Origin of the sequence: Shewanella sp. ZOR0012 (assembly GCF_000798835.1) — a bacterium.
GTDB classification, from domain to species: domain Bacteria; phylum Pseudomonadota; class Gammaproteobacteria; order Enterobacterales; family Shewanellaceae; genus Shewanella; species Shewanella xiamenensis.
This window is the reverse complement of record NZ_JTLE01000094.1, coordinates 2,235,586-2,293,256: the sequence shown is the minus strand read 5'-3', so window position 1 is coordinate 2,293,256 and position 57,671 is coordinate 2,235,586. Positions and strand designations below refer to the sequence as shown.

The 57,671-nt window shown below is 43.9% G+C and carries 46 protein-coding genes (1 of these 46 running past the window's edge); 29 read left to right on the top strand and 17 right to left on the bottom strand.

The features are described from left to right. Together L976_RS11630 and L976_RS11625 are read right to left on the bottom strand one after the other, a co-directional pair. On the bottom strand, positions 1–405 hold the 5' portion of the coding sequence (locus L976_RS11630; protein WP_047536911.1) for a DUF2057 domain-containing protein. 312 nt of this gene lie to the left of the window's left edge; 405 of the gene's 717 nt are visible here — the first part of the coding sequence; the start codon lies at positions 403–405; its stop codon lies beyond the left edge, outside the window. Between the two features lie 227 nt (positions 406–632). Continuing rightward, entirely contained in the window at positions 633–2,690 is a 2,058-nt protein-coding gene (locus L976_RS11625) for a bifunctional 2',3'-cyclic-nucleotide 2'-phosphodiesterase/3'-nucleotidase (RefSeq protein WP_047536909.1), read from the bottom strand. Between the two features lie 698 nt (positions 2,691–3,388). Here L976_RS11625 and L976_RS11620 point away from each other — a divergent pair. Continuing rightward, complete coding sequence (locus tag L976_RS11620) at positions 3,389–5,539, top strand: M3 family metallopeptidase (protein WP_047536906.1); 2,151 nt, start codon at positions 3,389–3,391, stop codon at positions 5,537–5,539. A gap of 225 nt (positions 5,540–5,764) precedes the next feature. Next, the gene (locus tag L976_RS11615; protein WP_047536903.1) at positions 5,765–6,388 is read left to right on the top strand and encodes a 2OG-Fe(II) oxygenase; all 624 of its coding nucleotides are present in this window, start codon (positions 5,765–5,767) and stop codon (positions 6,386–6,388) included. A 63-nt stretch (positions 6,389–6,451) separates the two neighbouring features. On the opposite strand, the gene L976_RS11610 is transcribed toward L976_RS11615, so the two are convergent. Beyond that, complete coding sequence (locus tag L976_RS11610; RefSeq protein ID WP_047536901.1) at positions 6,452–7,693, bottom strand: dicarboxylate/amino acid:cation symporter; 1,242 nt, start codon at positions 7,691–7,693, stop codon at positions 6,452–6,454. A 287-nt stretch (positions 7,694–7,980) separates the two neighbouring features. Between L976_RS11610 and L976_RS11605 the strand changes: the two genes are divergently transcribed. From L976_RS11605 to L976_RS11585, 5 genes are all read left to right on the top strand, one after another. Next, entirely contained in the window at positions 7,981–8,406 is a 426-nt protein-coding gene (locus tag L976_RS11605; protein ID WP_047536899.1) for a YqaA family protein, read from the top strand. Between the two features lie 139 nt (positions 8,407–8,545). After that, positions 8,546–11,395, top strand: coding sequence for a M16 family metallopeptidase (locus L976_RS11600; protein ID WP_047536896.1), 2,850 nt, complete (start codon positions 8,546–8,548; stop codon positions 11,393–11,395). A gap of 234 nt (positions 11,396–11,629) precedes the next feature. After that, on the top strand, positions 11,630–13,279 hold the full coding sequence (gshA, locus tag L976_RS11595; RefSeq protein WP_047536893.1) for a glutamate--cysteine ligase: 1,650 nt from the start codon (positions 11,630–11,632) through the stop codon (positions 13,277–13,279). Positions 13,280–13,296: 17 nt separating this feature from the next. Then, positions 13,297–13,740: a hypothetical protein gene (locus L976_RS11590; protein WP_086024063.1), complete on the top strand. Its 444-nt coding sequence runs from the start codon at positions 13,297–13,299 to the stop codon at positions 13,738–13,740. A 156-nt stretch (positions 13,741–13,896) separates the two neighbouring features. Beyond that, positions 13,897–14,514, top strand: coding sequence for a transglycosylase SLT domain-containing protein (locus L976_RS11585; protein WP_037421266.1), 618 nt, complete (start codon positions 13,897–13,899; stop codon positions 14,512–14,514). 51 nt (positions 14,515–14,565) lie between these two features. Here the strand turns inward: L976_RS11585 and L976_RS11580 are convergent, their stop codons facing one another. From L976_RS11580 to dauA, 4 genes are all read right to left on the bottom strand, one after another. After that, a complete protein-coding gene (locus L976_RS11580; protein WP_047536890.1) occupies positions 14,566–15,828 on the bottom strand; it encodes a sensor domain-containing diguanylate cyclase in 1,263 nt (420 codons plus the stop codon). Positions 15,829–15,982: 154 nt separating this feature from the next. Further along, on the bottom strand, positions 15,983–17,080 hold the full coding sequence (gene purK / locus L976_RS11575) for a 5-(carboxyamino)imidazole ribonucleotide synthase (protein ID WP_047536888.1): 1,098 nt from the start codon (positions 17,078–17,080) through the stop codon (positions 15,983–15,985). Then, positions 17,080–17,571, bottom strand: coding sequence for a 5-(carboxyamino)imidazole ribonucleotide mutase (gene purE / locus L976_RS11570; protein WP_037421257.1), 492 nt, complete (start codon positions 17,569–17,571; stop codon positions 17,080–17,082). Before purE ends, purK begins: the two co-directional genes overlap by 1 nt. 255 nt (positions 17,572–17,826) lie before the next feature. Then, a complete protein-coding gene (gene dauA, locus L976_RS11565; protein WP_037429656.1) occupies positions 17,827–19,587 on the bottom strand; it encodes a C4-dicarboxylic acid transporter DauA in 1,761 nt (586 codons plus the stop codon). 225 nt (positions 19,588–19,812) lie between these two features. Between dauA and L976_RS11560 the strand changes: the two genes are divergently transcribed. The 4 genes from L976_RS11560 (at position 19,813) to L976_RS11545 (ending at position 23,826) form a co-directional block, all read left to right on the top strand. Next, positions 19,813–21,708 carry a vWA domain-containing protein gene (locus L976_RS11560; protein ID WP_047536886.1) on the top strand — a complete coding sequence of 632 codons (1,896 nt, stop codon included), beginning with the start codon at positions 19,813–19,815 and terminating at the stop codon, positions 21,706–21,708. 44 nt (positions 21,709–21,752) lie between these two features. Beyond that, positions 21,753–22,355 (top strand): sigma-70 family RNA polymerase sigma factor, encoded by a 603-nt coding sequence (locus L976_RS11555; protein WP_011717976.1) that lies wholly within the window; start codon positions 21,753–21,755, stop codon positions 22,353–22,355. Beyond that, complete coding sequence (locus tag L976_RS11550; protein WP_047536883.1) at positions 22,348–23,076, top strand: hypothetical protein; 729 nt, start codon at positions 22,348–22,350, stop codon at positions 23,074–23,076. Before L976_RS11555 ends, L976_RS11550 begins: the two co-directional genes overlap by 8 nt. 213 nt (positions 23,077–23,289) lie before the next feature. After that, positions 23,290–23,826 (top strand): hemerythrin domain-containing protein, encoded by a 537-nt coding sequence (locus tag L976_RS11545; RefSeq protein WP_037421247.1) that lies wholly within the window; start codon positions 23,290–23,292, stop codon positions 23,824–23,826. 85 nt (positions 23,827–23,911) lie between these two features. Here the strand turns inward: L976_RS11545 and L976_RS11540 are convergent, their stop codons facing one another. The 5 genes from L976_RS11540 to L976_RS11520 form a co-directional block, all read right to left on the bottom strand. After that, positions 23,912–24,097: a DUF3545 family protein gene (locus L976_RS11540; RefSeq protein ID WP_037421244.1), complete on the bottom strand. Its 186-nt coding sequence runs from the start codon at positions 24,095–24,097 to the stop codon at positions 23,912–23,914. Positions 24,098–24,313: 216 nt separating this feature from the next. Next, positions 24,314–25,951, bottom strand: a complete 1,638-nt coding sequence (pgi, locus tag L976_RS11535; protein ID WP_037429612.1) for a glucose-6-phosphate isomerase — start codon at positions 25,949–25,951, stop codon at positions 24,314–24,316. 20 nt (positions 25,952–25,971) lie between these two features. Further along, positions 25,972–26,928 (bottom strand): transaldolase, encoded by a 957-nt coding sequence (gene tal, locus L976_RS11530; protein WP_047536880.1) that lies wholly within the window; start codon positions 26,926–26,928, stop codon positions 25,972–25,974. Positions 26,929–27,176: 248 nt separating this feature from the next. Next, a complete protein-coding gene (locus L976_RS11525) occupies positions 27,177–28,289 on the bottom strand; it encodes an OmpA family protein (RefSeq protein ID WP_037421235.1) in 1,113 nt (370 codons plus the stop codon). A 239-nt stretch (positions 28,290–28,528) separates the two neighbouring features. Then, positions 28,529–30,895, bottom strand: coding sequence for a phosphoketolase family protein (locus L976_RS11520; protein ID WP_037421225.1), 2,367 nt, complete (start codon positions 30,893–30,895; stop codon positions 28,529–28,531). A gap of 430 nt (positions 30,896–31,325) precedes the next feature. Between L976_RS11520 and L976_RS11515 the strand changes: the two genes are divergently transcribed. After that, positions 31,326–32,792 (top strand): alanine/glycine:cation symporter family protein, encoded by a 1,467-nt coding sequence (locus tag L976_RS11515; protein WP_047536877.1) that lies wholly within the window; start codon positions 31,326–31,328, stop codon positions 32,790–32,792. A gap of 108 nt (positions 32,793–32,900) precedes the next feature. Then, positions 32,901–33,674, top strand: a complete 774-nt coding sequence (yaaA, locus tag L976_RS11510; protein WP_047536874.1) for a peroxide stress protein YaaA — start codon at positions 32,901–32,903, stop codon at positions 33,672–33,674. 101 nt (positions 33,675–33,775) lie between these two features. Here the strand turns inward: yaaA and L976_RS11505 are convergent, their stop codons facing one another. Next, positions 33,776–35,182: a M28 family metallopeptidase gene (locus L976_RS11505; RefSeq protein WP_037421215.1), complete on the bottom strand. Its 1,407-nt coding sequence runs from the start codon at positions 35,180–35,182 to the stop codon at positions 33,776–33,778. Between the two features lie 135 nt (positions 35,183–35,317). On the opposite strand from L976_RS11505, the gene L976_RS11500 reads away from it, so the two are divergent. Next, positions 35,318–35,614: an ArsR/SmtB family transcription factor gene (locus tag L976_RS11500; protein WP_006084975.1), complete on the top strand. Its 297-nt coding sequence runs from the start codon at positions 35,318–35,320 to the stop codon at positions 35,612–35,614. Between the two features lie 60 nt (positions 35,615–35,674). On the opposite strand, the gene rpsT is transcribed toward L976_RS11500, so the two are convergent. Then, positions 35,675–35,941, bottom strand: a complete 267-nt coding sequence (rpsT, locus tag L976_RS11495; RefSeq protein WP_037421209.1) for a 30S ribosomal protein S20 — start codon at positions 35,939–35,941, stop codon at positions 35,675–35,677. Between the two features lie 252 nt (positions 35,942–36,193). Here rpsT and murJ point away from each other — a divergent pair, with 252 nt between their 5' ends. The 12 genes from murJ to L976_RS11435 all read left to right on the top strand — a co-directional run bounded on the left by murJ (position 36,194) and on the right by L976_RS11435 (position 49,968). Beyond that, the gene (gene murJ, locus L976_RS11490) at positions 36,194–37,753 is read left to right on the top strand and encodes a murein biosynthesis integral membrane protein MurJ (protein ID WP_047536861.1); all 1,560 of its coding nucleotides are present in this window, start codon (positions 36,194–36,196) and stop codon (positions 37,751–37,753) included. A gap of 65 nt (positions 37,754–37,818) precedes the next feature. Then, entirely contained in the window at positions 37,819–38,754 is a 936-nt protein-coding gene (gene ribF, locus L976_RS11485) for a bifunctional riboflavin kinase/FAD synthetase (protein ID WP_047536858.1), read from the top strand. Between the two features lie 32 nt (positions 38,755–38,786). Then, positions 38,787–41,609, top strand: a complete 2,823-nt coding sequence (ileS, locus tag L976_RS11480; RefSeq protein ID WP_047536855.1) for an isoleucine--tRNA ligase — start codon at positions 38,787–38,789, stop codon at positions 41,607–41,609. 9 nt (positions 41,610–41,618) lie between these two features. Then, entirely contained in the window at positions 41,619–42,131 is a 513-nt protein-coding gene (gene lspA, locus L976_RS11475) for a signal peptidase II (protein ID WP_037421196.1), read from the top strand. Next, positions 42,131–42,553, top strand: a complete 423-nt coding sequence (gene fkpB / locus L976_RS11470) for an FKBP-type peptidyl-prolyl cis-trans isomerase (protein WP_047536852.1) — start codon at positions 42,131–42,133, stop codon at positions 42,551–42,553. Before lspA ends, fkpB begins: the two co-directional genes overlap by 1 nt. Position 42,554: 1 nt before the next feature. Beyond that, complete coding sequence (ispH, locus tag L976_RS11465; RefSeq protein ID WP_047536849.1) at positions 42,555–43,511, top strand: 4-hydroxy-3-methylbut-2-enyl diphosphate reductase; 957 nt, start codon at positions 42,555–42,557, stop codon at positions 43,509–43,511. Between the two features lie 192 nt (positions 43,512–43,703). Beyond that, positions 43,704–44,291 carry a type IV pilus modification protein PilV gene (pilV, locus tag L976_RS11460; protein WP_047536846.1) on the top strand — a complete coding sequence of 196 codons (588 nt, stop codon included), beginning with the start codon at positions 43,704–43,706 and terminating at the stop codon, positions 44,289–44,291. Positions 44,292–44,304: 13 nt separating this feature from the next. After that, positions 44,305–45,264 carry a PilW family protein gene (locus L976_RS11455; protein WP_047536843.1) on the top strand — a complete coding sequence of 320 codons (960 nt, stop codon included), beginning with the start codon at positions 44,305–44,307 and terminating at the stop codon, positions 45,262–45,264. 11 nt (positions 45,265–45,275) lie between these two features. After that, a complete protein-coding gene (locus L976_RS11450; RefSeq protein WP_047536840.1) occupies positions 45,276–45,740 on the top strand; it encodes a pilus assembly PilX family protein in 465 nt (154 codons plus the stop codon). A 4-nt stretch (positions 45,741–45,744) separates the two neighbouring features. Further along, positions 45,745–49,263: a pilus assembly protein gene (locus L976_RS11445; protein ID WP_047536835.1), complete on the top strand. Its 3,519-nt coding sequence runs from the start codon at positions 45,745–45,747 to the stop codon at positions 49,261–49,263. Positions 49,264–49,273: 10 nt separating this feature from the next. Continuing rightward, positions 49,274–49,666, top strand: a complete 393-nt coding sequence (locus L976_RS11440; RefSeq protein ID WP_047540417.1) for a type IV pilin protein — start codon at positions 49,274–49,276, stop codon at positions 49,664–49,666. Continuing rightward, complete coding sequence (locus L976_RS11435; protein ID WP_047536832.1) at positions 49,663–49,968, top strand: TapY2 family type IVa secretion system protein; 306 nt, start codon at positions 49,663–49,665, stop codon at positions 49,966–49,968. Before L976_RS11440 ends, L976_RS11435 begins: the two co-directional genes overlap by 4 nt. A 150-nt stretch (positions 49,969–50,118) precedes the next feature. Here L976_RS11435 and L976_RS11430 read toward each other — a convergent pair whose 3' ends face one another. Beyond that, complete coding sequence (locus L976_RS11430) at positions 50,119–50,613, bottom strand: GspH/FimT family pseudopilin (RefSeq protein ID WP_047536829.1); 495 nt, start codon at positions 50,611–50,613, stop codon at positions 50,119–50,121. A gap of 275 nt (positions 50,614–50,888) precedes the next feature. Next, positions 50,889–51,401, bottom strand: a complete 513-nt coding sequence (locus tag L976_RS11425; RefSeq protein WP_047536825.1) for a GspH/FimT family pseudopilin — start codon at positions 51,399–51,401, stop codon at positions 50,889–50,891. 246 nt (positions 51,402–51,647) lie between these two features. On the opposite strand from L976_RS11425, the gene glnB reads away from it, so the two are divergent. Together glnB and L976_RS11415 are read left to right on the top strand one after the other, a co-directional pair. After that, the gene (glnB, locus tag L976_RS11420; RefSeq protein WP_011073353.1) at positions 51,648–51,986 is read left to right on the top strand and encodes a nitrogen regulatory protein P-II; all 339 of its coding nucleotides are present in this window, start codon (positions 51,648–51,650) and stop codon (positions 51,984–51,986) included. 192 nt (positions 51,987–52,178) lie between these two features. Beyond that, the gene (locus L976_RS11415; RefSeq protein WP_037421015.1) at positions 52,179–53,468 is read left to right on the top strand and encodes an NAD(P)/FAD-dependent oxidoreductase; all 1,290 of its coding nucleotides are present in this window, start codon (positions 52,179–52,181) and stop codon (positions 53,466–53,468) included. 165 nt (positions 53,469–53,633) lie between these two features. Here the strand turns inward: L976_RS11415 and L976_RS11410 are convergent, their stop codons facing one another. Further along, positions 53,634–54,650 (bottom strand): LacI family DNA-binding transcriptional regulator, encoded by a 1,017-nt coding sequence (locus tag L976_RS11410; protein WP_047536817.1) that lies wholly within the window; start codon positions 54,648–54,650, stop codon positions 53,634–53,636. A 426-nt stretch (positions 54,651–55,076) separates the two neighbouring features. Between L976_RS11410 and L976_RS11405 the strand changes: the two genes are divergently transcribed. Next, positions 55,077–57,671 (top strand): TonB-dependent receptor (locus L976_RS11405; protein WP_047540414.1); only part of this gene is annotated, 2,595 nt, incomplete at its 3' end.

Here is a 57,671-nt window from a genome sequence, read left to right as displayed (position 1 = left end):
CTGTAACCCGTTTTTCACTAATCTATCTTGGTCGAACGCAATCACTTGATTATGCTTATCTAAAAGCATGAGTAATGGTAACTCATCGAATTGCTTTGCAGCCTTAGCCGAATCTATATTGGGCAGTTTGAGATGTAATTTTTGGTCTGTTTGATTAAAGCGAATGATCAGCACGTCCGATTGATAGCGTACTGAATTTGCCTGTTTACGGTATTGAGCATTGTAGCGAAAAGCGATTTGGTTCAATCCATTACTTAGCGTAACAGGTGAGGTGTTTAATGGCTTTTGTCCATTTACGGTGAGCAGCTCGACATCGCCTGGAAGCTGTAGAATGACTTCGGCACAAACGGGTTGCAGGCTGGCAAGCAATAGGGTTGATGCACACAGTATAGAAGGGGATTTCATAAGCTTACTCTTCGTTTATATCACGTATTAATGATAAGTGAGATAGCGGATTACACAAAACCTTAGATGGCAAAGGAATAAACTCATTTAGTTTATTTTGTTAAGGTTTAGAGCATGCAGGGATGAAACTAAAAGAAAAGGCTCACGAAGAGCCTTTTCTGATCCAAAGCACGAAGCTAGGTTAAACCTAATTGTCTTTAACTTAATCTAAGTGGAAGTAACGCAAATTACTTTGCTTTATCCTGGCTTAGGTTGATGCGGTACACGGCAAAACCGAGTTCATCTTTACTCAGTTTGGTCATTTCGCGTTGTTTATTCGCTTCGATAAAGGTTGCGGCTTTATCGCTATCTTGGGTTTGGAAGCGAATATCAAGGGTCACATTCGTGTTGATGGTTTTGAAATCCCAGTTGTAGTCAGCACTTGGGTTTACCATGCCTTCGTACTTGCCTGTTGCTTCATTGAACTTAGATTGCGCCGTGATATAGGCCGCTAAGGCTTCACGGTTGGTATCTGGCAGTTCCAGAACCACATGGTCACTGCCTGTACCGGCGAACTTACCACCAAAGGCGCGATAGTTATTTGAGGCCACGATAAATTCTTTGGCTGCAAATTCTTCGCCAGTGAATACTTTGCCATTTTCATCGGTATAGCTTAAATCGACGATACGGTTGGCATTGGCGTTGACAACAGCGCAGTCACGGTCGAATTTACTTGGTTGAGTGACATCAATTTTATAAGTTAAACCATCGAGTACGTCGAAGTTGTAGGTTGGATGACCGTCCCAGTTGATTAACTCCTGTGGCGTTGTTTTACTTGGGTCGATTTGCTTAAACTGGTTAGCGGAACATTCCAGCCAGTCTTTCAGCTCTGCACCTGTGGCCTTTACCGCCACCATGGTATTGGGGTAGAGATAAAGATCGGCAGCATTTTTAAAGGTCAATGCGCCTTTATCCACTTGCACGTATTGGTCTGCATCGCTGGTTGTGCCATGGCGTCCGCCGGCTTTGAATGGCGCAGAGGCCGATAATACAGGCAGATCTTTTAACGCCTCAGGGAGTTTGGCTTTTACGTTGGCTATTTGTGCATCGGAAACGATTTGCACCGTTGGATCGTCCTGCACTAAGGTCAAGAAGCTATACATATCGGCGGCAGCAACCCCAATTGGCTCATCCACGAAGGCAAGTGTGCCTTGGTGCTCTTCAGCTACGGCATCGATAATTTCTTGGTCACGGTCGACTAATGGCGTTTTAGTTGCGCCATCATAGATAGGACGAGCCTTAGTCGTTGCACTAAGTACCATCCATTTACCGTCTTTACGCTCTAGTTTAAAGTCAACCACACCTAAGTTGTCACCCCAACGTCCAGGCATTACGGCTGGGACGCCGTTTAATAGACCCTTAGTCACATCTGTATTAGGTAGGTCGGCATATTTGGCATCGGGGAAGATGGAGTGGCTGTGACCAAACATAATAGCATTAATATCTTTTACATTCGTTAACGCGTAGGTAGCGTTTTCCGCCATTGGATCGCCAGGATTCTCTGTTGAACCGATACCAGAGTGGGGGATCGCGATAATCAAATCAGTGCCTTTCGCCTTCATTTCAGGCACATATTTCTTTGCTGTCTCGACGATATCTTCAACCTTAACTTTGCCAGTAAGATTTTGTTTATCCCACAATAAAATTTGTGGTGGCACAAAACCAATATAACCAATCTTAATGGTTTGGTTATTTCCTTCGCTATCGACGATTTGTTTTTCTTTAATGATATAAGGGGTGAATAAATGCTCACCTTTTTTCACATTATTCCAACAACCGTTTTCATCAGCACAATATACGTTGGCGTTAATATAAGGGAATTCTGCACCATGAAGTGATTTATTTAAAAAATCTAAACCATAGTTAAATTCGTGATTCCCGATATTCCCCACTTCGTAATCTAGTAGGTTCATCGCTTTATAGGCGGGGTGAACATCGCCCATTTGCAGGCCGACTTTAGCCATGTAGTCACCCATAGGACTACCTTGAAGCAGGTCGCCGTTATCTACGAGCACACTGTTTTTGGCTTCTTTACGGGCGGCATGGATAAGGCTTGCGGTACGAGCTAGACCAATTGTTGGGTCTTCTTTACCACTGTAGTAGTTGAAATCCATGATATTCGTGTGCAGATCGGTGGTTTCTAGTACACGTAAATCCGCTTGAACAATTGGCTCATCATCTGAGCCACAGGCGCTTACACCAAGGGCGGCAGTGATCACCACTGCGAGTAGTTTTTTATTTAACATAGTTTTCTCTATTTATATTTATGTGACCCTAATACATGCTCTATTTTTGAGCATGCCCATCATCCAGTTAACTCATATTCTGAAAACTGTTCTGAAAACGATTAGTTACAGAAGCATTAAGTTAACGAACAGGATTATAAAGACATTTGATGATCTGAATGTGACATTAATTGGATAAAGGCTGTATTAAATTGTGACAATGAATTTGATTGGTTAAATTACAGTCGATATATGACGTGATTTTTGTTTGTCTGTTGGATAAACACTTGGATTGGTTGTTTGTTAAAAATAATTAATATTTGTTATTTAAATGGTTTGATTTTAAGCCGGTTTTTATATCGTTATCACGTTAACCTTTAGCGTTTTTATAATTGTTCTTAGGTAACTTATTATTTTTAAATTAAATTATTTTTATATTTATCATGTTGTTTATGATTTTTATTATTCAGATGTAATGTGGGCATGGCAGTGGTGATCGCTTGATGATGTTATTTGAGGTTCGTCACACATAAAGCGATACAATTTAGCCTGGAATACGTTGGTCGAAAGCTTGGCTGAATGGCGGTTAACTTGCTAAGGTTGTGCATCGACGACAGTGCCTTGAAGATGCACTCGTTGGAAGAGAAGCCAAAATCCGTTACTCGCACCTTTCACTTAAAAAATATAAAGACAGGGCAGTGACACTTAAGGGAGTTAATATGCGTAAGTCTGTTATTTTTACCGCTGTTACCGCGGCGTTGTTATTGGGCGCCTGTTCTGAAAATTCTGCTGTAAATTCTGAAGCTACTAATGCTGTCGCAGCCAAAGCTGCTTCAACACCAGCTCAAATAGATGCGACCAATGTGTTATTAAGCAAGAGTCCATTACAAGATCAAGCACCGCAGTTTAATTTGATCAAGAGCTCGGATTATGCCCCCGCCTTTGCGCAGGGGATAAAAGAGCACGAGGCTGAAATCGCCGCCATTATTGGCAATAAGCAGGCGCCGACCTTTGAGAATACCATTTTAGCTATGGAAACGTCGGGTGGGTTGTTGACTCGAGTGTCACGCACCTTCTTTAACCTCGCGGGTTTGATCTCCGATGATAATTTTCAAAAAACGGAGGCGGATTTAGCGCCTAAGTTATCGGCTCATCGCGATAACATTTATTTAGATCCAAGCTTATTTGCACGTGTTGAAACCGTGTATCAACAACGTGACACGTTAAATGCTGAAGATAAGCGCCTAGTCGAGTTTTATTACGAGCAGTTTGTGCGTGCTGGGGCCAAATTATCCGATGCCGATAAAGCCCAAATGCGTGATTTCAACGCTGAGTTGGCCACCCTTGCGACTGAGTTTTCCCAAAACAGCTTAAAGTCATTTAAAGACGATGTGATTGTCGTGACAGACAAGGCACAGCTAGACGGTTTATCTGACAGTGAAATCGCGACCTTAGCGGCCGCAGCGCAAGCAGCGGGTAAAACGGGTTACTTGATTACCTTAGTGAACACGACGCGTCAGCCTATTTTAGCCAGTTTAAATAATCGTGAACTGCGCCAAAAAGTCTGGGAAACCTCGGCCCACCGAGCCGTTGCTAGCAATGGCCCTTTAATCGTGAAGATGGCGCAGCTGCGCGCCAAGAAAGCTAATTTACTCGGCTTTGATACTTGGGCAGCCTATGCCGTGGCCGACCAAATGGCTAAAACGCCAAGCGCAGTGTATGAAATTTTAGATGACTTGGCGCCTAAGGCGTTGGCTCACGCTAAGGTCGATGCGGCGGATATCCAAGCTGAAATCAAAAAAGCTGGCGGCAATTTTGAATTGCAACCTTGGGATTGGGCTTATTACGCCGAGAAAGTGCGCCAACAAAAGTATGCCCTCGACGAGAGCAGCATCAAACCTTATTTTGAATTCAATTCAGTGCTCAAGGATGGTTTGTTCTTCGCAATGAACAAACTCTACGGCATTAGCATTAAACCTCGCACCGATTTACCAGTATGGCATAGCGATGTGCTCGCCTTTGAGGTTTTCGATAAAGACAACAGCTCAATTGGCCTGTTCTATCTCGACCCTTATGCCCGTGAAGGCAAGGGCGGCGGCGCTTGGATGGATGAGTTTGTCACTCAGAGCGGGCTACTCGGTACTAAACCGGTTGTGTATAACGCCCTGAATATCCCGAAACCTGCTGACGGCCCAACCTTGATGACCTTCGATGAAGTGACCACTATGTTCCATGAATTTGGTCATGCGGTGCACGGTTTATTCTCCAAGGTGAAATACCCGAGTGTGGCAGGTACCTCTACGGCGCGCGACTTTGTAGAGTTTCCATCTCAAGTTAACGAAGATTGGAACATTGACCCAGCAGTCATTGCCAATTACGCCAAGCACTATCAAACTGGTGAACCTATTCCTAAAGCCTTACTCGATAAAATCTTAGCCTCGAATAAATTTGGTCAAGGTTTTGATACCGTTGAGTATTTAGCGGCTGCATTGCTGGATATGGAATGGCACTCGATTGGTGCCGACACCCAAATCAAGGATGTGGAACAGTTTGAGCATCAAGTGTTAGCCAAACACGGCCTCGATTTCGCGCCGATCCCACCGCGTTATAAGTCGAGCTATTTTAGCCATGCCTTCTCGGGTGGCTATTCAGCCGGTTATTACGCTTACCTGTGGACAGAAGTGTTTGCCGCCGATGCCTTCGCCTATATGGGCCAACATGGGGGCTTAAAAGCTGAAAACGGCGATAAGTTCCGTGAAGCGGTATTGTCTAAAGGCAACAGCGAAGATTTAATGCAGAATTACATCCACTTTACTGGTCAAAAACCTACGACCGATGCCTTATTAAAACGTCGTGGTTTAGTCGACTAAACGAGTCATTGTAAAAAGGGCCAAAGGCTTGGTAGGGCAACCTATCAAGCCTTTTTTTACGCTATTGTTTTTTGATAATCTTTACTCTAAAATCCCGCCACATTTGACTGTGGGATAACGTCTTTATCCCGTATCGACGCCCCTCGAAAATCAGGCTCAGTTTCCCCTCCTTTGAGCCCTTGAGTACAGCTAAAGCGTAGCCTCTTTATATTGGATGTAGCATTAATGGTTTCGCAATTAAGTGAAGCAGTGCTGGATGTGATCGCTGACGCCTTGGTAGACAAAGGCTATATCTTTTTACCCGAGTTAGTTCCTAGTCATATAAGCCAAGTATTGCTGGATAAAGTTCGAACAACAGAAATACATGAGTTGAAAGCGGCCTCCATCGGACGTGGTGCAGAACAACAACTTAACCCCGATATTCGTCGTGATCGTATTCAGTGGTTAGAGGAGCAGCATGAGCCTGATTCACTCTATTTGGATTTGATGATGCAATTAAAGGATGGGCTCAATCGTCGCTTATTTATGGGGTTGTTTGACTATGAAAGTCATTATGCTGTGTATCAACCCGGCGCTTTTTATAAGAAGCATGTGGATGCGCTAAAAGGCAGTCAAAACCGCATCTTAACCACGGTGTTTTTCTTAAATCCGGATTGGACGCCAGCAGACTGCGGCGAGCTGATTATTTACGATGAAGCCGATAATGAGATTGAACGTATAGCGCCAAAAATGGGGCACTTTGTGATTTTCTTAAGCGAGCGTTTTCCCCATGAGGTGACAAAAACCTTGGCGCAACGTAACAGTATTGCTGGTTGGTTTAGGGTGAGCACCAGCATGCATGGCTTTTAAAAGGGCTAAAAAAACCACCTTAGTTAAGGTGGTTTTTTGTATACAGTGATTCAATCCTAGGTATTAGGCTAACGATGTTTGAGTATCCTTGGCATTAAACTGTTCAATATCCAACTCATTTTCTGATTTACCAATCACAACGGCGGTCATCATATCGCCAGTTACGTTCGTCGCGGTGCGGATCATATCGATAATACGGTCGATTGCGGCGATAAAGGCAATACCTTCGAGCGGTAACCCAATCACGCCTAAGGTCACTGTTAACATCACCATTGCGCTGCCTGGCACGCCAGCAGTACCGACAGAGGCAACCGTGGCGGTGACGGCAATCATCACATAATCTAAAGTATCGAGTGGAATGCCATAAATCTGCGCGATAAAAATCGCCGAAATTGCAGGATAGATACCACCACAGCCATCCATGTTCATAGTGGCACCGAGCGGCATAACAAAGGCGCTGTAGCGCTTAGAAACGCCCATGGTTTCAACCGCTCTAGTGCTGGCTGGCAACGTGCCAAAGCTTGAAGAGGTACTAAAAGCCACTAATTGCGCAGGCATAGCCTTGCGGAAAAATTGCATAGGGCTTAAGCCTGCAAATTTCACAAAGCCACCATACACAAAAATCATATGTATCAGGGCTGCAATATAGATTGCGGCGATAAACTTACCTAGAGGCAATAGGGTCGATAAACCGTATTCACCCACCACCCAAGCCATTAAGCCAAATACACCAATTGGGGTGAGTTTTAACACCATGCGAGTCAGTTGAAACATCACTTCGGCGCCCGCTTCAATTGTGCGTTTAAGCGGCTCAGCCTTCTCGCCGACCTTGTTGATGGCAATCCCAACTAAAGCGGCAAACACAATAATTTGCAGTACTTTACCTTCGGCCAGTGAGGCAAATGGATTGACAGGGATCATATCGAGTAGCACCTGCGCAAACCCGGGTATATTGCGCTCACGGACTTCAGTGGTGGCCAGTTGCATCGTGCCGCCCATATCAATAAGCGAACCAACGGCTAAGCCGATTAACGAGGCGATTGTACCTGTTAGCATAAACATGCCTAAGGTCTTAAGGCTTAAGCGTTTTAGATTGGTTTGAGAGCCTAGCGAGGTAATACTTACCACGATAGCGCAGAAGACCAGTGGCGCAACTAGCATTTTTATCGCGCTAATAAATAGATCGCCAAGCGGTTTAAGCACAGTTGCGCTTTCGCCTAATAACACGCCAACGAGCGCACCTAAGATAAAGCCTGTGAGGACTTTTTGCCAAAAAGGGATGCGGCTAATAGTTTGAAGGATCATGCGTTTTCCAAAAATATATCATTACAAGCCCATAGACCTGAGATGCTAGTATGTGTATCCACTTGAAGTAAATGAACTTATACCAAGCGGCGCGTCAGGTACAGGACAATTTCTGCCATTAAAGGCATTGTATCGGCAGTGACAGGGTTATAACAAACCGATTTTCTTATAACTTATTGTGATAAATGAGTTTGTTGTGAAATAGTTGGTTGTTACATCGTTTTAACGTCAAAGTTGTAACCCAATATTTAATGTAAAAAATTATTAATTTCATAGAGTAAGTTTTTATGTCGGACTTAATTGTCATGTTTTCGGGAGCTTTTTTGGCGGCCACCTTGTTACCGGGTGGATCTGAAGTTTTGCTCGTCGCCCTGTTAAATAAAGTCCCGCAAGCTTGGTTAGTATTAGTTGCTGTAGCCAGTATTGGTAATACCTTAGGGGCGATGACAAGTTTTTATCTCGGACGTTTAGGGCGATTTGCTAAGTCCCCAGAGGCATTGAATGAAGGCAAACATGCCAAAGCCTTAACACTTATCGAGCGTTATGGCGTGTGGTCCTTATTACTGTCGTGGGCACCGATTATCGGGGATATATTATGTTTACTTGCGGGTTGGTTAAAGCTACCCATGTTACCCGCGTTGAGTATGATTTTTATCGGTAAAATAGTTCGTTATCTTATGGTAGCTGCAGTGACATTACACTGGCTTGGTTGATTTATTAACGCAGTTGTTCGGTTAAAGGGCGGGATTTAGTAAAGGAAGTCATTGTATTACTTGGAACTTTACTGATATTTAAGCGTCTTAAGTGATTGTGGATAAAAGGTTTTGAGCTGAGCTAATTTTTAGCCCATTGATGTATAAGGGGAATACTTTGAAAAAATGGATACTAGCGGTTGCGATTTCCGCTGCACTTGCAGGCTGTGCCTCTGAAACTTCAACCCAAATACCTACAGGTATAAGGTTAATTGAAAATGTGCAACTCACAGATTCACAAGTCGGTATTCCCTATAAAAAATATCAGCTTGCTAATGGCCTTACCGTAATTTTGCATCAGGATCGCTCTGATCCTCTAGTGCATGTTGATGTGACTTATCATGTCGGCTCAGCCCGTGAACTCGCTGGTCGCTCTGGGTTCGCTCATTTGTTTGAACATATGATGTTCCAAGGCTCAGAGCACGTTGCCGATGAGCAGCATTTTGAGGTGGTGACCGAGGCGGGTGGAATGCTTAACGGTTCCACTAATACTGATAGAACCAACTATTTTGAGACAGTCCCTAGCAATCAGCTCGAAAAAATGCTGTGGCTTGAGTCTGACCGTATGGGCTTTTTATTGCCAGCGCTGACCAGTGAGAAATTTGAAGTGCAGCGTGAGACGGTAAAAAATGAGCGCGCTCAACGGATTGATAATCAACCCTATGGCCGAATGAGCGAGCGTTTTAATCAAGCTATGTTTCCAGTTGGGCATCCATATTCCTGGCCTGTTATTGGCTGGCCTGAGGATCTTAACCGCGCCACAGTGGATGATGTTAAGCACTTTTTCCAGCGCTGGTACGGCCCTAATAATGCAACGCTGACGATTGGTGGCGATTTTGATGAGCAGCAAGCTTTAGCTTGGGTTAATAAATACTTTGGCGAAATCCCCCGAGGCCCAGAGGTTCAGTCCGAACCTAAGACCTTAGTTACGCTTGATAAGACCCGCTATATTTCGATGGAAGATAACGTACATTTACCACTGATCCGTATAGGTTTTCCGACTGTGTATGCCAGTCATCCCGATGAGGCTGCGCTGGATTTATTAGCCAATATTTTAGGTGGGGGGAAAACCTCATTAATCTATAAAAATCTGGTGAAGGATGGTTATGCAGTGCAGGCCAGCGTGAGCCAACCTTGTCAGGAGTTGGCATGCCAGATGTCGATTTACGCCCTAGCTAATCCACAAAAAGAGACGACGCTTGCTGAGCTTGAGCAGCGGATCTTGGCATCTATTAATGAGTTCGAGCAGCGCGGCGTGACCGACGAAGACTTGCAAAAAGTAAAAGTCCAGTTTGAGGCCGATAGCATATTTGGTCTGCAAAGTGTCAAAGGAAAAGTATCGACTTTGGCGCTAAATCAAACCTTGTTTGGTGAGCCGAATAAAATAGCTTCTGACCTTGCTCGTTACGCTAATGTCACTAAAGACGATGTGATGCGCGTATTTAAAAAATACATCAAAGACAAACCTATGGTGGTGATGAGTGTGGTGCCGCAGGGTATGAAGGCCTTAGTTGCCCATCCCGATAACTTCACTGCCCAAACGCTGCCGGTCGCCCAAACGGCGGTTGAAGGTGAATTACCTACCGCTAAATTGGTTTCAAGCTTTGATCGTTCAAAAATGCCCGCAACGGGGGCTGCGCCTGTGCTGAAAGTGCCGCAAATCTGGACCAGTAAGTTAGCCAATGGCATTGAAGTGATGGGCACTCAAAGCGCCGAAACACCAACGGTTGAGTTGGTGATTTATCTTAACGGTGGTCATCGACTCGTCCCCGTCGAAAAGGCGGGACTGGCAAGCTTAACTGCGGAAATGCTCAATGAATCGACCCAAAAGCGTAGCAGTGAACAATTGTCACAGGCGCTTGAGATGTTAGGTAGTACGGTCGATTTTAGTGCTTCGGAATATCAAAGCACGATTAAAGTTTCAGCACTCACCGAGCATTTGGATGAAACCTTAGCCATCTTAGAAGAAAAGCTATTTATGCCAGCCTTCGATGAGGCCGATTTTACTCGCGTGAAGCAGCAACAATTACAGCAAATTCAACATATGCAGTCTGATCCTAGCTATCAGGCCAATGTTGCGCTGTATAGCTTGCTCTATGGTAACAATAACGCCCTTGGGGTGAGTGATGCGGGAACGTTAGATTCAGTAGCCGCGCTGACACTTGCGGATGTGAAGGCATTTTACGCCGAGCAGTATCGTGGTGCTAATGCCAAAATTATTACTGTGGCAAATCTGCCTGAAAGCGCATTGCTACCAAAACTTGCAGGATTAAGTCAATGGCAAGGTGAGGCCAGTGTATTGCCGCCACTAAAATCATTCCCTGCACTTAAAGGGGGCACTATTTATGTGATTGATAAACCCGGCGCTGCCCAGTCGGTGATCAATATTGCGAAACGCGCCTTACCCTATGATGCAACAGGCAATTATTTTAAATCGTATTTAATGAACTACCCTCTAGGGGGGGCTTTTAATAGTCGTATTAACCTTAACCTACGTGAGAATAAGGGCTATACCTATGGCGCGCATACAAGCTTCTCGGGAGCGGGTGAAGCGGGGGAGTTTATCGCCTCTAGCGATGTGCGTACTGATGTAACTGCTAAAGCCTTAAATGAGTTTATTAAAGAAATCAAAGCTTATCAGCAGCAAGGGATGACTGATGCGGAGCTGACCTTTATGCGAAACTCGGTTTCCCAAGGGCAGGCGTTAGATTATGAGACGCCTTATCAGAAGGCGGGTTTTATGCGGATGATTCAGCGTTATCAATTAAGCCAAGATTTTACTACCGAGCAGGACAAAATTATAAATACTGTAACAAAAGATGAACTCAATGCCCTCGCGGCTTCCGAGCTAGATATCTCACAAATGATCATCTTGGTTGTGGGTGACAAGGCTAAAATTGAAGCGGATTTGGCAACTTTAGGCTATCCAATTGAAACTTTAGTATTGTAAATTAGCTTTTTGGCCTTATATACCTAACAAACCCAAAGATACGAGTTTCAACCTCTTTAGGTTGTTTGGGTATAAATTGCAGACAAGTTAATCGTGCAGCACAAAGTGGCTGTTGTCTAAAGCGTTAAAGTGTATGGCGGTGACAGCATTAGCTGTCACCGTCTGCGTTTAATCGCAGAAGAATGTAATTTGGCTTGCCCCATGGACAGGTTTAGATTTATTTTGAGGCGTATTTTGAAAGATAAGCCTCAAAATAAAGGTCTGACTGTTAACCTTGTCGCGATAGCGAACCACCAATCAGAGAAGCGCAAATTGAAGCCATTCAATGAATTAGTACAACATTTCTCGGACGCTCAAGGGCGTGCCGCACTCCTTGGCATGCAACGTGGAATTGAGCGTGAGGCGCTACGTATTGATGAATCTGGCTACCTTGCGCTAGATGGTCACCCCATCGAGTTAGGGTCGGCCTTGACTCACTCGCGTATTACAACTGACTACAGTGAAGCACTGCTTGAATTTATTACTCCGGTGAATAATCAGGTTGAGCCGCTATTGCAAGGCTTGACCCAGACCCATGCCTATAGTGTGCGGCATTTGCATGGTCAGCGTCTTTGGCCCGTGAGCATGCCCTGCTATGTAAAAGATGAGGCGAATATCCCCATTGCTCGGTACGGTACGTCGAACACGGGTAAGATGAAAACCTTGTATCGTAAGGGCTTAACTTATCGTTACGGCGCTTTGATGCAGATTATTTCTGGGGTGCATTTTAACTTCTCGGTATCGCGGGAATTGTGGCAACGCCTCTATGAACTGAGCGATAAAGGCTTGAGCTTTGAGGATTTTATCTCCGAGTCTTACTTTGGACTTATCCGCAATTATCGCCGTTTGGTCTGGGTGTTGCCTTATTTGTTTGGCGCCTCTCCAGCGTTGTGTAGCTCATTTATCAAGGGTCAAAAGACCGATTTACGTTTTGAAAAGTCGGGACGCGGCACACTGTATTTACCCTATGCAACGTCGCTACGGATGAGCGATTTGGGCTATACCAATAAAGAGCAAGAAGATCTCAATATTAGTTATAATTCTCTGCCTGAGTATTTGGCGGGGATTAAAGCGGCAATTAAGATGCCATCGGCAAATTTTGCCAATATTGGCGTCAAGGTGGATGGTGAATATCGTCAACTCAATGCTAATGTGCTGCAAATTGAAAACGAATTTTACTCGCCTATCCGCGCTAAACGGGTGACAAAAAGTGGTGAGAAACCCTCTGAAGCCCTTGCCCGCGCAGGGGTGGAATATATTGAGGTACGTGCATTAGATGTGAACCCTTTTAGCCCGATTGGGATTGAGGCTAGCCAAGTGCGTTTCCTCGACTTGTTCTTACTCTATTGTTTATTAACAGATTCTCCTAAATCAGATGCGGCAGAGGAAGCTCGTTTAAGTGCTAACTTAAAGTCAGTTGTGCTTGAAGGCCGTAAACCAGGGCTTGAACTGATGACCGATTCGGGTACGCGGCCATTGCAGACGTGGCTCTTGGATCTCTTTGAGCATTTGGACTCATTGGCTAAGTTACTCGATGGTGATAAACACGATTACCAAGTGGCCTTAGCCCATTGGCGTGAAGCTGTAAATGACCCACAAAAAACCTTGTCGGGCCAAGTGCTTCAGCAATTGGTAACCAAGGGGCAAGATCATGGGCAGTGGGTGATGTCATTGGCACAGCAATATCATCAATATTTTATGGATTACCCCTTATCAGCTGAGGTTGTCAGCGATTATCAAGCTGAGGCACAAGCATCGCTTAACAAGCAAGCGGACATCGAAGCGGCGCAAAGTGCGGTATCCTTTGATGATTATCTGACTGACTATTTCGGCGCGCCAGCCTAATGAGTCAAGGTGTGAAGATGCGGACATTTATTCTCGCTGCCAGTTTGCTTGGGTCTACTGCGTTACTCTCAGGTTGCGCTTCATCCCCTGAAGATGATTTAAGTTGTGGTACGGTATCGGGCTATTTACAACCCGATGCTAGTACCCATTGGTATCGAGTGGTGGTGACTCATCTAGATGGTAAGCCTGTGGTCTCAAAGCCTAATTATCAATTAGCACCTGGGGAATATGAGTTTACCGTTGCCGAGTTAATTGATGCTCCATCCCTTGGGGTGTCCCTTAGCGCGCGAACGCCAAAAACCTTTACGTTAGTGGTCGAAGGGCACCAGCGTTACCACATAGGGGCATTATTCCACACGGATAAACGCTACATGGGTAAAGATACCAACTATTGGGAGCCTGGTGTGTGGCAACAAGAAAATCATGAATGCCAGTTTGATTTAAGTCCTGAAACAAAATAGTTCGTTTTAACAATGGATTGTCATTTCTGTTAATGAGTATGACCTGGAAATAGGCGCGAAGGTGATCTTAGCGCCAAAAACAGGATTGGTGCTTTGCCTCATTCTATCACTGTGCGATGATGGGCAAGTTTTACTTCTTTGGAGAACAAGCGCTTAATGAAATGGCTTTCGACAACTCTGTTATGTGCATCCATAGGTTTTCTGTCTGGTTGCGCCACTTCTCCGCCAAAATCTCCTGACAACCTTTGCGATATTTTTCAAGAACATCGTTCATGGTACGAGGCCGCTAAGGATACCCGCGATAAATGGGGCGTACCCGTGCATGTGCCTCTGGCAATGATGTATCAAGAAAGCTCGTTTAAACATAATGCGGCGCCGCCTATGCAGTACTTTTTAGGCTTTATTCCCATTGGCCGAGCCAGTGATGCCTATGGTTATGCGCAGGCCAAATCCATGACGTGGGATGACTATGTTCGCGAGACTGGTAATAGTTGGTCTTCGCGCAGTAATTTTGATGATGCCATGGATTTTATGGGCTGGTTTATTTACAAGACCAATAAAATCAATGGAATTTCTAAATGGGATGCGAAGGCGCAGTACCTCAATTACCACGAAGGTTGGGGAGGTTATCGTCGAGGCTCTTATAAGTCTAAGGCTTGGTTAGTCAAGGTTGCAGCTAAGGTGGATGATAGAGCCAAACGTTATGCGGCTCAGTATAAAACCTGCAAGGAGGATTTAGATTCTTCTTGGTTATGGCGACTATTTTTTGATTAACCTTGCGCCCATGTACGAGGAGCTTATTGACTATAAGCTGTTGCCGAATGTTTATTGCGGCAGCTGATTATTAGCCGCTATGGCTTCGAGTGCATTAACGGCCTGTTTTTTACCGCGCTTTTGCTCATACATTGCATTATCAGCCTGTTTAAAAGACTTAGCCCAATCATTATCGTAAGGGGCGATGCCTACACTAAAATTGAGATTTAGCGGCGACTCATGATGTAACTTAAGGCGCATGGCATCCAGATCGTTTTCGAGTAATTCAAGCGGGCCATGGCATAGGGCGACAAACTCATCGCCACCAAACCGAGAGATAATGCCTTTGTGTTTCCAGAAACCTAGGATTGTTTTAGCGACTTCTTTTATTGCCACATCGCCGACCTGATGTCCCTGTTGATCATTGATAATTTTGAGATTATCCATATCAATGATCACTAAAAAGCTGCCTAATTGAGCCTTAGGTTGCCAATGTTGCAGGGCATCTTCGAAGTTTTTACGGTTATAGAGTCCGGTTAAGTTGTCGAAGTTGGCGAGTTTAGTGATTTGTAATGACTTTTGATACAGGGCAATGGCGTTGCTGGCCTCGTGGGTAAGAATAGAGACCAAATTACGGTCGTAGTCGTTAAAGGCGCCAACACTACTGCTATCGAGATTCAGCATACCGTAAAGTTTGCCATCAATCCGTATTGGGCTGGAGAGAGTGGAGCGTATCGGTTGCTTGGCTGCTGTAAGCAGCACCTGTTGCTGTTCATCTGTTAGCGTGCTTGCGGCATTGATATTTTTCATATCATCCACAACGACTACACGGTCACATTTACCCTTGGTGAGTCGATACTCGAAGGATTGTTCAAGGGAAAAATTCAATTGTTTTAGCTTATTAAGATCGAGTCCAACTACTGACTCGAAATGCAGTCTATGGTTATCTTCATTGACTTTGATAATGCTGCCCATTTCTGCACCGTTAATAATACAGACGGCTTTATTCAACAGGGCATCGAGAAATGCATGTTCATTTTTATACTGACTCGACAGGTGGGCAAGTTCGTAAATGGCATCGTTAATGTTCACAACTTGCTCTAGATGTTGCCATAGGCGAGTTAAACGCCCTTGGTGGAGATAGTAGATTAAGCTGTAGGCAATGACATAGATAAGGCACACAAACAGCAGAGGGAGAATAGTCCAGTCTTCTGTCGGAGCATTAAAAACGAACAATAAAACGAAAAGCACTATCGGTACAATCAACAATAAGAGGTGATAGCGATAGTCTAAGCGGTCAATAGTTTTACGTTTAAAATTATCCCTTAATTTCACTCGGCAGTTCCTTTATTCGTGCTCCGGTTAGTCTGATTGAATCGCCACATCACTAACTCATTCACGCTGAGTAAGAATAAGTATATAACGAAGTTGATAAATTCACTGATAAAGGAATAAATATATTCCCTTATCAGTGAGTTGCGCTGCTCGGTTAGGCTTTAGCAAACTCGGCTAAAATCCACGCAAGGGGCGCTTGGTATTGGCTTGGCATCCAAGTTTGCAATGCGCCAATACTATCTGTTAACACGCTAGTATTAGGCACTGAAAGATTTAAGTGCCCGACTTTACGGCCTGGGCGAACCTCTTTGTTGTACCAATAGAGCTCAGCATTAGGCAAGCTTAACCAGCGAGGATCGTTATCAATACCGATCAGATTGACCATCACGCATTGAAAGTTAACCTGTGGCTGCGGAATCGCAATCCCACACAAAGCTCTTAAATGCAGTTGGAATTGATCCATATGGGTACCCGCTTGGGTCCAATGGCCTGAGTTGTGTACTCGCGGCGCTAACTCGTTAACCAGCAGCTTATCGCCAACTCGGAAACATTCCATCGCCATTACGCCGACATATTCCAGCTCATGCATAATAGCGCTCAGCATGCCTTCCGCTTGCGCTTGCAGGTGATTCAGACGAGTCAGTGGCGAAATTGAGGCCATCAAAATGCCATCTTGGTGCAGGTTGAGTGTTAATGGATAAAACACGCATTGACCTTCACGGGTACGTACGCCGACTAAGGAGACTTCTTCATCGAAGTTAATTGCTTGCTCGGCAATGGCTAAGTTGCGCCAATCATGGGGGATGTCACCTGCTTCGGCTTGTTTTAGCCAATGTTGGCCTTTGCCGTCGTAACCGCCCGTGCGACGTTTCATCAACACGCGTGGGCCAAAGGCTTGATACAAGTTTTCGACGTTGGTCTTATCATCGACAAGTGTCCAAGGTGCCGTTGGGACTTGGAGCTGATCGAGTAAGCTTTTTTGGCTGTAACGGTCGGCCAAACGGCTAAATACTGGGCCGTTAACAAAATGCGGATGGCTACTGAGTTGTAAGCTTAAGGCGGATTCTGGCCACTGCTCGCGTTCGGCGGTGATAATATCCTCAGGCGCTAGCGGCAGGATTTCATCGGTTGGCGTCATGATATCGACGGCGCGAACATCAATAGCCAGTGGCTCGCCTGCGTGGGTCAGCATAGCGCCGAGTTGACCATTCCCTAACACCCAAACCTTTGATTTTGCATTTGCTTGGGTCATTAGGCTTCCCTCGGATCGGGATTGTCCAGTACTGCGCGGGTTTGTTCTTCTCTAAAGGCTTCTAAACGTGCGGCAAGATCTGCATCGTTATTGGCGAGAATTTGGCAAGCCAGTAGACCAGCGTTAAAGGCTCCTGCGGTACCGATGGCGAGTGTACCTACGGCGATACCCTTTGGCATCTGCACGATAGACAGTAAGCTATCCATGCCCGATAGCGCTTTGCTTTGTACTGGTACACCTAATACGGGTAAGCGAGTTTTTGAGGCAATCATACCGGGTAAATGAGCTGCACCGCCCGCGCCACCGATAATAATTTTAAAACCACGGTCAGCGGCTCCGGCTGCAAACTCCATCAGCTTATCTGGCGTTCTATGGGCTGATACAACTTCAACATGGTAAGGCACTTGCAGTTTATCCATGATCTCAGCGGCGGCTTCCATTGTGGGCCAATCACTCTTAGAACCCATAACAACAGCAACAAGGGCTTGCATGATAACTCCTTAACTCACTAATTTTAATTATATTTCGACCTTGTTTCAGGTCTGGGTACAGTCGATGTTCGCGGCTCCTGTAAGAGCAGGGAGCATCATGGCGCAGAATAATACCATGTAAAGCCCGATTTCTGGCGTTTTTTGCGCGTAAAAATAGTGCCTTTAGGATGGATAAAGTGTTCGTCGAATTGGCCTAAATAAACCCTATACCCCAACGCAGATACTGTGCGTTGGGGATAAAATATCAATTTGCAATTAGTGGGTTGCTGCTGGATTAGATTCGACGATATGCTCAAATGATGGCGCTTCGGCTAAGGCTTCCCGCAGGGTAGGATAAAACTTCAGTATCCCTTCAATTGGTTGCACTTTAGCCCTCGCAAGGGTGCGAATGGGCTGAAACTGCAAATCGGCAATAATCAACTTAGTATGGTTATGCTTACATTTTTCAATCAGTTTATTGAGTGCTGCAAGACCGCCTGCATCCAGAATCGATACCCCATCTAAGTAAAGTACAATCACTTGTTTATCTTGAGTGAGGCTGGCGATTTCGGCAAAAATACGATCGGCAGCGGCAAAAAATAGCGGGCCATTAATTTTGAGCACGGCCCAGTCGGCGGGCAGAGGCTGATCGATATAACGCTTGTTGCTACTGATATCATACAGCTTGGTCATCTCCGCGATTTCTTTCATAAATAGTAGCGCGGCTAAAATAATCCCCACGCTGATGGCGATCACCATATCGAATATCACCGTGAGTGAAAAACAGCTTAAAAACACCAATATATCGCTGGTGGGCGCAGTTTTCAGTAAGTGCACTGCTTTTGGGGCTTCACTCATATTCCAAGCTACAACCAGTAATAATGCGGCCATGGCCGACATAGGTAAGTAGGCAAGTACTCCTGCGAGCGCGACTAAACCAACCAAGACCACTATGGCATGGATCATCGATGCGATCGGACTCTGAGCACCCGCCTTAACGTTTGCCGCACTGCGGGCAATCGCCGCGGTTGCTGGGATCCCGCCAAAGAAGGGGGCGATAATATTGCCTATCCCTTGGCCGAGAAGCTCGCTGTTCGCGCTATGGCGCTTGCCTGTCATACCATCAAGCACAACGGCACATAGCAGCGATTCTATGGCACCTAACATGGCAATCGCGAAGGCGGCAGGGAGTAAGGCTTGAAAAGTGGCCAGATTAAATTCAAAGGTTTGACCATTGGCGCCAGTTTGTAACCAAGGCCATTCAAAGTGGGGGAGAACCGCAGGGATACCTGTGCCGACACTGCCGTCGCTTAATTGGTAATGGAAACGTGTTCCTATGGTCTCAATATCAGCGCCCATAGCATTTAACACTAAAGCGAGAATACTGCCCAAAACGATGGCCGGAAGGTGGGCTGGTACTGGGATTTTTAATCTAGGCCAGAGTAGCATAGTGGCTAAGGTAGCAGCAGCCACTAATAAGCTTGGTAGGTGAAGTGCAGGCAATGCCTGACCTAGTGCCATGAGTTTGGCAAAATATTGCTCTGGCATGTGCTCTATATGCAGACCGAAGAAGTCTTTTAGCTGCAAGGTTGCTATCACTACCCCAATCCCTGCGGTAAAGCCTAAGGTGACCGATTCAGGAATGTATAGGATTAATCTACCCAGTCTTAACATCGCCATGGCAACCAGCATCATGCCAGACATGACGGTAGCGATCAGCAGTCCCGCCAACCCAAATTGTTGGGCGATGGGATAGAGTAAGACGACGAAGGCGGCCGTTGGCCCCGAGACGCTATAACGGGAGCCACCTGTCATGGCGATAATAAAACCACCGACAATTGCGGTGTATAAGCCATATTGTGGGGCGACACCGCTGGCTATCGCCAGTGCCATTGCCAGTGGTATCGCAATGATCCCGACGGTCAGACCCGCCATGAGATCTTGTCCAAAACGTTTAAACGAATATTTATCTTTTACGCACGCTTCGCTAAGGGCGTGGGCAATTCTTAATGAAAACAAATGAGCAGAGTGTGACACGAGTGGGTCCATAAACGCGGCTTATTACAAGGCTCTATTCTAGAGTCCAGAAGAATGTTCTTGTGTGATCATGGTTGCAAAAGACGCTTAAATGTCTTTGTTTTTAATAAATAGTATGCTTGGCAAAGTGAGTGTGGCGATTTCTCTTATCAAATAACCCTTTTGTGCTTAGGCTGCGTTTATAGGGATATCAACCATTGGGGTCACAATCACTAGGTCACTATCATGAGATATCCATCTTCAGTCTTTCGCTATAAAACGCATTTAAGCTTTGTTGTTTCGGGATTAACAGTCGCTGTACTGCTCGGTTTGAGTGCTTGCAGTGATAAATCTGCGAAGCAGCAAAACCCTACTGAATTAGCAGTTCAAGCAAAAATTGCCGCGGAGCAACAAGCAGCGCTAAAGCAAAGTGCAGAACTTAAGCAAAGCGCAGAGCTTAAGGAAAGTGCCAAGCGTCAGGCCAATCGGCAATTGGATGCTGCAATCGCCATACAGGAGCAAGTCTCGTTAGCTAGGCTGCAAACAATGAATGCTGAGGGGCGATCGTATATTGCTCAACCTGCGGCCAGTATCAGTGCGGCGCCCGCGTTAAACGGCGATTGGCCAGGGGCTGTGCAACCTGAGCGCAATCGATTCGAGAAGCAAGTGCAAAACGGCATCATGGTCGCAGGGGAGATCCCTGTATCGACTTTTGCTATCGATGTCGATACCGGCAGTTACACGACGTTAAGGCGAATGCTAAAGGAAGGGCGATTGCCTCAAAAGGACACGCTGCGGGTTGAAGAAATGCTGAATTATTTTTCCTATGACTATCCACTGCCGGGGAAAAATGAGGCACCCTTCAGTGTTACGACTGAGCTTGCTCCATCACCCTATAACGATGACATGATGTTACTTCGCATTGGTTTGAAGGGGTATGAGCAGAGTAAAGCTGAACTGGGCGCCAGTAACTTAGTGTTTCTGCTGGATGTGTCAGGGTCGATGGCATCGCCCGATAAGTTACCTTTGTTGCAAACTGCCTTGAAAATGCTGACCCAGCAACTGGATGCTCAGGATAAGGTATCGATTGTCGTCTACGCCGGCGCTGCTGGAGTGGTGTTAGATGGCGCGGCGGGTAACGACAGTCAAACTCTTCATTATGCGTTAGAGCAGCTTAGTGCGGGTGGTTCAACCAATGGGGCGCAAGGTATTCAGCTTGCTTATCAGTTAGCGCAGAAACACTTTGTTAAAGGCGGCATTAATCGAGTGATACTTGCGACCGACGGTGACTTTAATGTCGGCACCAGCAATCTCGATGAGCTAATCGATTTGGTTAGCGCACAGAAACAACAAGGGATTGGGTTAACTACGCTCGGTTTTGGCATGGGTGATTACAATGACCATTTGATGGAGCAATTAGCCGATAAAGGCAATGGACAATATGCCTATATCGATTCACTCAATGAGGCGAGAAAAGTGCTGGTGGAACAATTAAGTGCAACCTTGCTCACCATAGCCAAAGAGGTGAAAGTGCAGGTCGAGTTTAATCCTGCTCTTGTGGCCGAATACCGTCTTATCGGTTATGAGAACCGCGCCTTAGCGCGTGAAGATTTTAATAACGACAAGGTGGATGCGGGCGAAATAGGCGCTGGGCATACCGTCACGGCACTTTACGAGCTGCGTTATGTTGATGCGGGTAATTTGTCTAATGATCAACTTCGCTATGGGTATAATCCCAAAACGGGCAATGAAAAATATAGCCGCGATGAAATCGCCTATCTGAAATTACGTTATCAGCTACCGGATGCCACTCAAAGCCAGTTACTTACCTATCCAATCCGTGCCGATCAAAAAGTGAAATCCTTAGCACAGGCGAGTGATGATTTTCGCTTTGCCGCTGCGGTGGCAGGATTAGGACAGTTACTGAATCAAAGTCACTATTTGCATCAATTTGATTATAATAAGCTTAGTGCGCTCACTCGTTCTGCGCTGGGGGAAGATACCAGCGGCTACCGACATGAATTTATGCAGCTTGTGGATACCGCTGCAATGCTTGCACAAACACAGCGAGTAGCAATCAAAAAATCCTTTGATGTCGGAGATAAACCTTTCCCGCCCGAGGATAAACCGCATCAACAATGAGCCAAATTATTATGTTTCAGTTAGTTAACCATTAGGGAGCTGCCATGGCCCTGGCGATACCGCAAATGCATGCCCATGAGCATACCGATGAACAGTTAATGCAACGCTATGCCAAAGGCGATGGCAAAGCGTTTGAGCAGCTTTATCTCAAACACAAAGGCGCCTTGTACCGTTACTTTGTGCGCCAACTCGGTGACAAACAGTTAGCCGAAGATTTATATCAAGAAACCTGGGGACGAGTGATCCGTGCCGCCGCCAATTATGAGCCGAGTGCTAAGTTTAATACTTGGCTCTATCGGATTGCCCATAATCTGTTGATTGACCACGTCAGAGCTGTCAAACCCGTCGACTTAGTTAGCCATGATAATGAGGAAGGGCTAGATACCTTTGTGGGAGCGGAGCAGGAACAACCCGATGTACATTGGCAGGAAACGCAAAAGAGCCTGTTACTGAAGACCTGTATTGCCCTGTTACCCCAAGTGCAGAAAGAGGCCTTTATTCTCAATATTGAAATGGGCTTTACCGCAGCGGTGATCAGCGATATTGCGGGGGTGACACTCGAAGCGACCAAGAGCCGTATTCGCTACGCGTATCAAAGCTTAAAAGATTGTGTCAATGCTAAATGGCAGGAGGTTGGTCATGAGTAATTCCACTCTGTCATCGGAAGAAGAGGCACTACGTCAGGAAGTCTCGGCTTGGTATCACAAACAAGCACTGGAAATACCGCCAGAGCGGCTCGATCAAGATATTTTGCGCCTATCACAGGCCCACCTAGCTGAAATCAATGTGAGCCAGCTTAAGCCTGTAGCTACGCCAGTGTGGCGCCGTTTTCCATGGGCATTATCGAGTGCCGCCTCCTTAGTGCTCGTCGTTGGTTTAGTGATCCTTAACCGAGACCATTTTGAGGAGGAGTTAGTCGCGCCTGCCGCTTTGACTATGAGTGCGCCTATGCCAGCTCAAGCACCGTTAGATAACGCTGCGCAGCAAGCCGAAATGGCGCGTCAAGCGAGAATGGAAGATGCCGCAACACAAAGTAGGCAAAGGGAAGCGATGAGGGCCGAAGCTAAGATGTCAGCCCCGGAAAATCAGCAAGCAGAGTCTCATGCATTATCGCAAAGGGCGCGTGCATTGCCTCAAAGTGATGTAGCCGCAGCTGCGCTGCGTGATAAAGATGTGTTGATGGCGTCGTTAACACGTTTGCAGGCGTTAATAGACTCGAAGCAAATACAGGAAGCCTTAGCTCTTGAGCAAAGTTTAGTGAAGCAGTATCCCGAGTTGTCTAAAACCAATGCTGAATCTACCGATGACACAAAGGCAATTGAGAAATTTAAAGCTCTACAGCATCAGCTTCATTCTGTGAGCAAATAAAGCGTAAATCAGTGGGCTGGTCTCATTAAGGCCACTCACTGATATTAATATCTTATTCTTAACGTTGTCGTATTAATCTAGGACACTTTTTACAGGTCGTAATGTTAATTACTTGATCATGGTCATAAAGTGCACAGGAACTCGCCTGTTATATTGGATATTGATAAACGACTTGACTAGTATCAATAGTCAGTCCTAAGTTCAGGAGGCGATATGCTCAAAAGACTCATGCATGATCATAAACATATAGCAGTGCTATTGAATGTCTTGAAAAATAAACAGATGAAATTAGTTGAAGGCGAGGCGATTAATTTTATTGTTGTGAGAGACATCGTTGAGTATATGCAAGGATATGCTGAGCGTAGCCATCACCCCGTTGAAGATATTATTTATGCTTATTATTTGGCACATAAGGCGAATGATGAGATCGACAAGCTAAGTGCCGAGCACCAAGTTGTGACTGCGGCTTCATCGGCATTAATGAATACTTTAAACCTGATATTAAGTGACATTGTTGTCGCAAGGGATAAACTGATTGCCGATTTTGCCGAATATGTTGACTTACAAGAAAAACATATGCAAATGGAAGAGCGGGAGATTTTCCCCTTACTTGCGAAGTCTTTAACCGAGCAAGATTGGAAGGAGATTGAACAACAATGCCAAGCATCGTTAATTGATGATCCGCTATTCCTTGACCGAGAGCAGCAAGCCTTTGATGACTTACGTTCCTATTTAAAAGCGTCCGATTAGGGGTTGTAAGTCATCTGAAGGGTAAAAACAGAAAAAGCGCCATAAGCGCTTTTTCTCTATATCCTGTCAATAAAAAAACAGCAGGTTACAACTGGATGGTGTCTATATCGTAATCAAAGTTGTTATCAATCTCTTGCAGTTCCTTGAGTAAACGATGTTTGTCCTTTAACGCCTCGATTTCGCGCCACTTACGCTTTTTATTAGCACCACGCGAGCGGTCGGGTCTTTCTACAACTTCATCTAGCGCACAACCATAATCTAAACGATCCATGGTAACCTCCTGTTGTTGTATGTTTTGTCAGCGATTAAATAACATATTTTCAAAACAGGGTGCAAGAATTATGTTTCATTTGTGTTAACTTGAAATGAAATTTGGATGATATGTCATTGATCTTAACTATCACTTTAGTGGTGGTTGCTTCTTGAAATGTTTATTTTATTAATGAGATACAATAAAAAAGCCAGCAATTGCTGGCTTTTTGTTCGATCAGATTTTGCCCCGTCGATAAAGATTGATTAAGCCATTGCTTGAAGCATCTAACGCAGTCGCTTCTTGATCTGCACCTATACGGGCGAGGACGTCGTTACCTAAGGTTTTGCCAAGCTCAACACCCCATTGGTCGAAGGAGTTGATGTCCCAAATGGCGCCTTGGACAAAGGTTCTGTGCTCATAGAGCGCAATCAGTGCGCCTAAGGTTTCTGGAGTCAGCTTATCCATTAATAGAGTGTTGCTTGGCTTATTGCCCGGCATGACTTTGTGTTTGGCGATAAGTAACTTTTCTTCATCACTCAAGTTGCTCTTGCTCAATTCAGCCAGCGCTTCATCTAAGGTACGGCCTTGCATGAGTGCTTGAGTTTGTCCAAAGCAGTTAGAGGCTAACTGATCATGGTGTTCACCGATAGGATTATGGCTTTGCAGCGGCATAATGAAATCAGCAGGAATTAATGCAGTACCTTGATGCAGCAACTGATGGTAAGCGTGTTGACCGTTTGTGCCTTCGCCGCCCCAAATCACAGGACCTGTGCTGTAATCCACATGCGTACCATTGAGCGTGACTGATTTACCGTTACTTTCCATATCCAGTTGTTGGAAGTAGGCAGGAAGTCCACGCAGATAATGATCGTAGGTCAATACCACATGGCTTTGAGCATTAAAGAAATTGCCATACCACAGTGAGAATAGTCCCATGATTACGGGCATATTTTCCGCTAAAGGCGCAGTGGCAAAATGGGTATCCATTTGGTGCGCGCCCTTTAATAGGGAGCGGAAGTTATCCATGCCGATGAGTAAAGCGATGGGTAAACCAATGGCTGACCACAGAGAATAGCGACCTCCAACCCAGTCCCACATTGGGAAGATATTAGCGGCATCAATACCAAACTCAGTTGCTTTTGCCACGTTAGAGGTCACGGCAACAAAGTGTTTCGCGACATCTGACTGTGAACCACCTTTAGCTAAGAACCACGCTTTGGCCGTTAAGGTGTTGGTCAGCGTCTCTTGTGTACCAAAAGACTTAGACGACATGATAAAAAGCGTGGTTTCAGGATCGAGCAGCTTGAGTTTTTCACTGATCGAGGTGCCATCGACGTTTGCAACAAAATGGCAATTGAGACCTGTTATCCAGTATGGACGTAAGGCTTGGGAAACAATTTTAGGGCCAAGGAATGAACCACCGATACCGATACTGACAATATCGGTAATGGCTTTGCCTGTGTAGCCTTTCCACTGTCCTGAGGTGACTGAAGTGACAAACTGCTGCATCTTGTTCAGCGTTTGCTGTACTTCAGGAACGATATCTTGACCTTCGGCAATGATGGATTGGTCCGCGGTGCTGCGCAGTGCGGTATGCAAAACGGCACGTTTTTCGGTAGTGTTAATAATATCACCGGCAAACATCGCCTTGATTTTAGCGTCAAGCTTGGCTTCTTGCGCCAGTGTCAGCAGCAAGTTGAGAGTCTCAGGTGTTGCTCTATTTTTTGAATAATCTAAAAATAAGCCACAGGTAGAAAGCGACATATTGCTAAAGCGTGCAGGATCGCCTGCAAAGAGTTCCCGCATATGCGGGATCTGCTGGCTATGGGCTGCTAACGCCTTCCAGGTTGTGCTTTGGGTCAAGATAGTCATCGAATCGTCTCCGAAGATACTTAGTTTGCCAGTTTAGCCTTGAGCATGACTTCGAGTTTGCCTTGGTCGATGGCGAAGTTACGGATGCCTTCTGCTAGCTTGTCAACGGCCATAGGATCTTGGTTGAAGTCCCAGCGGAATTGCGCTTCGGTTAAAGGCTCGCCCGCAGCAACTGTAGTGCTGGCAGGAATGAGTTTAGGTTGAATAGCGACTTGAGAGTTTGCTAGCTCTTCGAGTAATGAAGGACCAATAGTCAGGCGGTCACAACCCGCTAATTCGATGATTTCACCGATATTACGGAAACTTGCCCCCATGACTACCGTGTTATAGCCATGCTGCTTGTAGTAGTTGTAAATTTCAGTTACAGAAACGACACCAGGATCATTTACTGCGTCATAGTCTTTACCTGTGTCTTTTTTGTACCAGTCGAGGATGCGGCCAACGAATGGAGAAATTAAGTACACGCCAGCTTCAGCACAGGCACGTGCTTGAGCGAAGCTAAATAATAGGGTTAAGTTACAGTTGATGCCTTGTTGCTCTAACTCTTTGGCGGCACAAATGCCTTCCCAAGTTGAGGCTAATTTGATCAAAATGCGAGATTTATCTATTCCTGCTTCTTGATATAGACGAACAAGCTTATGCGCTTTTGCAATGGATTTTTCTTTATCGAAGGATAAGCGGGCATCCACTTCGGTTGAAATTCGGCCTGGAACCAGTTTCAGAATTTCCACGCCAATGTTCACTGCAAGTTTATCGCTGGCATCATCAATCTGTTGCTCAATATCAGCACTTTGTAATTTAGCCCATGCAATAGCATTGTCGATTAGAGCGCTATACTCAGGGATTTGAGCGGCTTTTAGAATGAGTGATGGGTTAGTGGTTGCGTCTTCTGGTTGATAGCGCTTAATTGCTTCAATATCGCCAGTATCGGCCACAATAGTAGTGTATGACTTGAGTTGCTCTAATGTATTTGCCATGAAAAACATCCTTCTCAGATAGCGGTCAAAACTCAGAAATGAACTGATGACTATTAGAAGCGATTTTGCCAACTTTTCCAACCATCAATGTAAAAAAATTACAAAAATGGTAAAACTACATCGTTTCTTGCTAAACATAGTGGCGAATGCCACTTAATCAGTCTTAGCGCCATCAGGTTAGGTAGTGTCGATGCCTTAAAAACAAAAAGTCGCTGCAAGCAGCGACTTTTTTATTCTTAACAGTGCAATTACTTCAGAACAGGTTGTTTTTCAGTAGTTGTCACGATGGCTTCGATGCGGCGGTTAGCTGCATGAGCTTCTTTCGAGTCACCAGCCACTAATGGCTTAGTGATACCGTAACCGTTAGAAGTTACGCGGCTTTGGCTGATGCCATATTTTTCAACAAGGATCTTAGCAACAGCGTCAGCACGCTTGTCAGACAGAACCATGTTGTATTCTGGTTTACCTACGTTAGAAGCGTGACCCGCGATTTCAACAGTGAATTCTGGGTTCTTGTTCAGGTAGTTAGCCAGTCTTTCGATGTCTTTGTAGTACTCTTTCTTCACTACTGCAGAATCGTTAGCAAACTGGATAGAACCTACATCTTCTTGCTTTTTAACGTTTTCATAGATAGTACAGCCAACAGAGTCAACTTTGTGAGTTGCAGGCGTTGCTGGGCACTGATCTTTATCGTCGTATACACCATCGTTGTCTGAGTCAACTGGTGCTGCTGCAACAACGGCGGCAGCTACAGGAGCCGCTGCTGCTGGAGTACCAAAACGGTAGCTTAATTCTAAGCCCCAATAGTTGCTGTCAGCTTCGATTGTGTTGAAGTCTGTGTCGTCTAAGTTTTCATAACGGCGGTATTTAGCTTGTAACTTCAGATTATCGGTGAAGTTATAACCAACACCTGCGCCAAAGTAAGGCGCAAAATCGTTAGAGCTGTATGAGCTTGAAGTTGTGCCAGTATGTTGGCTGTTTTCTAAGGTGTAGTACATTGCACCCGCTTCTGCAGACAGGCTCCAACGGTTACCTAGTGGCCATACACCGACTAAGCCCAGAGTTGCACCTTTAACATCTGCATCATTGCTAATGCCACCATTAGTCCAATCTGCACTACCTAGATCACGATAGCCGATTTCTGCACCAAAGTAGTCATTAAACATATAGCCTGCGAAGATGTCCCATGCGTATGGGTTATCATCGCCGTTATCAGTTGCAATGTGTTCATAGTTATTAACGCCTAAACCTGCACCAACATACCAAGGAGTTAACTCTTGAGATGCACTGGCAGCAAGTGGAAGCATTGATGTAAGTAAAACTACTTTTAATGTATTCTTCATCATTTTTTCTAAGTCCATTGTTTATGATTCTCCACCAATATGCTTTGCGGGTTTTAAGCAAAACATTGCTAGCACTTAGTGTGGGGATCCTTTGGTATTGTAGCCAGCGGTTAATTATCACTGCATTTGTTAAAATTTTCCAGTGCTTAGTCTGAAGTTTTTTTATGGGGCTCCATCCTGTAATCAACTTGAGATGTTAAAAAGACATCCTTTTGGATGCCTTTAAATTGTATTTATTTTGTTAATTTAATTAACTACTAGCGAGTCCAAACCCAATTTTCGATCTCAGTTGGGTCAACACCATGTGCTTTAATATAGTTACGGTGATCAACAAGTCTTTGCAACATATCTGTTGTGATTGAAACGTGTTTAGTCTCATCAATGACGCCTTGTTGAAATAGTTTATAAGCCATATCAATAACAAGGTGGTAGCGAGAAGTTCCATTACGCACACCCATATCAAATGGTGTAGTTGTTGAGCCTTCTTCTTCATAACCTTTAATTCTAAAACGGCGGCTTCCTTTGTAATCAAAAATTAACTTTTTGATTGTATTTGGATAACCGTGATAGTTAAATACTACTCCTTTATCTTGAGTAAATATTTCATCCATCATCCATGGTTTTTCTTTAAATTTACGGCTACCTAAACCATCACTGCTTAATTCGGTGACGCTCACAAAACGGATTCTGACTCGAGGCAGCATTTCCCGAATGATCACTAAAGAGGCCATACATTCTTGAGTGACATAATCACCACAGCCAGCAAGGACGATATCGGGATTTTCATCTGAAGCAAAATCCCACACCATGACGCCATCTTTGGCTTGTTTACGTGCTTCATCTAAGCTTAGCCATTGTGGCAACTCTTTTTTACCTGCGACTAGGATGTTCAGTTTGTCACGATCCGCAAAAGCACGTTCGGTATACACTAAGGTGCTGTTTGCATCAGCTGGTAAATAAGCAGAGATAATCTTTGGATGTTTTTCTAACATCGCACCTAGGAACGATGGGTTTTGATGCGAGTAACCGTTGTGATCCTGACGCTCTAATAATGAAGAAAGTACTACGTTGCATGCTGGTAAAGGTTTACGGAAATGCACCCCTTGACTGGCATAAACATACTTACAATATTGGTCGGCCATGGATGAAACTACTTGCGAGAATGACTCGTAGGTTGGGAACATGCCATGACGACCTGTCACTGTGTAGCCATGTAACATACCAAATAGTAAGTTCTCAGAAAGGAGCTCTAGTACACGGCCATCGCGAGACATATCTTCATCCCAGCTTTCAATTGGCCATTGCCATGCACGGTCGGTTTCTTCAAATACCGCTTGCAGTTGGTTTGAATAGGTTTCATCAGGGCTGAAAATGCGTAAATTGCGTTGATCACGGTTCAGTTTGAATGCGTCACGCATCCATTCACCCATTTTCAGCATGGAGTAACCGCGGTGTCCGCGTGGTACTTCTGGACCGTAACTGAGTTTTTCTAGATCTGGATTGGATAAAGCTCTAACAACTTCACCACCATAAGTGAGATGTTGGCGACCACAAGCTAAGTGTTTTGGTGGGATCAATGAGCTAATATCCGCATCAAAAATCAGTTCACCTTGAGCATTGATTTGATAGAGCTCTTGGAACTGGTAGCTAGCTAACCAATTATCCAATGCGGCTAGATGGCCTTTATCGGTCGCGCATTTATTGACAATCACTTGGTGTGATTCGCAGTTGCCTTCTAACTTCTTACCATTATATTCGCTTACGCCAGTCCAACCTTTTGCTGTGCGCATTAAAATCACTGGCCAGCGAGGTTTTACAATATCTTCGCCTTTACGTGCTCGGGCTTGGATATCATTAATCATGCTATAAGCGGTATCCATGGCGGTTGCCATTTGAACGTAGATATCTTCTTCCGCTTCGCTGTCCACAATAATGGGGTGGTAGCCAAGACCGCGGAATTCAAGATCTAATTCTTCATGGCTCATGCGTCCCATACGGGTTGGGCCAGAAATTTTATAGCCGTTAATATGGACGATAGGTAGCACAGCACCGTTGGTGGCAGGTGATACCAATCGGTTTGCATACCAAGATGCGGCTAATGGGCCTGTTTCTGATTCTCCATCACCTATTAATACTGTCGCGATAAGATCGGGGTTATCAAGCACTGCGCCCCAGCCAACGGATAATGAATAACCTAATTCACCACCTTCCAGAATTTGTCCTGGTGCTTCAGGATTAGCATGTGAAGGATAACCGTATGCTGCTGAGAACTTTTTACAAATATCCTCAATGCCCGTTTCATTATAAGGAATGGTTTCTGGATAGTAGTGGCTTAGAGAGCCTTCAATGAATAAGTTAGCTTGTACGGCAGGGAAGCCGTGTCCTGGACCAACTAAGTAAATAAAGGGACGATTGTGTTTTACAATGAGTCGGTTAACGTTCGCGTAGACAAAGTTGATACCTGGACAGGTTCCCCAGTGACCGAGCAAGCGAGGCTTAATGTCCGAGTGCGCTAGTGGGCGCTTATGAAGTACGTTTTGCTTTAAGTAAATCTGGGAGGTGGCTAGGAAGTTAGTGGCTCTTACGTATTTTTTAAGAGCATTTATCTCATGTGTTGTCGTCATATTAAGCCTCACTAGAGCAGACGGAAGTAAATAATGTTTTCTTGGAGTTACTATATTTGTAATTTTATTACAAAAATGTGCCCTGCATCCAAATTTTAAAACTTGTGTTTGTCGTTAACGCATGTGAATGAAGTTTGTTAAATTGTTAATTTAATATTAACAGTGACTTATCTAAGCTTTATGATCGTGAGCTTGTAGCTATTTAACAATGAAAACCTAGGCTTGATCACATGAGTAATTTCGAATACTGTGCTATTTTGCTGCGTTGAATTCGGTAGCCGTGATGTTGTAAATTCACGGAAGGATAATTTGAAAGAATAAATCTACCGATATTCTTACCTTTATTTGGAAGGATTCATTCACCACAAATGTTGCACCTCGCTAAGTATAGGTGGGGGAGGGCATTTGCTACGGGAAGAAGTAAAATAATATGTTAGAAACGATTGTAAACTTTTTGAACGCACTGCTCTGGGGCAAATTGCTCGTTTACGGACTGGTGGGTGCGGGGCTCTATTTCACCTTACGACTTGTATTTATTCAACTTACACACTTCAAACACTCTCTAAAAGTCATGACCATGAGCCGCCAAGGCTGTGAAAGTGGTCTGTCTTCATTCCAAGTATTCTGTACGAGTATGGCGGCCCGTGTGGGTGCCGGAAACATGGCGGGGGTAGCGGTGGCCATTGGCTCCGCCGGACCTGGCGCTGTCTTTTGGATGTGGTTAATTGCCATGTTGGGTATGGCAACGGCTATGGTAGAGTCCACTCTTGCGCAGGTTTATAAGGTGCGTGATACCAACGGCCAATTTCGTGGTGGCCCTTCTTATTATATGGAGAAGGGACTTGGTCAGAGATGGATGGGGGTGTTGTTCGCTTTCTTCCTGATCATCGCCTTTGGTTTGGTGTTTAACGCGGTGCAAGCTAATACCATTACGGGGGCGATGGAGCGCGTGTTTGGCTTCGATCCGACCTATGTCGGTATCGGCTTAGTGTTAGCCAGTGGTTTTGTTATCGTCGGCGGCTTACGTAAAGTTGCGCGAGTATCTGAGTTTATCGTGCCAATTATGGCGTTGGCTTATATTCTGATCGCTTTCATTATTGTGTTGTTCAATTTAGAGCAATTACCCGCAGTTATTAGCCTGATTGTAAAAAGTGCTTTCGGTTGGCAAGAGGCAGCTGCAGGTGGCGTTGCTTATACAGTCGCTCAGGCGATGCAAGCAGGTATTGCCCGTGGTTTGTTCTCAAATGAGGCGGGGATGGGCAGCGCAGCAAACGTGGCGGCGAGTGCCTCACCTAATCCTAATCATCCAGCATCTCAGGGCTTTGTGCAGATGATGGGAGTTTTTGTTGATACTATTGTTATTTGTACCGCAACGGCTGCCATTATCTTGTTGTCTGGTGACATAGGTTCTAGTGATGATGGTATTCGTCTTACTATTAATGCGATGTCGAATCATGTTGGTGATTGGGGCGGTGCCTTTATTGCGATAGCGATTTTTCTATTCTGCTTTACCTCAATCATTGCTAATTATTCCTACGCCGAAACCAATGTGATGTTCTTAACGGGTAACAGTACTAAGGCGTTACCGTTATTTCGCCTGTGCGTATTGGGCATGGTGATGTTTGGTGCCGTAGCCAAAATCAGCTTAGTGTGGAACTTAGCCGATGTGTCAATGGGGCTAATGGCAACGGTCAATATCGTCGCATTGTTGCTGTTATCTGGCTTGGCGATAAGGGTTATCAACGATTACAGTGAACAATTAAAGAGCGGCAAAATGCCTGAGTTTGACCGCAGTAAGTTCCCCGAATTGATGGAACAACTTGATGATGGCATTTGGCAGGACAATAGTGCCAATGAGTTGGCTAAATCGCGTACTGAATCTGCGGTTAGTCGCTAAGCTCAAGTTCACTGATTAGCGCTATCGGAAAAACCACGTCATCCGTACGTGGTTTTTTTATGCTTGTTCAGTATCATAGTGGCGTATTTTATTTGTTGGAGCGTGTTAATGTTGATTTTGGTTTCACCGGCGAAAACCCTAGATTTTGAGCAACCTCCCTTGACTCAAACCCATACTCGGCCCGATTTTTTAGCTTATAGCCAAGAGCTCATTCAAGTTTGCCAACGGTTAACCCCTAGTGACATAGCAACATTAATGAAGGTCAGCGATAACATTGCGGGCTTAAATGCGGCACGTTTTGGCGAGTGGACACCCGATTACAGTATTGATAATGCTAAGCAAGCTATTTTCGCTTTTAGAGGCGATGTTTACACCGGTTTTGATGCTGATACCCTGACACCTGAACAGCTTGAACGTACTCAGTCGCAGTTGCGCATTTTATCTGGGCTATACGGGTTACTGCGGCCATTGGATTTAATTTTACCTTATCGCTTAGAAATGGGGACTGCCCTTGCCAATCCTAAAGGTAAGAATCTCTACGATTTTTGGGGCAACACTCTCACCGTAGCGGTCAATAATGCGGTCGCTGCGCAGGGGGATGAGATCATTATCAACCTTGCATCCAATGAATATTTTAAGGCGATAAAGCCAAAGCAATTAGCAGGACAATTAATCACTCCTGTTTTTAAAGACTTTAAAAATGGTCAATACAAAGTCATTAGTTTCTTTGCGAAAAAAGCGCGGGGAATGATGGCAAGATATATTATTGATCAGCAAGTGAGTTCGATTGATGAATTAAAAGCATTTGATGTGGCAGGTTATTACTACAGTGAAGAATTGAGTAAACCGAATGAGCCAACATTTTTACGTGAAGCGCAATAACGTATTACGGCTTAAATAAAAAGAGCTGCTTAGGCTTAATGCCAGTCAGTTAAGCTGACTGGCATTTTTCTTCTTATGGGTGAATGATTTACTTATGCGGCTTATTTCGATTCAGTGCTAATGGGCGTTAACACTAAATTTGAGTTTGCCATGATATAAGCAAATTGAGCATATGCCGCCACATTTTGTGCCAGAGCCTTAGGATTGATTTTATCTAAGGTATCGTTAGGTGTGTGGTGATAATCGAAGTAATCGTGGCCATCCTGTCTTAATGATGCAACAGGTACGCCTAATGCGGGTAGCATAGAGACATCAGGTCCGCCAGAGGCCTGATTATTACCAAGGGCGACACCGTTGTATGTCATTGGTTTAATGCTCTCTTGAACTTGGGCGAAAACGTTGTCACTTACTTTAGTATCGATTTGATAAATCGGACCTGCGCCAAAGTCCGATTCGGCAGCAATATAATGTAGAGGTAACTCGGCTTTGTGTGCTTCAGCATAAGCCTTACCCCCCACTAAGCCAATTTCTTCGGCTGCATATAGTACTACTCGCACCGTACGAGCGGGCTTTTGTGGAAGATCTTGAATATGTTTTGCTGCCGCTGTCACAATCGCAACACCAGCGCCATCATCAATTGCACCTGTACCTTCATCCCACGAATCTAAATGGGCACCAATCAGCACTATTTCGTTAGGTTTACTACTGCCAGTGACTTCTGCAATAACGTTGTAAGAGGTATTCGTTCCTAAATCCTTCGGTGACATATGTAGCTCGAGCACCGCATTCGGATCGCGTTTTAACATGGCATCGACTAAGTCTGCATCGGGATTAGACATCGCCGCAGCAGGGATTTTAGTCACACCATCTTGATAACGCATCACGCCAGTGTGTGCCATGCGGTCATGGTCGGTGCCTATTGAGCGAATGACGATTGCTACGGCTCCCTTTTGTGCTGCTGCGACAGCGCCCTTCGAGCGGCCGCCGACACTTTTTCCGTAACCTTCACCAGTTATATGACGCTCCGTTTTTTGATCGATAAAGGCAATTTTACCTTTTACATCATCAGGGTTGGCTTGTTGTAATGCTTCTAGGCTATCAAAGCGAGCTATTCTAGCCCTAATGCCCGTTACTGGCGTTGCAATGCTGCCACCCAATGCAGTAATCACCAAAGGTTGCTCTACCGGAGAGATAATCTTGGCTTTGGCTTCTCCACGTTCCCAAATAGGAACCTGTACTGGCTCTTTATAAACCTTATCAAACCCGAGGCTGGTTAACTTATTCATTGCCCAGTTCACGGCAATAATGTCTTTTGGACTACCAGCAAGGCGCGGTCCTACTTCTACCGTAAGAGATTCGACAATGTCATATCCAATCGAAGAGGCTAAAGCGGTTTGTTGTAATTGAGAAGGGATATCTGTTTTGACTGGTGTTTCGATATGAGTTTGGCAAGCGCTCAAACCACTAATAAAAAGGCCTGTTATCAACGTTGTTTGGTAGGGTTTCATAGGTTTCCTTTGTTTTTATTAAGCATGTCCCACTTTTGAAAACAATCTAGCAAAAAGTGTGCTTTATGTCCCGACTATATCTGTAAGGCAACGCTATATTAGCGCAGGGGTTAGTTTTAGGAGAAAATGTGCGTAATGAATATTGAATTAATGCAGGAGCGAGCCGATCATGCCGTGGTGCTATTAAAGGCACTCGCAAACGAACGCCGTTTATTTATCCTTTGTTATTTACTGAATGAAGGAGAAATGTGCGTTGGCGAAATGAATAAAAAATTAGGCTTAAGTCAATCGGCACTATCACAACACCTTGCTTGGTTACGCAAAGATAATTTAGTAACCACACGCAAAGAAGCGCAGACCGTATTTTATTCACTGAAGAGTGATGAAGTGCGTGAGATGATCCATTTACTAAACAATATTTATTGTCATTAATGGTTTTCAGCAGATATAAAAAAACCGGCAATTGCCGGTTTTTTTTATTTACTAAGATAATTAAGCAACAAGCGCTTTGATCTTAGCGTTCAAACGAGCCTTATGACGAGCAGCTTTATTCTTGTGAATAAGGCCTTTAGTCGCCATACGGTCAACGATTGGTTGTGCAGCAGCGAAAGCTTCGGTTGCTGTTTTGTGATCACCAGCTTTGATAGCTGCGATAACTTTTTTAACGTATGTACGTAACATTGAGCGACGGCTGGCGTTATGCTGACGACGCTTTTCAGATTGAAGCGCGCGCTTCTTTGCAGACTTGCTATTAGCCAAGGTGCAACTCCTAAAAACTGGATTTGATACTTTTAAAGGCCGAGGAATATGCCTGCATTTAGTCACTTTGTCAATGACTATGATTGAATAATCATCATAAAGATAAATTAATTCAACCTGCCTTGGCTATCTTCAACCCAACTCGTGTAATATGTGGCGCAATTCTAGCAGCTATTACCGCAGTGTGACAGAGCCTGAGTCGATTTTTTGAGATGAATCACCTAATCCATTCGATATAGGTCTGGGGGACGTTTGAGTAAAAAATTATTGAAGTCAGGCATGATTGTTAGTGCTATGACATTGATTTCCCGTGTTTTAGGTTTGGTTAGAGATGTTGTCGTTGCCAATTTAATGGGTGCAGGGACAAGCGCTGATGTTTTTTTCTTCGCGAATAAAATTCCTAACTTTTTACGTCGATTATTTGCCGAGGGCGCCTTTGCACAGGCATTTGTTCCCGTACTGACCGAATATCAAGAAAAGCATACCTCGGACGAAACTCGCGAGTTACTCAGTAAGGTGGCGGGGACCTTAGGGCTCTTAGTGACGATTGTCACGCTTGTCGGTGTGATTGCATCTCCTGTGTTGTCCGCATTATTTGGTGGCGGCTGGTTTATGGCCTGGCTGAATAACGAACCTGATGGTGCTAAGTTTGAGTTAGCAACGGTCGTTCTAAAAATCACTTTTCCTTATCTGTGGTTTATCACCTTTACTGCTTTAGCGGGCTCAATCTTAAATACTCGAGGACGCTTTGCTGTATCGGCTTTTACGCCAGTGTTTCTAAATGTGGCCATTATTGCGGCGGCAATGTTTTTCGCTCCAACGTCTTCTCAGCCCGAAATTACCTTGGGATGGGGAGTATTTTGCGGTGGTTTAATTCAGTTTTTATTCCAAATTCCGTTTCTGCTCCGAGAGAAAGCGTTAGTAAAACCCTCGTGGGGTTGGCAACATCCCGGGGTTGTGAAGATTAGAACTTTGATGATCCCTGCATTGTTTGGGGTTTCTGTCTCACAAATCAACTTGTTATTTGATACCTTTATCGCCAGCTTCTTGATGACTGGTTCTATTAGTTGGCTCTATTATTCAGACCGATTATTAGAGTTTCCACTTGGTTTATTTGGTATTGCTATTGCAACCGTGATTTTACCAGCGTTATCGCGAAATCATGTGAATGCAGAAGGAGATGGCTTTGGTAACACCATGGATTGGGGAATTAAAGCGATTTTATTACTCGGTTTGCCTGCGATGATGGGGTTGATAGTGCTCGCGCAGCCTATGTTAATGGTATTGTTTATGCGCGGCGCCTTTACTATCAATGATGTGCAAATGGCCTCTTACAGTTTGATGGCTTACGGAAGCGGTTTACTGAGTTTTATGTTAATCAAGGTGTTAGCGCCAGGATATTATTCTCGCCAGGATACTAAAACCCCCGTACGCTATGGCATCATCGCTATGATCACCAATATGGGCTTTAACTTAATATTTGCAATCCCATTTGGTTATGTGGGTTTGGCGATTGCTACATCCATGTCAGCCTTGCTTAATGCCACATTACTTTATCGCGGCCTGCATAAAGCAGGGGTTTATCGTATTACCAAACCGACTATGGTGTTTTTCCTTAAAGCCGTGGTCTCTACGGCATTGATGGTGGTAGTCTTGTACTATTTATTACCCACGCAATCTCAATGGGTAGAATGGCATTTAGCTTTACGAGCTAAGGCTTTGATTGGTTTGATTGCTGTTGGGACTATCACGTATTTACTTGGGCTACTGGCGTTGGGAATTCGTCCTTGGTCAATGAAACGGGGAGTTTGATTGCTGATTCTTATCGTTAGCTGTTATATAATCAGCCGATTTGCGCTTGGCAGTTGTCTAAAGTTATGGAATTAATCCGTGGTACACATAACATTTTGTCATCTCACCATGGCTGTGTGCTGACGATAGGTAATTTTGATGGCGTGCATCGCGGCCATGCACAGGTGATTGCTAATCTGGTGCAAAAGGCCAAACAGCTGTCGTTACCGCCAACAGTGATGACATTTGAGCCTCAGCCACAGGAGTTATTCCGAGGTGAGAATGCCCCCGCGCGTTTGAGCTTACTGCGGGACAAAATCATCCTGCTCGATGAGTTAGGCGTTGAACGGTTAGTGTGTGTTAACTTCAACCGTGCCTTTGCAGATCAACCAGCGGAGCATTTCATCGAAGAACTGCTGGTGCGTAAACTCGGAGTGAAGTATCTCGTCGTTGGCGATGACTTTTGCTTCGGTCAAGGCCGAAAAGGCAATTTCGAAATGCTGATGCAGGCGGGAGTTCGTTATGGCTTTACCGTGGTCAGCACCCAGAGTTTTATGGTGGGCTCGCAACGTGTGAGCTCGACCGCGGTAAGAGAACAATTGGCGAAAGGAAACCTGGAGCAGGCGAGACGCCTACTCGGTCACCCCTTTACCTTAAGCGGCCGTGTGGCCCATGGCCAAAAAATTGGCCGAACCATAGGTTTTCCCACCGCCAATATCGCCCTCAAGCGCAATGTGGTGCCAGTGCGCGGGGTGTTTGCGGTGAAACTCTATTGGGAAGATAGCGATATTTATGAAGGGGTTGCCAACATTGGTTTCCGCCCGACCGTAAATGGTCAAGTTTGTCAGCTTGAGGTGCATCTTTTTGATTTTGAAGGTGACATTTATGGCAAGCATGTTGAGGTTGAGTTAGTGGCAAAACTTCGCGATGAACAACCTTTTGATTCATTGGATGCACTAAAACAACAAATTTTGAATGATGCAAATGAGGCCAGAGCTTTATTTGGTAACGATGCAGGCTGATATTTATCAGTTTAATTAACGGTATAGGATCAATGAGCGACTATAAATTTACTTTGAATTTGCCGGAAACTGAGTTTCCGATGCGTGGTAATTTGGCAAATCGCGAGCCAGAGATGTTAGAGCGCTGGACGAAAGACGGTCTGTATCAGCAGATCCGTGATAGCCGAATTGGCCGCACACCTTTTATTTTGCATGACGGCCCACCGTATGCGAACGGCAGTATTCATATTGGTCACTCAGTCAACAAAATACTTAAGGACATTATTGTTAAGTCAAAAACCATGTCAGGTTTTGACGCGCCTTATGTGCCGGGTTGGGATTGCCACGGTCTGCCAATTGAACTGAAAGTTGAGCAAAAAGTCGGTAAGCCTGGTCAAAAAATTTCTGCGGCCGAATTCCGTGAAGAATGCCGTAAATATGCTGCCGAGCAAGTCGATGGCCAACGCGAAGATTTTATTCGTTTAGGCGTGTTAGGCGATTGGCAAAAACCTTATCTAACAATGGATTTTGCCACTGAAGCCAATATTGTTCGCTCTTTATCAAAAGTGATTGAAAACGGTCACTTACATAAAGGTGTTAAACCTGTTCACTGGTGTACAGACTGTGGTTCTGCCCTTGCTGAAGCCGAAGTGGAATACGAGGATAAAACCTCTCCCGCTATCGATGTGGCCTTTACTGCAACTGACAGCAAAGCCGTTGCCGCTCAGTTTGGTGTAAGCGATTACTCACATCCAGTCGCTATGGTGATTTGGACAACCACACCTTGGACGCTGCCTGCGAACCGCGCGTTATCTATCAGCCCTGAGCTTGATTACAGCTTGGTTGAATTTGTCAAAGAGGGCGCGACTCACGCGGTTATTCTGGCCGACGTGTTAGTTGAAGCTTGTATGACGCGTTACGGCGCCGAGAGCCATAGCGTGTTAGGTAAAGTTAAAGGTGCAGCGCTTGAGCTGGTTCGCTTTAAGCATCCATTCTTAGCCTTTGACGTACCTGCAATTTTAGGTGACCACGTGACGACTGACGCCGGTACGGGTGTGGTTCACACAGCACCTGGCCATGGTCAAGACGACTTCGTGGTAGGTCAAAAATACGGTTTAGAAGTGGCAAACCCAGTTGGCGATAACGGTGTCTACAAACCAGAGACTGAGTTCTTTGCCGGTCAACACGTATTTAAAGCAAACGACAATGTGGTTGCGCTGCTGAAAGAAAAAGGCGCGCTATTACACCATGTTGCGTACCGTCACAGCTATCCACACTGCTGGCGCCATAAAACGCCCATTATCTTCCGTGCTACGCCGCAATGGTTTATCTCAATGGATAACCACAACCTGCGTAAGCAAGCATTAGGTGAAATTGAGCAGACTCAGTGGATACCTGACTGGGGCCAAAGCCGCATCGAAAAGATGGTTGAGAATCGCCCTGATTGGTGTATCTCCCGTCAACGTACTTGGGGCGTACCAATTACATTATTCGTACACCGCGAAACTGAAGAGCTGCACCCTGACAGCGTGTCATTAATGGCACGTGTAGCTAATCGTATTGAGCAGGAAGGCATTCAAGCTTGGTGGGATCTCGATGCTGCCGAATTACTGGGTGAAGAAGCCGAACAATACCGCAAAGTGACCGATACCTTAGACGTATGGTACGACTCAGGTTCAACCTTTGCTTCAGTGGTAGGCGCGCGCCCTGAGTTTCATGGTCATGGCGTCGATTTATATCTCGAAGGTAGCGATCAACACCGCGGTTGGTTTATGTCATCATTGATGATTTCTACCGCGATGACTGGTAAAGCACCTTACAAGCAAGTGCTTACCCACGGCTTTACCGTTGATGGTAAAGGTCGCAAGATGTCGAAATCTATTGGTAACGTGATTGCGCCGCAGCAAGTGACTAACAAACTAGGTGCGGACATTTTGCGCCTATGGGTTGCAGCAACCGACTACAGCGGTGAAATGACTGTATCGGATGAAATCTTAAACCGTAGCGCCGATGCTTATCGCCGTATTCGTAACACCGCTCGTTTCTTACTGGCGAACCTTAATGGCTTCGATCCTGCTAATGACTTAGTGGCAGTAGAAGATATGGTGGCGTTAGATCGTTGGGCTGTGCGCCGCGCGGCCGCTCTTCAGCAAGAAATTATCGAAGCTTACGAGCAATATAACTTCCATATTGTGACGCAAAAGCTGATGCAGTTTTGCTCGGTTGAGCTAGGTAGCTTCTACTTAGACATCATTAAAGACCGCCAATATACCGCTAAGCAAGAGGGCCATGCCCGCCGTAGCTGTCAATCGGCATTGTTCCATATCGCCGAAGCTATGGTGCGTTGGATTGCGCCAATCCTGAGCTTTACTGCCGATGAAGTGTGGCAATTACTGCCAGGTCAACGTGATGCTTACGTGTTTACCCAAGAATGGTATCAAGGTCTGCAATCTATCACTTTAGATACTGATTTAAGTGATGCGTACTGGGAAAATCTGCTGACTGTACGTAACGAGGTCAACAAGGTCATCGAGCAAGCGCGCCGTGATAAACGTATTGGTGGCTCCTTAGAAGCCGAAGTCATACTGTTTGCTGATGCGGCTTTAACTGAACAGTTAACGCACATTGGTGATGAGCTGCGTTTCGTCCTGTTAACTTCAGAAGCTAAAGTATTGCCATTGGCAGATGCGACAAGCGATGCCGTTGAAACTGAGCTGGCTTCATTGAAGTTAGTGGTAAATGCAACAACAGCAGAAAAATGCGAACGTTGTTGGCACCACAGGGAAGAAGTGGGCACGATTGAGGCTCACCCAACGCTGTGCCATCGCTGCGTAACCAATATTGAAGGTGACGGCGAAGTTCGTCTGTTTGCGTAAAGGATCTGTATGCCATTAACTTGGAAAGACAGTGGCTTACGTTGGTATTGGGTAGTTGTATTGGTGTTTTTGGCCGATCAACTATCCAAACAATGGGTCTTAGCCAATTTTGATTTGTTCGAATCGGTGCAGTTATTACCTTTTTTTAATTTCACCTATGTACGTAACTATGGCGCCGCATTTAGCTTTTTAAGTGAAGCGGGTGGTTGGCAACGTTGGTTATTTACCTTAGTGGCCGTTGGTTTTAGTACCTTGTTGACTGTGTGGCTGCGCAAGCAAGCGGCATCTCTCTGGAAGTTAAATTTGGCTTACACCTTAGTGATTGGTGGCGCCCTAGGTAACTTAATCGATCGATTGATGCATGGTTTTGTGGTGGATTTTATCGATTTTTATTGGGGTAAGAGCCATTATCCCGCCTTTAATATCGCCGATTCCGCGATTTTTATCGGCGCAGTGCTGATCATTTGGGATTCGTTTTTTAACAGCAAATCCGAACAAGATAAAACCGAAGAGGTGAAGTAGTGACTGTGACACGTTCGTTATTGTGCCATATGAATATTGTGCTTGAAGATGGTTCGACCGCCGATAGCACTAAAGCCTCGGGTAAGCCAGCACGTCTCAATATCGGTGATGGTAGTTTAAGCCCAGCATTTGAAGCGCAGCTTGCCTCCTTGAATGAAGGTGATAAGCACAGCTTTACGCTTGAAGCGGTCGATGCCTTTGGTGAGTCAAATCCCGATGCGATTCATTATATGGATAGAACCCGCTTTCCAGCCGATATGGAGCTTGAAGTTGGCGTTATCGTGAGTTTTGCTGGTCCTGGCGGCAGTGAGATCCCCGGAATTGTGCGTGAGGTTGCGGGCGATTCGATTACGGTCGATCTCAATCACCCTCTAGCGGGACGCAAAGTGACATTTGAACTCGACGTGGTGAAGGTACTTTAAGATGAAATTAGATCCTACCAGCCCAAGTTTAAATATTATGCTGGCAAATCCTCGCGGCTTTTGTGCTGGTGTGGACCGCGCCATTAGTATTGTTGAGCGTGCGCTCGAGTTATTTTCGCCGCCGATTTATGTTCGCCATGAAGTCGTGCATAACCGCTATGTGGTGCAAAATCTGAAGGATCGCGGTGCCGTATTTGTAGAAGAGTTAGACCAAGTACCGGATAACAATATTGTGATCTTCAGTGCGCATGGAGTTTCTCAGGCGGTACGTGCCGAAGCTAAGGCGCGTGGGTTGCGAGTATTCGATGCGACTTGTCCGTTAGTCACCAAAGTGCATTTGCAGGTCACTCGAGCAAGTCGCAAGGGTATTGAATGTATTTTGATTGGCCATGCGGGGCATCCTGAAGTTGAAGGCACCATGGGACAATACGATAACCCCAATGGTGGTGTTTATCTGATTGAGTCCCCGGCAGATGTCGAGACTTTACAAGTTCGCGATCCTAATAACCTCTGCTTCGTGACTCAAACAACGCTCTCGGTCGATGATACACTCGATATCATCAGCGCCTTATTAAAGCGTTTCCCGTCCATCGAAGGCCCACGTAAGGATGATATTTGTTACGCGACGCAAAACCGTCAGGATGCGGTGCGTAACTTATCGGCCGATGTGGATCTGTTAATTGTGGTCGGTTCGAAAAACAGCTCTAACTCTAACCGCTTGCGTGAATTAGCATTAAAAACGGGTACAGAGTCTTATCTGGTTGATACTGCAGATGATATTGATTCATCTTGGTTTGAGGGTGTAACTAAAGTTGCTGTAACGGCTGGTGCGTCTGCACCAGAGGTTCTTGTACAGCAAGTGGTTCAAGCCATAGCGAAATTAGCGCCAAGTGTGGTGACTGAAGTCGAAGGACGAAAAGAAGATACTGTCTTTGCCGTACCCGCTGAACTACGCTAATTAATGTAGAAAATAGTAGTAAATTGAAAGAGGCCAATGGCCTCTTTTTTATTGTCTAAGTATGACTAAATTCAAACAAAGCATAATGAGATTGCAGCTTATATGCTATTGTTACTGGCCACTTACATTTTACTCATCTATTATTAACTGTTAGCAATGGTTTTATCGTAAGATTAAGATTTAAAAGGGTAAATAGCTGAAAAGCATGTCAAAAATATGACTAAATTCGAACGATTGACACATCAAGGATTTCAACGAGGCTTCTCACTAATTGAAGTGCTTGTTGCATTAGTGATCTTAGTGATTGGCCTGATCGGTATTTTTAATTTACACATAGTGGCTAAGCGCGGCAGCTTTGAATCTTTTCAGCAGACACAAGCTTCTTACTATGCCAACGATATTATTAACCGTATGAAGCTTAATCGAACGCAATTAGCCAATTATAGCGGAGAATATACTGGAACGCTGGCTAAGCCGGCTAAAGAGTGTGATGTTGCTGTTGGCGCAGTCAGTTTGTGTTCTCCAGCTGAAACTGAAGCTTGGGACCTTTATCAATGGGAACAGAGTTTCATGGGCGCTGCGGAAATCGTTGATGGCCAAAATGTCGGTGGATTAGATACTCCAACAGCTTGTATAGCCATTGATGGAACGACGGTGACTGTTGCCGTGGCATGGAGAGGTATTCGTGAGGGCGCCGGCACAACATACACAGGGAATGAATGTGGTGAGGATCTTGGCACTCGTCGACGTATTTTTGTTGTATCAACAGTGATTATTTAGGCGAGCAGACAAAATGACGAATGTTCAAAAGGGAATGTCGTTAGTGGAGTTAATGGTTTCGATGCTGATCGGGCTATTTCTTACGCTAGGGCTGTTCGCCATGTTTAGTATGTCATCTTCAAATGTGGTAACGACTAGTCAATTCAACCAATTACAAGAAAATGGCAGGATTGCATTGGCGCTGATGGAAAGAGATATTACCCAACTTGGTTTTATGGGGGATATTACGGGAACGGACTTTATTCTTGGAACGAATATGGCGCTAAGAGACGGCATTACCAATGATTGTATTGGTGCTGGTGTTAACAATGGTACATTGCCTAACGCCGAGCTTGCACACTTTAGGCGTCTTTGGGGATATGAAGCTGGAAAAAGTGCAGAGGGTTTGACTTGCTTAAATGGTGTTAATCCGAATACGGATGTTATTCAAATTAAAAGGCTTATTGGGCCGCCGGTTACTAACCCTAATGGTGAACGTTATTATATGGCTGTAAATCCAACTGAAGCAGTGTTATTCAAAGGGGGAAACCCTCCTAATCCTGCACTTGAAAATGCCCGCTTCTGGGAGTATCAGCATCATATATACTTTATAAAAAATGACGGTTCTGTGCCAGTATTAAGACGTAAAACACTCACTAAAAATAATGGCATGAATAACGAAGAACAATTAGTTGAGGGAATAGAGAATATGCGTATTCTCTATGGTTTTGATAGTAATGGCGATGATACTGCTGATAGTTTTATGCCTGCTGAAAATGTTACACCTTTAATGTGGGATAATGAATTGTTTCAGCGTTTAGTTGCAATTAGGGTTTTCTTATTAGTTAGAGCGATTGATGAAGATAAAACCTATACAAATGAAACTACTTATAATTTAGGCGATAAGGAAATCAAAGGATTAAACGACCATTTTAGACGAAAAGTGGTTTCAACTACTATGGTGCTTGCCAATCCTGTGTTAATTCGAAATTAGAGGGTGAATGGATGAGAAAGCAAAAAGGAATAGTACTGTTTTTCGCACTCATAGTCCTACTATTAATGACCATCATAGGTGTCGCGTTGGCGGTAAATTCTACGCAATCTATGCGAATGTCAGGTGCGGGTTCTGAGCGAATAGAAGCTAAAGCAATCGCCGATGGCGGCTTAGAAGCGGTTTTGGAGAAAGTTAATAAAGAGAAGAGTTTAACGACTTTATCAAATATCATGACTGCGACAGAGTTCGGTTCCCTACAAACATTAACACCGAGCCCATTTGAAGTGGACGCTGCGGGTAATGTAGTTGTTGGTGCGAAAGATGTTGAGTGTCAAAGAAATTCTAAACCAACACCTTTTATAGATTGTCGTCGGGTAGAAATTAGAAGTACAGCTAATTTTGGTCGTGATAATTTAGGACAACTTACAGTTATTATGTTAGTGGAGCAAGAAGTAATAGCTGGGACGGGGGGGTGAAGATATGCTAACTAAAAAACTCACTTTGTGTACATTGCTTGCATTGGCTGTAACGTCAATATCAACTTCAACCTCAACCTTTGGCGATGATACGGAATTATATGTTAAAGAGTCGACAACTCGCACGGGTGCTCGGCCTAAAGTCTTGGTTATTTTTGATAACTCGGGAAGTATGTCTACCGAAGAAATTACTCAGGTGATTGATTATGATCCCGATTATGACTATCCCCCTGTTAGTGGTTCAGGGTACAGTGGCGATCGAATCTATTACACCGTGGGAGGCGGAGCATTACCAAAGCCTGATACCAGTTCTGATAGACGATATTTTGATGCTACGATAAACGGCTGTAATCAAAGTAAAGCTGCATTGGATCAATATGGCCGTTTTACAGGCTATATTCGCGAGTTCACTTCAAGTGGGACTACGGGGGTGTGGAAAGAGTTTCCTGAGACAGATGGTCGTAATATTAAGGTGGTTGATTGCTGGGAGGATATTTCTACAATAGATCCTCAAAACTCATCTTCTTACAATGACGGATTTCCTGCTAATGGGTTAACAATACAGAGTGGTTGGAAAAAGAAAGCATTTCCTTATTTTACGTCATCTTCCCCCAGTAGCACATGGGGTGATGCTTTAATTGCCGCAAAAAATACAGATTTTGGTGTTGGTCAGCCTGTCACTTTTTATACAGATAACTATTTAAGATGGTATTGGTTGTCTAAAGACGGACGGTTGCCAACCGTAAAAGTTTCAAGGTTAGAGATTGCGAAGAAGGCGATTTCTAACATTATTAATTCTACCCCAACTGTGGATTTTGGGTTGGCTGTATTTAATTACAATTATCCTAATGAGGGGAATAGGGATGGTGGCCGGATAGTTTCTGGTATTACACAAATGACGGATGCTGCTCGAGATAGCTTACTATTAACTATTGATAAGTTACCAGCAAAAACTAATACACCTTTGTGTGAAACTATGTATGAAGCCTATCGTTATTTTGCTGGTAAAAGTGTTGTTTTTGGACACGCGGATACCGATTATGGCTCTTATGTAGGCAATCGCCCTCCTTATGATACTTCTGTAGAAAAAAACGGTACTTATAGTAGCCCATTTAAAGTTTGTACTGATATTGCCTATGTGATTTATGTTACTGATGGCTCACCAACAGTTGATGGAAGTGCTAATAACGATGTTAAAAGTTTAACTGCGGCAGCAAGTAAAAGCGGTGATTATTCCTCATTTTCTCAGGGTTTAAGTTCGCCTAGTTATTTACCTGCATTAGCAAGTTATATGTTCAATAATGATCTAATCAATAAACTTGATAGCTCTAACACTGAGCAAATGCAAAATGTGCGCACTTATACTATTGGTTTTAGTAAAGGCGCAGAGGATGCGGCCCCCTTATTAGCGGAAACTGCTAAACGTGGTGGTGGCTTATATTTTGCGGCTCAGAATAGTTTAGAATTACAAAATGCCCTTAATGATGCGTTATCAAATATTCTTAATATAGACTCGAGTTTTACTTCTCCAAGTATTGCGAGTAATAACTTTGATAGAACACAAACCTTTGATGCTGCTTACTATGCGATGTTTTTACCAGGTAAAGGTCCTCGCTGGAGTGGTAATTTAAAGAAACTTAAAGTAACAGCTGATGGCACCTTAGTTGATAGTCAAGGAAATGCGGCTATTGCTGATAACGGAAATATTAAAGATACCGCTTGTACGATTTGGTCTGATTGCGCCAGTCAAAAAGATGGTAATAAGGTGGAGGTTGGTGGTGCTGCGGCTCAAATCAAGAGTCAAGCGAGTCGAACCATTTTGAGTAATTTAGGAGGAGCAAATAGTTTGTCTCCTCTTACGTTATCGAATGCACAAAGTGCCGCTGGTGGCGATCAAGCTTTAGCTACCTTTATGAGGACCAGCATTGATGAAGTCGCAAATACTCTAGACTGGTTAAAAGGTATTGATGTTGACGACGACAATAAAAACGGTAGTACAACAGATAAACGCAGTGATGTTATGGGAGACCCTTTACATTCGAAACCTCTTGCATTGAATTTTGGTAGTGAAACGGCCACGGATATCCGAATTATTTTGGGCACAAACCAAGGCGTTTTACATATGTTTAAAGATGCTGGTGAGTCAGTGTCAGAAACATGGGGATTTATACCCTACGAGCTTTTACCAAATTTATTTGAGCTTAGAACGAATGACCCATCAGGTGTCCACACTGTGTATGGAATGGATTCATCTCCCGTTGCTTATACTGAAACGGATTCTACCGGTAAAGTAAACAAGGCTTGGGTTTTTGTAGGTATGCGGCGTGGTGGCTCATCTTATTATGCTCTAGATGTATCTAATCCAGACAGTCCCTCTCTTATGTGGACTATTAATCCTTCTAGTGATGGTTTTGCCGATCTAGGTCAGACATGGTCGGAACCAATTGTGACTAAAATAGTTGGTTACGATAAACCGGTATTGATTTTTGGTGGAGGTTATGATGTGAGCTTTGATGCTACGCCGACGACTTCACCCCTAGGTAGTGTTGTATATATTGTTGATGCACAAAAGGGAACGCTGATCCATTCTTTTGGCGGATCGGCGAGTGGAGCAACTGTGCTTCCAGGTATCCAAGGCAGTATTCCTAATTCAGTCGCAGTGCTTGATAGCAACACTGATGGCTATACAGACCGCATATATGCATCGGATGTTACAGGTAATATTTGGCGTATGGATTTACCTACAGCAAGTTCAAGTACATGGACCGCTTTTAAGTTTGCTTCATTGGGAGGTTCAAATAGCGATAATAGACGTTTCTTCGCAGAACCTGTGGTTGCGCAAACAATGTTTACTAATTTGTCCGAAGTATCGGTGACAACTGGGACCGAAACCGTAACGACGAAAACACACCAAAATGTCCCCTATGATGCCGTTGCTGTGGGTAGTGGAATGAGGCCAAGTCCTTCAAGCACTGATGTTAATGATATGTTTTTTATGCTTCAGGATCGTAACGTCGTCACTAAGAGTTTTACGGGAGGTAATGTGCCCGCAACGATTACAGTTAATAATTTGTATGATGTGACATCAAGTGCTCCTACGTCAGAAACGGATAATATCAATTTCGGTACTAAACTTGGTTGGTATTATGATTTTTCTGGACTCGGTGAAAAAAGCTTGACTGCGGCACTGATTGTTCAAGGAAAAGTATATTTTACCTCTTATTCACCGCCAGCCGATTCTGTTGCTGATAACGTTTGTTTAGTTTCTGGTGCTGGTAAGCTCTATGCATTTGATTTACATAAAGGAACAAGATCTTTTTCTCAGTTATATTATGAACTCGGAGAAAGAGTTCCTGACACGCCGCAAATTGTGATCCCAGCTCCAGAATCTGGTAAGGATCCCTATATCTATATTATTGGTGTCGGAAAAGGCGATAAAAATGAAAATGGTGAATACAGTGGCACGATAAACGTCGCTTCTGGTTTAGGTGTCAATAAAATTTATTACCATATAAATGAGTAAATATTTGTATATGAAGATTAAAGATAACGGTTTTACATTAATTGAAGTGATGATAGTTGTTGTTATCATCGGAATTTTATCGGCAATCGCATATCCTTCTTATACTCGATACGTGGCGCAAAGTACGAGAGCTGAAGGTTTGTCGGCGTTGATGAGATTAGCCAATTTACAAGAACAGTATTACTTAGATAATCGTAAGTATGCTACTGATTTAACTAAGCTGATAGGCGCAGATCCCTATATTACTGAACATGGTAATTACTCTGTGACATCAAGTGGTACTACATCATTTACGCTAAAAGCAGTCGCAAAAGGAGTACAGGCAAGCAGAGATTCATCCTGTACACCTTTAACCATTACAGATACCGGGGCTAAAGGTCCAAGTACGGAGTGTTGGAAATGAAACGAGTCATTCTCTCCACGATTTTGGTGTTGATATCGAGTAAAGTTTGGGCTGACAGCGGAAATCCACAGGTCGAACAGGATTTTAAATGTTATATTACGTTTAAAAATAATGCTGAAATTGCTTTTTATCGTTGGAAAATGAGTGAAATGCCATTGAGAATGGCAAATCTCGTTGGGACTCTTCGTCAGTCGAGTGATGGTAAAAAGTCTTACATCAATGCAGTAGAAGAATGCGTTGAGCTTAATGCTTCTTTCAACAGCCTTAAGGCTCAAGAATTGGATAAGTTGACACCTAGATAAACACTTTTAGTGATTCATTTTAAGCTTAATAAAAACTTAGCGCCAAAACGATGGTTTTAAACTTAGCATTAAAAATGCCAAATCGTTTTATTTGATTTGGCATTTTTGAAATTGAATATAGTGATAATTTGTAAGTGGATGCTCAGTCAGTTATAAGCAATTTTGGTTATCACTTCCCTCTTTGATTAATCCTGATGTACTAATTTTTATGCTTTTAGAGCCGTCACTTTCTCCACTTGGACAATATATAATCGATGTTTCAGTAGAGACTAAACCATCTGAAGTGAAGTTTACTGTTTTATCTGTAGGGCCGCTAAGGGAGATCGTGTCTTTCGAGTTAAATCCATCAATTACCTTTAAGACTTTTTTAGCGCCACTGTTCTCAATATAGACACTAAACCCTTTACTCCAGTCATTGCCACAGGGTGTTGCTGCATAGGGGCATACTGTGACTGTAGCACCGTAATTCACCGCTTGATTTCGCGCAAAGGCAAAAAGGTCATTAATTTTTTGTATTTCATTTGCGCTACGAGTCGCTTCATACATTGAAGTAAAAGAGGGGACGCCAATAGAAAGAAGTAAAGCCGCAATTGCGATGGTGACCATTAGTTCAACTAAAGTAAAACCTTTTGAGAGAGTAAACATTGAATAATCCTCGCGTTAACTCGGTTAAGTATATGCGAGAGAGCCTACAAGATCAGTAACTATCTAAGATATTCAATATAACCAATAAGTTGTTTTACAGTGTCGTTTATAATTAGCACAGCCAATACACTAGGTTTAAATGGTTTTAGTTATGTACGAGTAATTTATATTCAGCATAGAGAAAGCTGATACCCTGCACCTCAATACTGTGGCAGGGCATTAACAACTTAGCAGCATTCAATGGATTGTGTACTAGCATATTAACCAATATGCATTTATTTACAGTCAATATTTTTTGCCGTAGATAAGCGAACTCGTCCCGCTTGATTGACCACAATTGCTTTAGAATTTTTGTTATCTAATGTTCGTGGGCAATATTTAAAGGTGCCGTTACTGCCTGATGCAAGCCCATCTGGCTGAAATCTTACAGAGTTACGGTTGTACTTTATAAAATCTTTGCTATCGAATTCATCAATAATCATTATCACTTTATCATTTAAATCAAGTGTTTCAGCTGCACCTGAGTCAGTAAAAACTGAGATACCTTGCTGCCAGTTATCAGTGCACTGTCCATTAACGAGAGGACAAGCAGTTACCCTATATCCGTAGTTTATTGCGGTGTTACGTGCAAATGCGAATGTTTGTTGAACCGTTTTTATATTCGAATCTGCTCTAAAATGGTCAGTTATGTCAGTATACGCTGGAGCCCCAATCGTAAGGAGAAGTGTTGATATGGATAAAGTGGTGAATAGTTCTATCAGGCTAAAACCATTTTGATGGGTATTCATAACAGTTCCTTTGTCATAAGTATCCCGCGTCCAGCAGGCGGTTTTAAACATCAACAGCTAACTACAAGTATAAATGTCAGGCTAGGATCTGCGATGTAATTTTTAGATTTTTATGTGCTAAGAACCGTTTTATAGAAACTGTGTTTTATGAGTAAAGCGATGCCGATGCTTCAATAATACCTTAACCCCGTGTAAGCTAGTGTTATTCTGTTTGATTATCTGTAAGCAAGTGCTGAGGAATGTTTGATGAAGAAAGTTGAAGCCATTATTAAGCCTTTTAAATTAGATGATGTGCGCGAGTCACTTGCTGAGATTGGGATCACGGGAATGACTGTGCTCGAAGTCAAAGGTTTCGGTCGTCAGAAAGGACATACGGAGCTTTATCGTGGTGCTGAGTATATGGTTGATTTTTTGCCAAAAGTAAAAATTGAGCTTGTGATCCAAGATGATCTCGTTGATCAAGCTATAGATGTGATTGTTGAAACTGCACGTACTGGTAAGATTGGTGATGGCAAAATATTTGTGACAGATGTTGAGCGGGTTATCCGGATTCGAACTGGGGAAGAAAACGAAGAAGCGGTTTAAATCTATTCTTTTAAAATTAGGGCCTGAGGGCCCTTTTTTGTCGCCTAAATTTTATCACGTAGCTCATTAAGTCGTTCGATTTCTGAAATATCTTTAATGTAAAATGGTCTGCTTAGTTAGACTAAAGTAGTTATCTCTTATCTGTTCCATGGTATAACTTAGCCACTTAAATGAGCTTGTGAGGTTGTTATTTTGGCTACGAAACGAATCGTGATTGTGGGCGGTGGAGCTGCAGGTTTAGCGCTGGCCTCAAAATTAGGCCGTAAGTTGGGCGGTGGTGATGTCGTCGATGTCTGCTTAATTGATAAAAGCCCTATTCATATCTGGAAGCCAAAATTACACGAAGTTGCTGTGGGGGTTATCGATCAGTCGATTGAGGGATTACTTTACAGAGATCATGGCCTTAAAAATGGATATCGTTATATTCGTGGTGAAATTGAGCAGTGTGAACCAGATGCAAAGACTATTCAGCTTGCTGCTGTATATAGTGATTCAGGAGAATTATTGCTTGAACCTCGTCAGATTGAATATGATTATTTAGTTCTGGCCTTAGGTGGAGTATCCAATAGCTTTAATACCCTAGGAGCAGAGCAACATTGTATTTTTCTCGATAGTTTAGATAACGCTAACTTATTTCATCAAAAGCTCTTGGATGCCTTGTTACAACTCAATGAAACACAAGAGAAAGTCAGTATAGGCATTGTTGGCGCAGGCGCAACAGGCGTTGAGTTAGCCGCTGAACTTCATCATGTGATTGAATCAGTAAAAGAATATGGTTACCTTAATATCTCAAAACATCATCTTGATGTGCATCTTATTGAAGCCTCTCCCAAAATTCTTCCCCAACTACCTGAGCGTGTAAGTGCTAGAGCCCAAGCCGTACTTGATAAAATCGGTATTCGTTTACACATCGGGGTGCAGGTAAAGGAAGTGACGCGTGATGGCTTCATCACTCAAGATGGTGATGTGATTGAGGCGGGCCTAAAGGTTTGGGCGGCTGGCGTTAAAGGTCCAAAAGCCTTCCGAAATTTTTCTAAACTGCCTATTACGCCGCGAAACCAAGTCGAAGTTGATGCCTGTATGCGGGTGAAAGGCCATCAAGATATTTATGCCATTGGGGATTGCGCCCTATTAATTCTTGAGTCTGGTCAACCTGTTCCGCCACGCGCTCAAGCCGCCGCTCAGATGGCAGATACGCTATATGAGAATATTGTGAACCGGCTACAAAATAAGGCTGAAAAGGCTTTTGTCTATAAAGATTATGGTTCCTTAGTTTCATTAAGCCGCTTTTCGGCCGTGGGTAATTTAATGGGGAATCTGCGCTCTGGTACTTTCTTCGTTGAAGGCCATATCGCAAGGCTGATGTACATCTCTTTATATCAAAGGCATTTAGCGAGCCTATATGGCTGGTTCTCTGCGATTATTTATCGCATCGCACAAAAGCTACTCAAGTGGCAAAGACCAAAGCTGAAATTACACTAATGGTATAAACACGAGTGAGCTATGCTCTCTCGTGTTTTTAGTATGGCATTTTTCGATATTGGATTTGATATTACTGCTACTAGAGAATCCGTTTACGTACTACGACGACAATGCGCCACTTTTGCATCACACACTACGAATATAAGTCTAAAACATCAATATATCCTAGTGTTTAGGTGAGGCTGAAGAATCGCGGATAACCGGCTCTGGGGTAAATGTTTTTGCAAATTTAGCATCTAGCTCACGACGTTTATCGATTAACAGTTCTGTCGCAACTTGGGCAATTTCAGAATTGGGTTGATGAACTGTGGTAAGCTTCGGCCAAGTTTGGCGTGAAAATGGGCTATCTTCGAAGCCTACAATTGATAGATCGCAAGGAATATCAAGCCCTGCTAAACGTGCGGCAAAAAGTGCTCCAGCTGCAATTTCGTCGTTACAAGCAACAATCGCAGTAGGACGGTTTTTAAGTTTAATCAGGATATTTGCGCCTTCGACCCCCGATTCAAATGAGTATTTCCCTTCAATTATGTAATCCTCATTCAGAATTAGATGGTTTTTTGTTAATGCTTGTTTATAGCCAAGTAATCGTTCTTTCGTGGATTCGTGGTGCAAATCACCACTTATAAAAGCGATATTTTTATGGCCCAAATCAATCAAATGCTGGGTTATTTCAACCGCCCCCGACTTGTCATTCACTAAAATGGTGAGCCCATCTGGCTCTTTAACTCCTTCCCCTGCAATAATGCGGACATAATTTGCATCGATCTCGTTGAGAGATTTCAGTACTTTTGGATCTTCTGAAAGTGGCGGTGTTAACACTAAACCTGCAAGCCTCGAATGTTTAACAAGCTGAGTCAGCTCATCACAAATTGTGTCAGATTTAGCATTACAAGGGTGGATAACAAGCTCGTAGCCTTTATCTTTACATGCCGATAAAATCCCATTTTGCATATCAATAATGTAATACGCATTAGGATTATCATAAATAAAACCAATAGCATAGGATTTTGTCCCTGCCAGATTTCTTGCGGCAAGATTGGGCTGATAATTTAATGCTTTAATGGCCTCGTTCACTTTATCAATCGTGGCTTGTTTCACCGATGGCTCATTATTGGTTACGCGGGAAACTGTCTTGATTGACACTCCAGCATATTTAGCGACGTCGTTGATAGTGACTTTCATTGATCTAAAAACTCTTTATTCGAATTTGCGAAGGGCTAGCAGATTGATGAACCTCAATCCTTTAAGCGTAATTTACAAGCCGACAGCGTTGTCAGTTAACTTTTTATTATGTTGCTTATAGTGCGAGCATTTATGCCGTATAGCAATGCTCATTTGTTACAAACTGCGGCATTTTTCAACTGTTAACACTCGGTTATAAGTTGTAATTTTACATCAAATTATTTAAGTGATTATTTTTGCTTAAATATATTCAGATTCTATCCTGCCAAAGTCAGTGTTATGACTTTTTTTTTCGTCCAGAGTTATTTTGTTGTGGCAAGGCTGTTAATTATTGTGTAATGTTTGCTCTAGACATGACAGCGTTGTCATTCCATCGGAATGGTTATGAATACTAAAACGATAATAAAGTTATGGAAGGGAAACGAGATGCGACCATCATCCTTTAAGAAAAGTGTACTAGCTACAAACATTGCTATCCTCCTCGGCAGCGCGGTTTCAATCAGTGCTGTCGCTGCAGAAGCAGCTGCCACTGCTGCCGCTCCTGAAAATATTGAAAAAATTGAAGTGCGTGGTATGAGAGCTTCAATGAAAGCTTCTGTCAACGACAAACGTTTTTCTGACGCTGTTGTTGATGCTGTGACCGCTGAAGATATTGGTAAATTTCCTGACGGTGACGTGGGGGAGTCTTTAGGCCGTATTCCTGGTGTTGCGGTAAACCGTCAGTTTGGCCAAGGTCAACAAGTTTCTATTCGAGGTGCTTCTAGCCAACTTACTAGCACATTATTAAATGGGCATTCTGTCGCCTCAACAGGATGGTTTGATCAACAAGCCATTGATCGCAGTTTTAATTACAGCTTACTTCCTCCCGAATTAGTTGGTGGTATAGAGGTCAAGAAATCTTCTCAGGCTGATGTTGCAGAGGGCGGTATTGGCGGCACAGTGTTAGTTAAGACTCGTAAGCCGCTTGATTTAGAAGCTAATTCTGTATTTTTAAGTGCAAAAGGTGATTACGGTACTGTTTCTGAAGCGACAGATCCGCAGACCTCAGGTTTATATAGCTGGAAAACTGAAGACGAAAAATTTGGCTTTTTAGTTGCTGGTTCATTAGATAAAACTGAATACCAACGTAATGGTATTGAGTCGTTACTTGGTTGGGGGGAAATTGTTCCAACAACTTTCCAACAAGACCGTGAACGCACTGCTGTTAATGCTGCTTTCCAATACAGACCAACTGATAGCCTTGAGTTCGGTCTAAATGTTATGAGTTTGCAGCTTGATGCAAACAATGCCAATACGTCAATTTTCTTATTCCCGACCCAACAGGGTGAAAACAAGTGTCTTAAGAAAAATGCCGCAGGTGTTTGTACTTTAGTTGAGCATACCGATAAAGGTGGTTTTGCATGGGCACAAACTTGGGCTCGTAAGGCAAGCATGTCCTCTGATACAGTGGACCTCGATTTTGCATATCAAGCTGATGCCTATAAGTTAGAAGGCCGTATCGGTAAGACTAAAGCTGAGGGTGGTACCGATTTGACATCCAACTATGGTCAGTCTATTGGTAAAGCGGCAGATTTTGCGGGTATTTACGATGCAACTGGTGATGTTATCAAAATTGACATCGCTAATAATGCTTTCGATGCCAGTGATTTTAATGGCAAGTTGGAAACTGCGGGTTGGGCATTGAAAAAACAACCTAATACTGATGAAGAGTCATTTGCGACCTTTGATATAACTGTTCCAGTTGAGTTTGGTGTTATTACCTCAATTAAATCAGGTATTAGTTATGCGGATCATGACGTAACTCAAACGACTGAAGCTGCGCAATCATCAAATATTACTGCAAAAGACGCCTCTGAATATTACTCAGGAACTATATCATCAGGTGCAGGTTTTACCTTACCTAAGCCTATCTTTGACAATATGATCAGAGATGCTTATGCCGCCATTGATGGCTTTACTTTAGACAAATCTGGTTACGGTACGCTTCAAGAGAAAAACTTAGCTCTATACACTATGGCCACATTTGCTGGTGAAGGTGTACGGGGTAATTTCGGTTTAAGATATATCTCTACCGATGTTGAATCGGATTATTACGCATTCAGTACAAAAGGTACTTATGCAGATGATTTAAGTACAGATAAGGCAAGCTATAATGATGTTTTACCAAGCGTTAACATTGCATTTGATTTAGCAAGTGATTTAATTTTAAGAGCATCAGCAGCACAAGTTATGTCTCGCCCTAACTACGCAGATCTTTTTGCGACTTCTAAATTACCTGGTTTTAACGACGGTACTCCAGGTAACGAAAAGAAAGTAACTGGGAGTGTGAATCTGTTGCCATTTAAAGCCTCTCAAGCAGATTTAAGCTTAGAGTGGTATTTCAGCGGTGAAGGTTTATTTGCAGCAACTTACTTTATCAAAGATGTTAGTTCATTTATTTCAACCCGTGAAAAATTAAATCAACAAATTGGTATTGAAGATCCAAACTTAGTGAGTCAAGGTGGTAGCTCCTGTGGTGCAGGTATATATGACTGTTGGACAGTGAGTGAAAACTATAATGCTACAGGTGGTTCAATAGATGGTATTGAACTGCAATTACTAGATTCATTCGATAACGGTTTTGGTTACTCCGCTAACTACACCTTTGCCGATGCAACCTCACCTGCCGAAAATTATGCTGATCGTGTTGGAGTGTTTTCTGACTCATCTAAGCACACTGTAAACTTAGTCGGTTACTACGAGATGGATGATTTCTCTGCTCGTATAGCATATAACTGGCGTTCAGAGTATATGATGCGTGAATTACCAGGTTTCTACGGTAACCGCGAGCATCAAGCTTATGGCACAGTAGATTTAAGTGCTAACTATAATGTGACAGATTATCTATCTGTAACATTTGAAGTAGTTAACTTACTTGAAGAAGACAGTATTCAGAAAGGTGTTTCACCTGTTGATGCAGAAGGTGTTATTAGTGAATTTAAAGATAACTACCCAGTATGGAGCTTCGATGGTGAAGCTCGC

Coding starts and splice junctions, on each gene's coding strand:
- L976_RS11620 (WP_047536906.1), top strand. CDS start 3,389: ATGCGTAAGTCTGTTATTTTTACCGCTGTTACCGCGGCGTTGTTATTG.
- L976_RS11525 (WP_037421235.1), bottom strand. CDS start 28,289: ATGGACTTAGAAAAAATGATGAAGAATACATTAAAAGTAGTTTTACTT.
- glnB (WP_011073353.1), top strand. CDS start 51,648: ATGAAGAAAGTTGAAGCCATTATTAAGCCTTTTAAATTAGATGATGTG.
- tal (WP_047536880.1), bottom strand. CDS start 26,928: ATGGCAAATACATTAGAGCAACTCAAGTCATACACTACTATTGTGGCC.
- L976_RS11615 (WP_047536903.1), top strand. CDS start 5,765: ATGGTTTCGCAATTAAGTGAAGCAGTGCTGGATGTGATCGCTGACGCC.
- L976_RS11545 (WP_037421247.1), top strand. CDS start 23,290: ATGCTCAAAAGACTCATGCATGATCATAAACATATAGCAGTGCTATTG.
- L976_RS11450 (WP_047536840.1), top strand. CDS start 45,276: ATGAGAAAGCAAAAAGGAATAGTACTGTTTTTCGCACTCATAGTCCTA.
- L976_RS11445 (WP_047536835.1), top strand. CDS start 45,745: ATGCTAACTAAAAAACTCACTTTGTGTACATTGCTTGCATTGGCTGTA.
- L976_RS11515 (WP_047536877.1), top strand. CDS start 31,326: ATGTTAGAAACGATTGTAAACTTTTTGAACGCACTGCTCTGGGGCAAA.
- L976_RS11430 (WP_047536829.1), bottom strand. CDS start 50,613: ATGTTTACTCTCTCAAAAGGTTTTACTTTAGTTGAACTAATGGTCACC.
- L976_RS11585 (WP_037421266.1), top strand. CDS start 13,897: ATGAAATGGCTTTCGACAACTCTGTTATGTGCATCCATAGGTTTTCTG.
- lspA (WP_037421196.1), top strand. CDS start 41,619: ATGCCATTAACTTGGAAAGACAGTGGCTTACGTTGGTATTGGGTAGTT.
- L976_RS11435 (WP_047536832.1), top strand. CDS start 49,663: ATGAAACGAGTCATTCTCTCCACGATTTTGGTGTTGATATCGAGTAAA.
- L976_RS11505 (WP_037421215.1), bottom strand. CDS start 35,182: ATGAAACCCTACCAAACAACGTTGATAACAGGCCTTTTTATTAGTGGT.
- L976_RS11520 (WP_037421225.1), bottom strand. CDS start 30,895: ATGACGACAACACATGAGATAAATGCTCTTAAAAAATACGTAAGAGCC.
- L976_RS11410 (WP_047536817.1), bottom strand. CDS start 54,650: ATGAAAGTCACTATCAACGACGTCGCTAAATATGCTGGAGTGTCAATC.
- L976_RS11500 (WP_006084975.1), top strand. CDS start 35,318: ATGAATATTGAATTAATGCAGGAGCGAGCCGATCATGCCGTGGTGCTA.
- L976_RS11440 (WP_047540417.1), top strand. CDS start 49,274: ATGAAGATTAAAGATAACGGTTTTACATTAATTGAAGTGATGATAGTT.
- L976_RS11605 (WP_047536899.1), top strand. CDS start 7,981: ATGTCGGACTTAATTGTCATGTTTTCGGGAGCTTTTTTGGCGGCCACC.
- ileS (WP_047536855.1), top strand. CDS start 38,787: ATGAGCGACTATAAATTTACTTTGAATTTGCCGGAAACTGAGTTTCCG.
- yaaA (WP_047536874.1), top strand. CDS start 32,901: ATGTTGATTTTGGTTTCACCGGCGAAAACCCTAGATTTTGAGCAACCT.
- L976_RS11425 (WP_047536825.1), bottom strand. CDS start 51,401: ATGAATACCCATCAAAATGGTTTTAGCCTGATAGAACTATTCACCACT.
- L976_RS11540 (WP_037421244.1), bottom strand. CDS start 24,097: ATGGATCGTTTAGATTATGGTTGTGCGCTAGATGAAGTTGTAGAAAGA.
- L976_RS11625 (WP_047536909.1), bottom strand. CDS start 2,690: ATGTTAAATAAAAAACTACTCGCAGTGGTGATCACTGCCGCCCTTGGT.
- L976_RS11455 (WP_047536843.1), top strand. CDS start 44,305: ATGACGAATGTTCAAAAGGGAATGTCGTTAGTGGAGTTAATGGTTTCG.
- purE (WP_037421257.1), bottom strand. CDS start 17,571: ATGCAAGCCCTTGTTGCTGTTGTTATGGGTTCTAAGAGTGATTGGCCC.
- ribF (WP_047536858.1), top strand. CDS start 37,819: ATGGAATTAATCCGTGGTACACATAACATTTTGTCATCTCACCATGGC.
- L976_RS11610 (WP_047536901.1), bottom strand. CDS start 7,693: ATGATCCTTCAAACTATTAGCCGCATCCCTTTTTGGCAAAAAGTCCTC.
- ispH (WP_047536849.1), top strand. CDS start 42,555: ATGAAATTAGATCCTACCAGCCCAAGTTTAAATATTATGCTGGCAAAT.
- L976_RS11550 (WP_047536883.1), top strand. CDS start 22,348: ATGAGTAATTCCACTCTGTCATCGGAAGAAGAGGCACTACGTCAGGAA.
- L976_RS11560 (WP_047536886.1), top strand. CDS start 19,813: ATGAGATATCCATCTTCAGTCTTTCGCTATAAAACGCATTTAAGCTTT.
- L976_RS11600 (WP_047536896.1), top strand. CDS start 8,546: ATGTATAAGGGGAATACTTTGAAAAAATGGATACTAGCGGTTGCGATT.
- L976_RS11590 (WP_086024063.1), top strand. CDS start 13,297: ATGCGGACATTTATTCTCGCTGCCAGTTTGCTTGGGTCTACTGCGTTA.
- purK (WP_047536888.1), bottom strand. CDS start 17,080: ATGACCCAAGCAAATGCAAAATCAAAGGTTTGGGTGTTAGGGAATGGT.
- L976_RS11555 (WP_011717976.1), top strand. CDS start 21,753: ATGGCCCTGGCGATACCGCAAATGCATGCCCATGAGCATACCGATGAA.
- pgi (WP_037429612.1), bottom strand. CDS start 25,951: ATGACTATCTTGACCCAAAGCACAACCTGGAAGGCGTTAGCAGCCCAT.